At 61.2% G+C, this 57,671-nt stretch carries 51 protein-coding genes (1 of these 51 running past the window's edge); 27 read left to right on the top strand and 24 right to left on the bottom strand.

Annotation, left to right across the window (positions count from 1 at the left end; genetic code table 11):
- The 3 genes in view from D8U71_RS20830 to D8U71_RS20820 are tightly spaced (at most 3 nt apart) and all read left to right on the top strand, a layout consistent with a single transcriptional unit that may run on beyond the window.
- Window positions 1-2,201: the 3' portion of an alpha-2-macroglobulin gene (locus D8U71_RS20830; RefSeq protein WP_130888568.1), read on the top strand. It extends 2,374 nt beyond the left edge of the window; only the last 2,201 of its 4,575 coding nucleotides appear in the window; its start codon lies beyond the left edge, outside the window; the stop codon is at window positions 2,199-2,201.
- Between the two features lies 1 nt (window position 2,202).
- Window positions 2,203-3,822 (top strand): DUF2300 domain-containing protein, encoded by a 1,620-nt coding sequence (locus tag D8U71_RS20825; protein WP_130888567.1) that lies wholly within the window; start codon window positions 2,203-2,205, stop codon window positions 3,820-3,822.
- Window positions 3,823-3,825: 3 nt separating this feature from the next.
- The gene (locus D8U71_RS20820; protein ID WP_130888566.1) at window positions 3,826-4,638 is read left to right on the top strand and encodes a DUF2135 domain-containing protein; all 813 of its coding nucleotides are present in this window, start codon (window positions 3,826-3,828) and stop codon (window positions 4,636-4,638) included.
- A gap of 6 nt (window positions 4,639-4,644) precedes the next feature.
- Here the strand turns inward: D8U71_RS20820 and D8U71_RS20815 are convergent, their stop codons facing one another.
- From D8U71_RS20815 to D8U71_RS20765, 10 genes are all read right to left on the bottom strand, one after another.
- Window positions 4,645-5,079: a hypothetical protein gene (locus D8U71_RS20815; protein WP_225914394.1), complete on the bottom strand. Its 435-nt coding sequence runs from the start codon at window positions 5,077-5,079 to the stop codon at window positions 4,645-4,647.
- Window positions 5,080-5,486: 407 nt separating this feature from the next.
- A complete protein-coding gene (locus D8U71_RS20810) occupies window positions 5,487-6,233 on the bottom strand; it encodes a S24 family peptidase (RefSeq protein ID WP_073475694.1) in 747 nt (248 codons plus the stop codon).
- 320 nt (window positions 6,234-6,553) lie between these two features.
- Window positions 6,554-7,081, bottom strand: a complete 528-nt coding sequence (gene ppa, locus D8U71_RS20805; protein ID WP_003205933.1) for an inorganic diphosphatase — start codon at window positions 7,079-7,081, stop codon at window positions 6,554-6,556.
- Between the two features lie 112 nt (window positions 7,082-7,193).
- Complete coding sequence (locus tag D8U71_RS20800) at window positions 7,194-8,006, bottom strand: zinc-dependent peptidase (protein WP_016773000.1); 813 nt, start codon at window positions 8,004-8,006, stop codon at window positions 7,194-7,196.
- A 4-nt stretch (window positions 8,007-8,010) separates the two neighbouring features.
- Complete coding sequence (locus D8U71_RS20795) at window positions 8,011-8,661, bottom strand: DedA family protein (RefSeq protein WP_016773001.1); 651 nt, start codon at window positions 8,659-8,661, stop codon at window positions 8,011-8,013.
- A 228-nt stretch (window positions 8,662-8,889) separates the two neighbouring features.
- On the bottom strand, window positions 8,890-9,351 hold the full coding sequence (locus tag D8U71_RS20790; protein WP_016773002.1) for a GNAT family N-acetyltransferase: 462 nt from the start codon (window positions 9,349-9,351) through the stop codon (window positions 8,890-8,892).
- A 115-nt stretch (window positions 9,352-9,466) separates the two neighbouring features.
- Window positions 9,467-10,291: an ethanolamine ammonia-lyase subunit EutC gene (gene eutC, locus D8U71_RS20785; RefSeq protein WP_016773003.1), complete on the bottom strand. Its 825-nt coding sequence runs from the start codon at window positions 10,289-10,291 to the stop codon at window positions 9,467-9,469.
- A 5-nt stretch (window positions 10,292-10,296) separates the two neighbouring features.
- On the bottom strand, window positions 10,297-11,691 hold the full coding sequence (locus D8U71_RS20780) for an ethanolamine ammonia-lyase subunit EutB (protein WP_130888565.1): 1,395 nt from the start codon (window positions 11,689-11,691) through the stop codon (window positions 10,297-10,299).
- 52 nt (window positions 11,692-11,743) lie between these two features.
- A complete protein-coding gene (gene eat, locus D8U71_RS20775) occupies window positions 11,744-13,195 on the bottom strand; it encodes an ethanolamine permease (protein WP_039761854.1) in 1,452 nt (483 codons plus the stop codon).
- A 172-nt stretch (window positions 13,196-13,367) separates the two neighbouring features.
- The gene (locus D8U71_RS20765; RefSeq protein ID WP_024014465.1) at window positions 13,368-14,888 is read right to left on the bottom strand and encodes an aldehyde dehydrogenase family protein; all 1,521 of its coding nucleotides are present in this window, start codon (window positions 14,886-14,888) and stop codon (window positions 13,368-13,370) included.
- A 302-nt stretch (window positions 14,889-15,190) separates the two neighbouring features.
- On the opposite strand from D8U71_RS20765, the gene D8U71_RS20760 reads away from it, so the two are divergent.
- From D8U71_RS20760 to D8U71_RS20745, 4 genes are all read left to right on the top strand, one after another.
- Window positions 15,191-17,089 carry a sigma-54-dependent Fis family transcriptional regulator gene (locus D8U71_RS20760; protein WP_130888563.1) on the top strand — a complete coding sequence of 633 codons (1,899 nt, stop codon included), beginning with the start codon at window positions 15,191-15,193 and terminating at the stop codon, window positions 17,087-17,089.
- 198 nt (window positions 17,090-17,287) lie between these two features.
- Window positions 17,288-18,637, top strand: coding sequence for a UDP-N-acetylmuramate:L-alanyl-gamma-D-glutamyl-meso-diaminopimelate ligase (mpl, locus tag D8U71_RS20755; RefSeq protein ID WP_016773007.1), 1,350 nt, complete (start codon window positions 17,288-17,290; stop codon window positions 18,635-18,637).
- Window positions 18,634-19,281: a flavin prenyltransferase UbiX gene (gene ubiX, locus D8U71_RS20750; protein ID WP_024014462.1), complete on the top strand. Its 648-nt coding sequence runs from the start codon at window positions 18,634-18,636 to the stop codon at window positions 19,279-19,281. The genes mpl and ubiX overlap by 4 nt, the downstream gene beginning before the upstream one ends.
- Entirely contained in the window at window positions 19,274-19,558 is a 285-nt protein-coding gene (locus D8U71_RS20745; RefSeq protein WP_024014461.1) for a YceK/YidQ family lipoprotein, read from the top strand. Before ubiX ends, D8U71_RS20745 begins: the two co-directional genes overlap by 8 nt.
- A 158-nt stretch (window positions 19,559-19,716) precedes the next feature.
- Here D8U71_RS20745 and D8U71_RS20740 read toward each other — a convergent pair whose 3' ends face one another.
- The 3 genes from D8U71_RS20740 to D8U71_RS20730 all read right to left on the bottom strand — a co-directional run bounded on the left by D8U71_RS20740 (window position 19,717) and on the right by D8U71_RS20730 (window position 22,671).
- Window positions 19,717-20,358, bottom strand: coding sequence for an oxidoreductase (locus tag D8U71_RS20740; RefSeq protein ID WP_016773010.1), 642 nt, complete (start codon window positions 20,356-20,358; stop codon window positions 19,717-19,719).
- 27 nt (window positions 20,359-20,385) lie between these two features.
- On the bottom strand, window positions 20,386-22,113 hold the full coding sequence (locus D8U71_RS20735) for a C13 family peptidase (RefSeq protein ID WP_130888562.1): 1,728 nt from the start codon (window positions 22,111-22,113) through the stop codon (window positions 20,386-20,388).
- Between the two features lie 102 nt (window positions 22,114-22,215).
- Entirely contained in the window at window positions 22,216-22,671 is a 456-nt protein-coding gene (locus D8U71_RS20730; protein ID WP_016773011.1) for a MaoC family dehydratase, read from the bottom strand.
- Window positions 22,672-22,865: 194 nt separating this feature from the next.
- Here D8U71_RS20730 and D8U71_RS20725 point away from each other — a divergent pair, with 194 nt between their 5' ends.
- The 5 genes from D8U71_RS20725 (at window position 22,866) to D8U71_RS20705 (ending at window position 25,506) form a co-directional block, all read left to right on the top strand.
- Complete coding sequence (locus tag D8U71_RS20725) at window positions 22,866-23,228, top strand: CidA/LrgA family protein (RefSeq protein WP_130888561.1); 363 nt, start codon at window positions 22,866-22,868, stop codon at window positions 23,226-23,228.
- Window positions 23,228-23,944, top strand: a complete 717-nt coding sequence (locus tag D8U71_RS20720) for an LrgB family protein (protein ID WP_016773013.1) — start codon at window positions 23,228-23,230, stop codon at window positions 23,942-23,944. The genes D8U71_RS20725 and D8U71_RS20720 overlap by 1 nt, the downstream gene beginning before the upstream one ends.
- A gap of 10 nt (window positions 23,945-23,954) precedes the next feature.
- Window positions 23,955-24,545 (top strand): LON peptidase substrate-binding domain-containing protein, encoded by a 591-nt coding sequence (locus D8U71_RS20715; RefSeq protein WP_125925931.1) that lies wholly within the window; start codon window positions 23,955-23,957, stop codon window positions 24,543-24,545.
- Between the two features lie 112 nt (window positions 24,546-24,657).
- On the top strand, window positions 24,658-24,873 hold the full coding sequence (locus D8U71_RS20710) for a hypothetical protein (protein WP_024014458.1): 216 nt from the start codon (window positions 24,658-24,660) through the stop codon (window positions 24,871-24,873).
- A 72-nt stretch (window positions 24,874-24,945) separates the two neighbouring features.
- Complete coding sequence (locus D8U71_RS20705; protein ID WP_125925932.1) at window positions 24,946-25,506, top strand: hypothetical protein; 561 nt, start codon at window positions 24,946-24,948, stop codon at window positions 25,504-25,506.
- A 55-nt stretch (window positions 25,507-25,561) separates the two neighbouring features.
- Here the strand turns inward: D8U71_RS20705 and D8U71_RS20700 are convergent, their stop codons facing one another.
- From D8U71_RS20700 to D8U71_RS20680, 5 genes are all read right to left on the bottom strand, one after another.
- Window positions 25,562-27,517: a hypothetical protein gene (locus tag D8U71_RS20700; RefSeq protein WP_130888560.1), complete on the bottom strand. Its 1,956-nt coding sequence runs from the start codon at window positions 27,515-27,517 to the stop codon at window positions 25,562-25,564.
- A 108-nt stretch (window positions 27,518-27,625) separates the two neighbouring features.
- Complete coding sequence (locus D8U71_RS20695; RefSeq protein WP_130888559.1) at window positions 27,626-31,108, bottom strand: calcium-binding protein; 3,483 nt, start codon at window positions 31,106-31,108, stop codon at window positions 27,626-27,628.
- Window positions 31,109-31,157: 49 nt separating this feature from the next.
- Window positions 31,158-33,050, bottom strand: coding sequence for a hypothetical protein (locus D8U71_RS20690; RefSeq protein WP_241664250.1), 1,893 nt, complete (start codon window positions 33,048-33,050; stop codon window positions 31,158-31,160).
- A 402-nt stretch (window positions 33,051-33,452) separates the two neighbouring features.
- Window positions 33,453-34,769: a bifunctional DedA family/phosphatase PAP2 family protein gene (locus tag D8U71_RS20685; RefSeq protein WP_130888557.1), complete on the bottom strand. Its 1,317-nt coding sequence runs from the start codon at window positions 34,767-34,769 to the stop codon at window positions 33,453-33,455.
- Between the two features lie 155 nt (window positions 34,770-34,924).
- A complete protein-coding gene (locus D8U71_RS20680; protein ID WP_130888570.1) occupies window positions 34,925-35,650 on the bottom strand; it encodes a DNA-3-methyladenine glycosylase in 726 nt (241 codons plus the stop codon).
- Window positions 35,651-35,827: 177 nt separating this feature from the next.
- Here D8U71_RS20680 and D8U71_RS20675 point away from each other — a divergent pair, with 177 nt between their 5' ends.
- The 13 genes from D8U71_RS20675 to D8U71_RS20615 all read left to right on the top strand — a co-directional run bounded on the left by D8U71_RS20675 (window position 35,828) and on the right by D8U71_RS20615 (window position 48,374).
- Window positions 35,828-37,099, top strand: a complete 1,272-nt coding sequence (locus D8U71_RS20675; protein ID WP_125925937.1) for a glutamate-5-semialdehyde dehydrogenase — start codon at window positions 35,828-35,830, stop codon at window positions 37,097-37,099.
- Window position 37,100: 1 nt separating this feature from the next.
- Window positions 37,101-37,790 (top strand): nicotinate-nucleotide adenylyltransferase, encoded by a 690-nt coding sequence (gene nadD / locus D8U71_RS20670; protein ID WP_016773023.1) that lies wholly within the window; start codon window positions 37,101-37,103, stop codon window positions 37,788-37,790.
- 72 nt (window positions 37,791-37,862) lie between these two features.
- On the top strand, window positions 37,863-38,357 hold the full coding sequence (gene rsfS / locus D8U71_RS20665) for a ribosome silencing factor (protein WP_016773024.1): 495 nt from the start codon (window positions 37,863-37,865) through the stop codon (window positions 38,355-38,357).
- A 9-nt stretch (window positions 38,358-38,366) separates the two neighbouring features.
- Window positions 38,367-38,834: a 23S rRNA (pseudouridine(1915)-N(3))-methyltransferase RlmH gene (gene rlmH, locus D8U71_RS20660; RefSeq protein ID WP_011063671.1), complete on the top strand. Its 468-nt coding sequence runs from the start codon at window positions 38,367-38,369 to the stop codon at window positions 38,832-38,834.
- Window positions 38,835-38,844: 10 nt separating this feature from the next.
- Window positions 38,845-40,740 (top strand): penicillin-binding protein 2, encoded by a 1,896-nt coding sequence (gene mrdA / locus D8U71_RS20655; RefSeq protein ID WP_071173699.1) that lies wholly within the window; start codon window positions 38,845-38,847, stop codon window positions 40,738-40,740.
- Window positions 40,741-40,771: 31 nt separating this feature from the next.
- A complete protein-coding gene (rodA, locus tag D8U71_RS20650) occupies window positions 40,772-41,875 on the top strand; it encodes a rod shape-determining protein RodA (RefSeq protein WP_050977864.1) in 1,104 nt (367 codons plus the stop codon).
- Window positions 41,876-41,892: 17 nt separating this feature from the next.
- Window positions 41,893-42,903, top strand: coding sequence for a lytic murein transglycosylase B (mltB, locus tag D8U71_RS20645; RefSeq protein WP_130888556.1), 1,011 nt, complete (start codon window positions 41,893-41,895; stop codon window positions 42,901-42,903).
- Window positions 42,903-43,913, top strand: a complete 1,011-nt coding sequence (locus D8U71_RS20640) for a septal ring lytic transglycosylase RlpA family protein (protein WP_016773027.1) — start codon at window positions 42,903-42,905, stop codon at window positions 43,911-43,913. The genes mltB and D8U71_RS20640 overlap by 1 nt, the downstream gene beginning before the upstream one ends.
- A 187-nt stretch (window positions 43,914-44,100) precedes the next feature.
- A complete protein-coding gene (locus D8U71_RS20635; protein WP_016773028.1) occupies window positions 44,101-45,258 on the top strand; it encodes a D-alanyl-D-alanine carboxypeptidase family protein in 1,158 nt (385 codons plus the stop codon).
- 86 nt (window positions 45,259-45,344) lie between these two features.
- On the top strand, window positions 45,345-45,620 hold the full coding sequence (locus D8U71_RS20630) for a DUF493 domain-containing protein (RefSeq protein WP_024014446.1): 276 nt from the start codon (window positions 45,345-45,347) through the stop codon (window positions 45,618-45,620).
- Window positions 45,620-46,267, top strand: a complete 648-nt coding sequence (gene lipB / locus D8U71_RS20625) for a lipoyl(octanoyl) transferase LipB (protein WP_024014445.1) — start codon at window positions 45,620-45,622, stop codon at window positions 46,265-46,267. The genes D8U71_RS20630 and lipB overlap by 1 nt, the downstream gene beginning before the upstream one ends.
- A gap of 25 nt (window positions 46,268-46,292) precedes the next feature.
- Window positions 46,293-47,291, top strand: a complete 999-nt coding sequence (lipA, locus tag D8U71_RS20620) for a lipoyl synthase (RefSeq protein WP_160768663.1) — start codon at window positions 46,293-46,295, stop codon at window positions 47,289-47,291.
- A 132-nt stretch (window positions 47,292-47,423) separates the two neighbouring features.
- Window positions 47,424-48,374: an LD-carboxypeptidase gene (locus D8U71_RS20615; RefSeq protein ID WP_130888555.1), complete on the top strand. Its 951-nt coding sequence runs from the start codon at window positions 47,424-47,426 to the stop codon at window positions 48,372-48,374.
- A 117-nt stretch (window positions 48,375-48,491) separates the two neighbouring features.
- On the opposite strand, the gene D8U71_RS20610 is transcribed toward D8U71_RS20615, so the two are convergent.
- The 5 genes from D8U71_RS20610 to leuS form a co-directional block, all read right to left on the bottom strand.
- A complete protein-coding gene (locus D8U71_RS20610) occupies window positions 48,492-49,814 on the bottom strand; it encodes a lytic murein transglycosylase (RefSeq protein ID WP_016773034.1) in 1,323 nt (440 codons plus the stop codon).
- Between the two features lie 60 nt (window positions 49,815-49,874).
- A complete protein-coding gene (arfA, locus tag D8U71_RS20605; protein WP_016773035.1) occupies window positions 49,875-50,039 on the bottom strand; it encodes an alternative ribosome rescue factor ArfA in 165 nt (54 codons plus the stop codon).
- 182 nt (window positions 50,040-50,221) lie between these two features.
- Window positions 50,222-51,259 (bottom strand): DNA polymerase III subunit delta, encoded by a 1,038-nt coding sequence (gene holA, locus D8U71_RS20600; RefSeq protein WP_016773036.1) that lies wholly within the window; start codon window positions 51,257-51,259, stop codon window positions 50,222-50,224.
- A 39-nt stretch (window positions 51,260-51,298) separates the two neighbouring features.
- The gene (lptE, locus tag D8U71_RS20595) at window positions 51,299-51,904 is read right to left on the bottom strand and encodes an LPS assembly lipoprotein LptE (protein ID WP_016773037.1); all 606 of its coding nucleotides are present in this window, start codon (window positions 51,902-51,904) and stop codon (window positions 51,299-51,301) included.
- Between the two features lie 88 nt (window positions 51,905-51,992).
- Window positions 51,993-54,599, bottom strand: a complete 2,607-nt coding sequence (gene leuS / locus D8U71_RS20590; RefSeq protein ID WP_125925940.1) for a leucine--tRNA ligase — start codon at window positions 54,597-54,599, stop codon at window positions 51,993-51,995.
- Between the two features lie 255 nt (window positions 54,600-54,854).
- Here leuS and D8U71_RS20585 point away from each other — a divergent pair, with 255 nt between their 5' ends.
- Together D8U71_RS20585 and D8U71_RS20580 are read left to right on the top strand one after the other, a co-directional pair.
- Window positions 54,855-55,178: a hypothetical protein gene (locus tag D8U71_RS20585; protein ID WP_024014441.1), complete on the top strand. Its 324-nt coding sequence runs from the start codon at window positions 54,855-54,857 to the stop codon at window positions 55,176-55,178.
- A gap of 104 nt (window positions 55,179-55,282) precedes the next feature.
- Window positions 55,283-56,044: a YdcF family protein gene (locus tag D8U71_RS20580; protein WP_016773039.1), complete on the top strand. Its 762-nt coding sequence runs from the start codon at window positions 55,283-55,285 to the stop codon at window positions 56,042-56,044.
- A 116-nt stretch (window positions 56,045-56,160) separates the two neighbouring features.
- Here D8U71_RS20580 and lnt read toward each other — a convergent pair.
- The coding region (lnt, locus tag D8U71_RS20575) for an apolipoprotein N-acyltransferase (protein ID WP_130888554.1) at window positions 56,161-57,671 on the bottom strand (1,511 nt) is incomplete at its 5' end.

Below are 57,671 nucleotides of genomic sequence, written 5' to 3'. Positions count from 1 at the left end.
TGGTCGACGAAATGGTCTACGCGCTGCAACCGGAAGTCGCGCCGACCATCGACCAGTTCTTCTATCACCCACGGCGCAACAACGTGCGCACCAGTGCCAGCCTGTCGTTCATCAGCTACGACGTGGCCTTGCCGGGCAGCCCCGGCGCACCGGGCAAGGCCAATCGCAGCGAGCGCGGCGTGAAAGTGCTTGAGCGTCCGCGCCGTGAAGACGTCGACACCGCTGCATGGCAGCCGGAGTTGTTGACTGGCGCCGACGGCAAAACCCGCTTCACCTTCAAGATGCCGGACTCGCTGACCCGCTGGCGCATCACCGCGCGGGCGATTGCCGATGACGGTCAGGTCGGGCAGAAGAAGCAGTTTGTACGTTCGGAAAAACCGCTGTACCTGAAATGGAGCGGGCCGAGCAGATTCCGCAAGGGCGATCAGCCGCAACTGGGTGTGTTTGCTTTCAGTCAGGCGGAGAAACCGGTCAAGGCTGAACTGGTGGCTCACTATGCCCGTAACGAACAACGTCTGCCGGTGACCCTGAACAGCGGCATCAATTACCTGCCACTGCCGGCGTTCGCTTTGGCCTCTGGCGAGTGGACGGCGGAGCTGGTGCAGGACGGCAAAGTCGCCGATGCGCTGGCTGTGCGCTTGAGTGCCACCGGTGAAGGCTGGCAGGTCACCCAGACCCAAAGCCTCGACGTGGTCAGCGGCGATACGCCGTTGAGTTTGCCGGCGGATGCCACGGATATTCGCCTGCGTCTGGATGACAGTCCGCAAGCGCTGTTCCGTTCCGCCCTCGATGATCTGCTCGGCTACCCGTACGGCGGCGTCGAGCAGACGGCCAGTCGCTTGCTGCCGTTGAGCATCGCCTATCCATCGCTGGCTTCGAACCCGCAGATTCGCGATCGCTTGCGCCTGATCATGCAGAACAGCCGCCTGCGCCTGGTGCAAGTGGCCGGGCCGTCGGCGAGCTTCACCTGGTGGGGCTACGACGGCGAGCCGGATGCATTTCTCACCGCCTATGCCTATTACGCCGACTGGAACGCCAGCCGCGTACTCGAGCTGACCCTGCCGCCGGAGCACTGGCAGCGAGTGCTGGAGGTCTATGCCAAGCAAGCGCCGAATACACCATTGCTGCAACGGGCGCTGATTCTGTCGTTCGCCAAACAGATGCAGCTGCCAGTGAACACGCTGCTCAGCGGTTTGATCGACGATCTGGCCAAGGCCGGTGAAGGCGCTGCCGAAACCTTGCTCGACGACGGCCAGGACAGTCTGGTAATGAACGACCCGGATTCGGCACTTGGTCTGGCGACGGCACGGGTACTCACTGCATCGTTGGCCTCGCAGGTGAAAGTTGCTTTGCCGGAGGCATTCAATCGTCAACTGGGCGCAGCGCAACAACGTCTGGCGGTCAGCTCGCAGCCCTTCGTCGAAGCACTGAACCTGTCGCTGCAACCGTTTGATCAGGCCCGTGCGACGGCGTTGTTGCAACGCCTGTTGCCGCAGCAATCGACGCTGGAACGTGCACTGGCGCTGACCTGGCTGCAACGCAGCATCGCTCAGGCTTCGCCGACCATCGCGCTGATGCCGGGTGAGGGCTGGAAGAAAAACTACGGCGCCAGCGGCGAGATGTACTGGACATGGCAGGGCGCGGCGCCGCTGCCGAGCGTGCTGAGCGTGTCCGGCACGCAAGAGCGACCGCTGCGTGCAGCGCTGAGCTTCCAGACTCAACAGCCGCAGGTCGATCCAATGGCCGTGACCATCACCCGGCGCCTGTCGCGTCTGGTGCCGGGCGACGAAGCGTTCACCTTCAAACTCGAGCCGGTCGGCACTAAACCGTTGTCCAGCGACAGCCTGTACCTGGACGAGGTGATCCTCACCAGCAAGGCACCGAAACCGCTGCGCTACGGCATGCTTGAAGTGCCGCTGCCACCGGGCGCGGATGTCGAGCGCACGACGTGGGGCATCAAGTTGCAGGGCAAGGATGGCACCGAACCGACCGCGCTGGAGAAGGCGCGTTTCGAACCGGGACAACTGGCATACGCGGTGCCGGTCGACGCGCTTAGTGGCGAGTTGCGCCTGCGTCATCTGGTGCGATTCTCGCAGAAGGGCCAGTTCAACCTGCCGCCGGTACGCTTCAAGCAAGTGTATGCACCGCAACATCAGGCCCAGGAGGCGAAAGCCGCCCTCGGTCAGGTCACGGTCAACTGACATGCGCCGGCCGCTGTTGTGGCTGCTGATGAGTGTGATGCCTGCGCTGGCGACAGCGCAGGATGAGCCGTTGCGCGTGGCCTATCAGGGTGAGTTGTTGTCGTTGAGTCAGACGCAACTGATCAAGCGGGAACCGTTGCCAGCGTCGCTGGATGCGCCGCTGGGCAGTCTGTGGAAGTTGTTCGTCTACGCGTGGCTGGTGGATACCGGTGCACAGGAACCGGCGTATGAATGTCGCGGGCAGTCCAAAGAAGAAGTTTATTGCTGCTCGGCGGGCGGCAGGATAGAGCGGGATCAGGCGCTGGTGAAATCCTGCGGTCTGTATTTCGAACCGGCGCGGTTGGGCATTGCAGCGACGGATTGGCGAGCGTATTGGCAGGCGCGGCAAGCGCCGACGTGGTTGCTGGATTTGCCAGCCGTGCAACCGGCAACAAGGGTTTCGGTTGCCGAGTTATTGAGCGTTCTGGCGTTGCTGCCAGCGCAGGAACAGATGCGCCGCGTGCTGCTCGATGTCGTGCTGAACGCGGCGGACGGCAATGTTGTCGGCGAGTTGGGCGGACGCCTGCGGGTGAAGACCTGGAGCTGGCTCGGCGACCAGGATGCACAATCGCGGCAAGGTGGATTCGCCGGCTGGAGCGCCGACGGCGCACCGATCTGGGCGGGTGGGCGCGGTACCAGTCAAATGGTTCTGCGTCACTACGGTCAGGCGCTGGCCAGCGTGTTGCCGACGGCGTGGCCAGCGGACACGGGGCGTTGCGTGGAAGTCAGGCTGTTTTCGAAATATCCGGTTTCCAAGGTTTTGTCAGGTGACCGTGTCGCCCCGTCCGGGCCATTGCGCGGCGACTACCGCGTCGAATTCGCCAACGGCAATGCGCTGGACATCCACAGCGACGGCGAATTGTTTCTGCTTAACGACAAACTCGTCGCAAGGCTTGATCGCGAAGAATATGTCGCCCGTGTCCTTGAGCGCGAAGCCAAACCTGAACCTGCCGAAGCCGCCAAGGCGCTGGCCGTAGCGATCCGCACTTATCTGCTGCAAAACGCCACGCGCAACGGCGACTGCCTGAGCATCGACGACAGCAGCAATCGCCAGCGCGTCGCCCCGCGTCCAGCCTCGGCCGAGTCACGCAACATCGCGGCGTGGACGGCGGACCTGGTACTGGCCGGCAGCACCGTCACCTATCACTCCGACCAGCCCGGCCCGGACAAACTCGCCTGGCAGCAAGCCGTCGAGCAAGCGAACGCCGGCCAACGTTACGACGCGATTCTGCTGCACGCCTATCCACGCGCCAGCCTCAGCCGTTGGGACAACCCGGTCGCCTCCTGCGAAGCATTGCCCGCCGCGCAAGACTGGCTGCAAAAGCAGCGACGCGGCTGGCGTCCGAGGCTTGAAAGCGAAACCGGCTACAACGAAGTCAGCACTTTCGCCGTATGCAAACTCGCCTTCGGCCGACCCTTCGTCGACCGCGAACGCCAGCGCATTTACGTGCGCGGCGTACTGACCCTGCAGGATCGCCTCGACCTGACTCATGAATATCTGCACCTGGCCTTCGAAGCACACCCCAACGGCCAGGATGAAACCTACATCGAAGGGCTCGCCCGTCACCTTTTGCTGGAATAGACCATGACACTCCGTTATCCACAGGTCTTGCTGCTGCTCTGTGCCCTCAACGTACTGCCGCAAGCGTTCGCCGCCGATGGCGTCAAAATCGACACCCCGGTGGGCGGCTGGCGCAGCGGCGCTCCGCAAGGCGAGGGCGAGAGCTTTCGCCAGACCGTCAACTACCCGGCCTCGTCGGTCAACACACCGCTTGGCCAGGCCAATACCGCCAGAATCAGCGGCCAGATCAAAGCCGTGCCGAAGAACAACGAACCCGGCCGCCTGATCGTCAACGGCGTCAGCATGCCGCTGAAAATCGACCCCGCCGGCGGCTTCGATCGCCCGTTCTCCTTCCCCAACGGCAGCAACAGCGTCGAAGTGCGCAGCGCCGACGGCCAGCAACGCCACCGCACGCAATTCCTCAACGCCCGCGGCGGCGCCACCCCGGCCAAATTGCGCGTGCTGCTGGCCTGGGACAGCGACGGCACCGACCTCGACCTGCACCTGATCACCCCCGACGGCGCCCACATCTGGTACGGCAACCGCAGCGCCGCCAACGGCGCCGCCCTCGACGTCGACGTCACCACCGGCTACGGCCCGGAAATCGCCGCCATGCCCGCGCCGATCAAAGGGCAATATCTGGTCTATGTGAATTATTACGGCGGCGGGTATCGCGGAGATGACGAAGGTGGGGATGAAGCGGTGCAGGCGCTGACCACGGCGCAGGTGACGGTGATTACTGAAGAAGGCACGCCGAGCGAGAAGATGGAAACGTTTGTAGTGCCGATGCGGACGGCGGGGGAGCTGACGTTGGTGAAGTCGTTCAGTTATCCGTGAATCCGGCTAATCAGGAAAAACGCCGCAAAGCGCGTTGCCCTGATAACCATGCACAATCGGGCCCAGCATCATGAACGGCCCGCAGGCGTAGAACGGCGACGGCACCGTTTGTTTTGAATAGAGCAAAACAATTTCATTGCCGGACTCGTCACTGCCAAAGGACTGCTCGGAATACGACGTACACACGGGCAATTTCAGCGGAACAGGAATGATCAACGCCCAAACCGTGATGCCACACCATTCACGGGTAGGCGCTGATTGCGCGGTTCGGGTAATCGCTGGCGTGAGCGAACGAGCACTTAGAGCTTTGTACTCGTCAGTTCTGAGTGTGGTTTTCTCAGGCAAAGCCACGATGGCACCGACGCAGCCTGAGAGATAAAAACTCATCGCAGCGATCAGGATGACCGGTCCAAGCAGTGTGAAACGAGGGGCGAATCGCACGTTTTAACTTCCTTGTGAAGCGTTTCGGAACAGTGGTGCCCAGCTTGTTCGATTCCTTCCAAGCGAGAGGCGTAGCCTTTTTGCAGGCATTAAAAAGCCGGCTTGTGGCCGGCTTCTCGGGGACTGGCTTGGTTTATTTTTGGTAAACCGCGCCAGCCTTCAAAACGTACATCCGGATCTGCGTCCGGCTGTGGGACTTGGTCAGACGTTGGTCTGCCGCGTCGGGCGTCATCCGAGCCGCTGGGCGGGTCGATGCGCGAATGTGGGGCGCAGGATACTGAGTTTTGCTCTGGATTCCCAGCCTCGAGTGCGGTTTAGAGCGACTGAAGCGCTACAAACTCGGGATTTGTACCGGTTGTCAGGGCCTATTCGCGGGCAAGCCCGCTACCACAGGTTCGAATGAACTGTCATAGAAACGGCACCACCGGCCGGCGCTTGCCCAGTGTCGACCACCAGAACACCCAGCCAAGAATGTGAATCCGCTGCTCTTCGATCTGCGCCGGCCGGAAGACCTCGTCGGGGTATTCGGCGCTGTTGTGGCTGCGCATGCGCAAGCCGTTGCCGGGCATGCGGTGCAGGTATTTGATGCGCAGCATGCCGTCGTGCTCTACGGCGTAGATTTCGCCGTCGACGACCTGGGTCAGACCGCGGTCGATGGCGACGATGGAGCCGTCTTCGATGCGATCGGCCATGCTGTTGCCGATCATGTGCGCGCAGATGGCGTTGGCGTGCTGGATGTCGAGTTGATCGAGGTGGGCGCGGGGCAGGCGCAGGGATTGGTCGGGGTCGAGGATGACGTGGGTTTTGCCGTCGCCGTTGGCGATCGGGGTTTCCTTGAAAAATGCCAAGTCAATGTCGCTGGGGTTGATGACGGTGTAGACGCCGCAGATGGACTGGGCATCGAACGTGTCGCCGTTGCTGGCGGGTGGGTGCAGGCGCGCGACCTCCTTGACGCCTTCCCCGGTTTTCAGCCATTCACTATTGACCGACAACAGGCGTGAGACTTCTTCCATGCGATACGCCGGGACGCCCCGGGTGTACCAGTTATGAACGTTTTGGGCTTCCGTGCCCCAGAACCTTGCGAAATCCGTGGTGCTGATGTTCGCTGCTTCCAGGAGTGCCTTGAATCGTGGACCGCTAGTGTTCTTTCTCATAAACACGGAGTCTACGGCCGGACTATAGCGGTTTGAATAAACCGGGCGTTCAAAAAAAGCCTGTATTTTGCGACGGGATGTAAGACGTACTTGTGGGAAATTAAACAGATTAAAACTGCATGTAGGAATTTAAACGATTTGTTTAGTCGGGCTTTTTCAAGAGCCCCTCACCCCAACCCTCTCCCGGAGGGAGAGGGGGCCGACCAAGGTGTATTTCGAGTTACATCGACCTGAACAACCGAGTCGATTATGCAGACGCCAATAACAAAAAACCCCGGAAATCCGGGGTTTTTTTCAAGCGTCACGCAAAGCGCAATTGCTTAGCCCTTGTAGGCGGCAACCGACTTGGTGATCGCTTCGCGGGCGGCGTCTGCGCCGGCCCAGCCTTCGATCTTGACCCACTTGCCCTTCTCGAGATCCTTGTAGTTCGCGAAGAAGTGCTCGATCTGCTGGATCAGCAGAGGTGGCAGGTCGGTGTATTCCTTCACATCGACGTACAGCTGCGACAGTTTGTCGTGTGGCACGGCGATGACTTTGGCATCGCCGCCGCCGTCGTCGGTCATGTTCAGGATGCCGACCGGACGGGCGCGGATTACCGAGCCTGGCGCTACCGGGTAAGGGGTCACGACCAGCACGTCGAGGGGATCACCGTCGTCAGCCAGGGTGTTCGGGATGTAACCGTAGTTGGCCGGGTAGAACATTGGGGTGGCCATGAAACGGTCAACGAACAGGCAATCGCTGTCTTTGTCGATTTCGTATTTGATCGGCGCGTGGTTGGCCGGGATCTCGATCGCGACGTAGATGTCGTTCGGCAGGTCTTTGCCAGCCGGAATCTTGCTGTAGCTCATTGGGCGTTGCCCCCGTAGTTGACCAAAAACACTTGGCCGGATTGACCAAAAAGTGGCGGCGATTATAGGCACATTCCTACGTCGACGCCACGTACCAGAAGTCGTGCAGAGCTTAGTCGTGCGCCTGATAGACCGGGTCTGTGGCCTGAAGTTGCCGCAGTCTGCCCAACGGATCCTGCCGGTAGAAAAGCTGCAGTTGCAAGTAGACCTGTGGATAAGCCTCGTGGAGCAGATCCGGGGCGCTGAAGAAGTATTCGCTGGTGACGGCGAAGAACTCGGCCGGGTTCTCGGCGGCGTAGGGATCGATGGCGGTTTCGGCGTCGGGATCGTGGTCGAGCTGGCGGTTGAGGTCGTCGTAGGCGGCCTGCATCACTTCAGCCCAGTCGCTGACGCGCATGTCGGTGTGCAGTGGCGGCAGGCCGTTGGCGTCGCCGTTGAGCATATCGAGCTTGTGCGCCAGTTCGTGGATCACCAGGTTGTAGCCTTCCCAGCCACCGCTGGCCTGTACGCCGGGCCAGGCGAGAATCACCGGCCCCTGTTGCCAGGCTTCGCCGCTGTGTTCGCCGTCCCACTCATGCTCGACGCCGCTGGCATCGCGATGACGTTGCGGGCTGAGAAAGTCATCCGGGTACAGCACGATCTCGTGGAAACCCTGGTACCAGTTCAGATCACCGAGATGCAGCAGCGGCAACTGTGCTTGCGCGGCGAGCAGCAGGCGTTGTTCCTGATGCAGTTCGACACCGGGCAGGGCGGTCAGGTGTTTGTCGTCGAGAAACAGCACGCAGGCCTCGCGCAACCACTGGTCTTCAGCAGCGCTGATGCCATCGAGGAAGGAGAGTTGATGGCGCACCCGTTGCCACAGGTCGTCGGCAATCGGGTGCCTGGCCAGGAGGCGCCGGCGTCGCCAAGCGCTCAGTGACCACATCGGTTCAGTGCGATTGCACTTTGGTGCCGCCGAACCGGCTGCGCACCACGCCGATGATCATCGGCACCAGCGACAGCAGGATGATTGCCACCACCAGTAACGAGAGGTTTTTCTTGATGAACGGCACGTTGCCGAAGAAGTAACCCAGAGTGACCAGACCGCCGACCCAGAGGATGGTGCCGAGCACGCTGAAGCCGAAGAAACGCGGGTACGGCATCCGCGCCACGCCCGCGACGAACGGCGCGAAGGTGCGGATGATCGGCAGGAAACGCGCCATGGTCACGGTCTTGCCGCCGTGCTTGTCGTAGAAGTCGTGGGTTTTTTGCAGGTAGTCGCGACGGAAGATTTTCGAGTTCGGGTTGCTGAACAGCTTCTCCCCGGCCGTGCGTCCGATCACGTAGTTGGTACTGTCGCCCATGATCGCCGCCAGCATCAGCAGGCCGCCGAGCAGCACCGGATCCATGCCACCGCCGGCTGCCACTGCGCCAGCGATGAACAGCAGCGAGTCGCCCGGCAGGAACGGCATCACCACCAGCCCGGTTTCACAGAAGATCACCAGAAACAGGATGGCGTAGATCCATGGCCCATAGTTGTTCACCAGCAAATCGAGATACACATCGAGATGCAGGATAAGGTCGAGCGGGTTGAAATCCATGGGGGCACCTGTATGACGGCCCGACTCGGCAGGCCTGTGCGGATGACTTCGTGTAAGCCTACAGCGGGGTGTAGTTTTTCTTACAAGCCGGAAAGATCGGGATTATACGGTCTGACCGCTGAAAAGCGCGCCGGTTTTGTAGCGGGGAGTGTCGCGAAGTGAGCAATTGTCAGGGAAGGGGCGGCCGTGACGAGGGAGCGAACTCCCTCGTCACCGAAGCCGTTGGAGTCAGAGCTCGTCGCTGATCGGCAGTACGTAGTTCTTGAACTCCGTGTCTTCCTTGAAGCCGATCGATTCGTAGGTTTTCTGCGCCACTTCGTTGTTCGCGCTGGTCGAGACGCGCATGCGCACGGCCTGGGTTTCCTTGGCCATTTTCTTCGCAGTGCGGATCAGGTTGTCGGCGACCAGTTGCCGGCGCGCATCTTCGGCAACGTAGATATCGTTGAGAATCCACACGCGTTTGAGCGACAGCGACGAAAAGCTCGGATAGAGCTGGCAGAAGCCCATGAGTTTCTTGTCGTCATCGTCGGCCAGGGCCAGATAGATCACCGACTCTTTGCGGCGCAGGCGTTTTTCGAGGAACGCGCGGGAGGAATCCGGGTAAGGCAGGGAGCCGTAGAACTCGCGATATTTGACGAACAAAGGAGTCAGCAAATCCAGATGTTCGAGGGTCGCTTGAATAATCCGCATGATAGGTCTCGTCTTCAAGTGGCTGTCTTCAACTGCTCTGACGGCGATGGGAAACCCGGGCGGCCGTGCGTCGATCCTGCCTGAAAGCAGCGCAGAAAGGCAATGCGGAAACGGTTCAGGCTGGCGGTGGATCGAGCAGGAAGTTGCCTTTCATGTCGACAGCGTCGTCCGCCTCCAATGTGTGCAGCTGAGCTTCATCCTTCAGGTTGACCCCCGACAGCTGCCGCCGACAGGCCTCGCGCATCAGATACAGCAAGCGATGCGCCGCCATGCCGTAGCTCAAACCTTCAAGCCGAACATTGGAAATGCAATTGCGATAGGCGTCGGTGAGGCCGACCTTCGGCGCGTAGGTGAAATACAGCCCGAGGCTGTCCGGCGAACTCAGGCCCGGACGCTCGCCGATCAGCATCACCACCATTTTCGCCCCGAGCAGTTGGCCGATTTCGTCTCCGATGGCCACTCGGCCCTGCTCGACCAGCACCACCGGTGCCACGGACCAGCCGTCGCCGCTCATCTGCTCTTCCAGGCGCGTCAGGAACGGCAGGGTGTGGCGATGCACCGCCAGTGCCGACAGGCCATCAGCGACGACCATCACCAGATCGACGCCGCCCGGATGTTGGCTGGCGTAGTCGCGCAAGGTCTGCGCCGATTCATCGCTGAGCTTGCGCCCCAGGTCCGGGCGTTGCAGATAGGTGTGTCGGTCCGGCGCGGCACTTTGCAGCGCCAGGGTTTCCCGCCCGCGCTCGCTCAGTTGTGCGCTGATTTCGCTGTGATCGAAGGCCAGGTGCACGGCATCGCGGGCCTGGGCGTGGGCAAACTGAAAATCCAGCTGCGCCCGCGTCGGCAGACTGGTGCCGGTGCGGCCCAGGGCGATGCGCGCCGGGGTCAGGCGGCGCAGTTCCAGCCACGGGTTTTGCGGATCGACCGGTGGTTTTTCCATAAGACTCATCCCAAGTGCGCCAAAGCCTGGCGGAACGCCGGCGGCAGGTTGTTGCCGAAGCGAACCTTGCCGTCCGCCTGGGTGAAGATGCCCATGTTGGCCAGCCACTGCTCGAACTCCGGCGCCGGTTTCAGGCCCAGGGTCTGGCGGGCGTACAAAGCGTCGTGAAACGAAGTGGTCTGGTAATTGAGCATGATGTCGTCGGAGCCGGGGATGCCCATGATGAAGTTGATCCCGGCGACGCCGAGCAACGTCAGCAGGGTGTCCATGTCGTCCTGATCGGCTTCGGCGTGGTTGGTGTAGCAGATGTCGCAGCCCATCGGCACACCGAGCAGCTTGCCGCAGAAGTGATCTTCAAGGCCGGCGCGGATGATCTGCTTGCCGTTGTAGAGGTACTCCGGGCCGATAAATCCTACGACGGTGTTCACCAGGAACGGCTTGAAATGTCGCGCCACGGCGTAGGCCCTTGTCTCGCAGGTCTGTTGATCGAGGCCGTGGTGGGCGTTGGCCGACAGCGCGCTGCCCTGACCGGTTTCGAAATACATCAGGTTCTGCCCGAGGGTACCGCGCTTGAGACTGAGCCCGGCGTCATAACCTTCCTGCAACACGTTGAGGTTGATGCCGAAACTGGCATTGGCTGCCTCAGTGCCGGCAATCGACTGGAACACCAGATCCAGCGGCACGCCACGGTTGATCGCCTCGATCGAAGTTGTGACGTGGGTCAGCACGCAGGCCTGGGTCGGGATGTCGTAGCGCTGGATGATCGCGTCGAGCATCTCCAGCATCGCGCAGATCGAAGCGATGCTGTCAGTGGCCGGGTTGACCCCGATCATCGCATCGCCGTTGCCGTAGAGCAGGCCGTCGAGAATGCTCGCGGCAATGCCGGACGGCTCGTCGGTCGGGTGGTTGGGTTGCAGGCGGGTCGACAGGCGCCCGCGCAAACCGAGGGTGCCGCGAAATTGGGTGACCACGCGGATTTTCTGCGCGACCAGCACCAGATCCTGCACGCGCATGATCTTCGACACGGCGGCGACCATTTCCGGGGTCAGGCCGGGGGCGAGGGCGCGCAGGCTGGTTTCGTCCGCCGCATCACTGAGCAGCCAGTCGCGAAAGCCGCCAACGGTGAGGTGGCTGACCACGGCGAAGGCTTGCTTGTCGTGGGTGTCGATGATCAGCCGGGTGACTTCATCGGCTTCGTAGGGAATCAGCGCTTCCTGCAGGAAGTGGGTGAGCGGGATGTCCGCCAGGGCCATTTGCGCGGCCACCCGTTCGCCGTCGTTGAGCGCGGCGATCTCGGCGAGAAAATCCCCCGAGCGGGCGGGGCTGGCCTTGGCCATGACGTCTTTGAGGCTGTCGAAGCGGTAAGTCTGCGCGCCGACCGTGTGAGCAAAACTGGCCATTCAGCGTTCTCCGTGACGGCGCAGAATGCGTCTGCGCCGTGGTTTTCGACAATCAGTGCAGGGCTTGTTCAGCTTTTTGAATCGCCGCGAATTCTTCTTCCGGCGTGCCCGCTACCAAGTGATGCCGACTGTAGAAAGCAAAGTAAGCAATTAACACTCCATAGATGATCGCCGCGCCGATCACCACCCGTGGATCGACGAGGAAGCCCGCCACCACGGCGATGCATGCCAATACCAGCGCCACACCCGAGGTGAAAATGCCACCCGGCGTGCGGTACGGCCGGTCCATTTTGGGGCGACGGATGCGCAGGGTGATGTGCGCGGCCATCATCAGCACATAGGAAATGGTAGCGCCGAACACCGCGACCAGAATCAGCAGGTCGCCCTGGCCGGTCAGCGACAGACCAAAGCCGATGATGCCGGGAATCACCAGGGCCAGCACCGGCGCCTTGCTTTTGTTGGTCTGCGACAGTTTGCGCGGCAGGTAACCGGCCCGCGACAGCGCGAAGATCTGCCGCGAGTAGGCGTAGATGATCGAGAAGAAACTGGCAATCAGCCCCGCCAGACCGACAAGGTTGACGAAGCTGCCCATCCAGGTCGAGCCACCGTAGGCCTTGCTCAGCGCTTCGACCAGTGGATTACCTGACGTCAGCAGCGAATTCGCACCAGCGCCGCCGGGGCCGACGATCAGAATCAGCAGGGCGAACATCAGCAGCACCAGCATTGCCCCGATCAGGCCACGCGGCAGATCGCGCTTGGGGTTTTTGGTTTCTTCTGCGGCCAATGGCACGCCTTCAACGGCAAGGAAAAACCAGATCGCATAGGGAATCGCCGCCCACACGCCGACGTAGCCGAACGGCAGAAACGGACTGGCGCCGACCGCAGTGGTCACCGGGATGTCGAGCAGATTGGCGACGTCGAAGTGCGGCACCATCGCCACCAGAAACACCCCCAGCGCCAGCGCGGCGACGGCGGTAATGATGAACATCAGCTTGAGCGCTTCGCCAACCCCGAAAATGTGGATGGCGATGAAGATGATGTAGAACGCCAGGTAGATCATCCAGCCGCCAATACCGAACAGCGACTCGCAGTAGGCACCGATGAACACCGCGATGGCAGCGGGGGCGATGGCGTACTCGATGAGGATCGCGGTGCCGGTGAGAAACCCGCCCCACGGTCCGAAAGCACTGCGGGCGAAACCGTAGCCGCCGCCAGCGGTGGGAATCATCGAGGACAATTCGGCCAGGGAAAAGCACATGCACAGGTACATGGTCGCCATCAGCAGCGTGGCGAGAAACATGCCGCCCCAGCCACCCTGGGCGAGGCCGAAATTCCAGCCGGCGTAGTCGCCGGAAATCACATAAGCGACGCCGAGGCCCACCAGCAGCACCCAGCCGGCGGCGCCTTTTTTCAGTTCGCGTTGTTGGAAATAATCGGAGCCGACTTTTTCGAAGTCGACGGAGGAGCCGGTCGCCGGAGCGCCAGCCGGGGATTCGCTTGGCATAGGGTTCACCATTTTTATTGTTTTATTGGCCCGGCTACAGCCAGGAACTTGATCGTTCCCACGCTCTGCGTGGGAATGCAGCCCGGGACGCTCCGCGTCCCTTCGAAACCGAACGCGGAGCGTCCGTTGAGGCATTCCCACGCGGAGCGTGGGAACGATCGGCATCGCAGGATCAGAAGAATCCCAACGGATTGATGTCGTAGCTCACCAGCAGGTTCTTGGTCTGCTGGTAATGGTCGAGCATCATTTTGTGGGTTTCGCGCCCGACGCCGGACTTCTTGTAACCGCCGAATGCGGCATGCGCCGGATACAGGTGGTAGCAGTTGGTCCACACGCGACCGGCCTTGATCGCCCGGCCCATGCGGTAGGCGCGGTTGATGTCGCGGGTCCACAGGCCGGCGCCGAGGCCGAACTCGGTGTCGTTGGCAATCGCCAGGGCTTCGGCTTCGTCCTTGAAGGTGGTGATGCTCACCACCGGGCCGAAGATTTCTTCCTGGAACACGCGCATCTTGTTGGTGCCCTTGAGCAGGGTCGGCTGGATGTAATAACCGGTGGCCAGGCTGCCCTCGAGTTTTTCCACCTTGCCGCCGGTCAACAGTTCCGCGCCTTCGCCCTTGGCGATTTCCAGGTACGAGAGGATCTTGTCGAATTGCTGCTCCGACGCCTGAGCGCCGACCATGGTGTCGGTGTCCAGCGGGTCGCCGCGTTTGATCTGGCTGACTTTCTTCATCACGGCCTGCATGAATTCGTCGTAGATCGACTCCTGTACCAGTGCGCGCGATGGGCAGGTGCACACTTCGCCCTGGTTGAAGAACGCCAGTACCAGACCTTCAGCGGCTTTCTCGATGAAGCTCGGCTCAGCCTGCATGATGTCTTCGAAGAAGATGTTCGGCGACTTGCCGCCCAGTTCCACGGTGGATGGGATGATGTTTTCCGCCGCGCATTTCATGATGTGCGAGCCGACCGGGGTCGAGCCGGTGAAGGCGATCTTGGCGATGCGCTTGCTGGTCGCCAAGGCTTCGCCGGCTTCTTTGCCGAAGCCCTGCACGACGTTGAGCACCCCCGGTGGCAGCAGGTCGCCGATCAGTTCCATCAGCACGCAGATGCCCAGCGGGGTTTGCTCGGCAGGCTTGAGCACCACGCAGTTACCGGCGGCCAGCGCTGGCGCGAGTTTCCACGCGGCCATCAGCAGCGGGAAGTTCCACGGAATGATCTGGCCGACCACGCCCAGCGGTTCATGAATGTGGTAGGCCACGGTGTTGCCGTCGATTTCCGCAGCGCTGCCTTCCTGAGCGCGCAGGCAACCGGCGAAATAACGGAAATGGTCAGCGGCGAGCGGGATGTCGGCGTTGAGGGTTTCACGGATGGCTTTGCCGTTGTCCCAGGTTTCGGTGATCGCCAGCAGTTCGAGGTTTTCTTCGATGCGGTCGGCGATTTTCAGCAGGATCAGTGAGCGCGCCTGCACCGAAGTGGCGCCCCACGCATCGGCGGCGGCGTGGGCAGCATCCAGCGCCTTGTCGATGTCTTCGGCGGTGGAGCGGGGGAATTCGGCAATTGGCTGGCCATTGACTGGCGAGGTATTGGTGAAGTACTGACCTTTGACCGGCGCGACGAACTCGCCGCCGATGTAGTTGCCGTACTTGCTCTTGAACGAGACTTTGGCGCCGTCAGTACCGGGGTGGGCGTAACGCATGATGATGTTCTCCTTGGCTTTGTACTTATTAGAGAAACGCGCAAGTGCGCTTGCTATAAGCGTAGAGCAAGGCTCGGGCCACTGCCGTGCAGGTCAGGCAAATCAAGGGCTTGGCCGGTTTGTCTCGGACGAATGGAGTGGCGCCGTGACGGTTTCGGTACAGCACGGGTGACAGTTTGTACCGCTTGCGGCACAGTCCGTGACCGGGCGGTCTTGCCAGCATTGCATTGCCGGAGCCGCTGGAGGATGCTGGGCGTCACCTCATGCTTTGGGCCATCGCGCCCCGGGGAGAACAATAAGAAATGCACGACAACCATTTGAGTCGCCATGCCCGTCAGGTTCTCACCGTCACCCAGGGCAAACCGCACCTGCACGGCCCCGGCGCCGATCCGTCGATCGCCCGTTCGTGGCTGCGTTGCCTTGAGGACTATAACCTCGATCCTTCTGTGACCATGGCGCCGACCGTGCTCGAGCATGGCCGGGTGCTGGAAAGTCGCGAACGTCTGCAGCAAGTGCTGCAAATTGCCGGCACCGAGATGAGCAGCCTGCATCAGCAACTCTCCGGCGCCGGCCATGCGGTGCTGCTGACTGACGCGCGCGGTGTGATCCTCAATTGCGTGACCGCGCCGGCCGAACGGAAGATTTTCGAGCGCGCCGGTCTCTGGCTCGGCGCCGACTGGAGCGAAGCCTGCGAAGGCACCAACGGCATCGGTACCTGCCTGGTCGAGCGTCAGCCGCTGACCATTCACCAGGACGAACACTTTCGCGGCCGCCACACCGGGCTGACCTGTTCGGCGAGCCCGGTGTTCGATCCGCACGGTGAATTGCTGGCGGTACTTGATGTGTCTTCGGCGCGGCCGGACGTCTCGCGGCAGAGCCAGTTCCACACCATGGCGCTGGTCAATCTGTCGGCGAAGATGATCGAGAGCTGCTACTTCCTGCGCTGTTTCGACAATCAGTGGTTGCTGCGTTTCCATCTGCAGGCCGAGTCCGTCGGCCTGTTCAGTGAAGGGCTGCTGGCGTTTGACGGCGAAGGGCGGATCAGCGCAGTCAACCAGAGCGCCCTGAACCTGCTCGGGCATATTCGCGGTGGTTTGCTCGGTAAACCGGTGGAAGCGTTTTTCGATTGTTCGCTGGATGACCTGCTTGGTCGCGCGAGTGCCAACGCCAGCGCCAGTTGGCCGCTGCGCACCCGTGATGGCCGGCATCTGTTTGCCGTGTTGCGCGGCGAATCGCGCAAGCCTACTGCCATTGTTCCAGCGCCAATCGCTGCTCCAGCGCCACGCCTGTCCGGCATTTGCCTCGGCGATGAAGCGTTGCAGGCGGAATTTCGCAAAGCCCTGCGCGTGTTCGAGCGCGACGTGCCGCTGTTGATCAACGGCGAAACCGGCTCGGGCAAGGAAGCGTTCGCCAAGGCTGTGCACCAGGCCAGCCAGCGCTGCGGCAATGCTTTCGTCGCACTCAATTGCGCGGCCATTCCGGAAAGCCTGATCGAGAGCGAACTGTTCGGCTATCGCGGCGGCAGCTTCACCGGCGCGCGCAAGGACGGCATGCGCGGCAAGCTGCAACAGGCCGATGGCGGCACCTTGTTCCTCGACGAAATCGGCGACATGCCACTGGCGTTGCAAACGCGCTTGCTGCGTGTGCTGGAAGATCGGCAAGTGGTGCCGATTGGCGGCGAGCCGCAAGCGGTAGACGTGCGCATCATCAGTGCGACGCACCGCAATTTGCTCGAGCGGGTCGAGGACGGCAGTTTCCGTGAAGACCTGTATTACCGCTTGAACGGGCTGGAAGTGGCGTTGCCGGCGTTGCGCGAGCGCAGTGATAAATCGCAGTTATTGGATTTTCTCCTGGCCGAGGAGGCCGGCGGCGAAACGATTCTGATCGACGAACCGGCGCGGCAGGCGTTGTTGGCATTCAACTGGCCGGGCAATGTGCGGCAGTTGCGCAATGTCCTGCGTACGCTGGCGGCGTTGTGTGATGGCGGCCGGGTCGGCGTTGAGGATTTGCCGGTGATGATTCGGCAGGCGCGGCCGGTGGTTGTGGCGGCGCAGCCATTGGAAGATGCCGAACGACTGGCCTTGCTCAGTGCGCTGGAGCAGACGCGCTGGCATATGACCCATACCGCTGAACAGCTGGGCGTCAGCCGCAATACGCTGTACAGAAAGCTTCGCAAGCACGGCATCGCCCGCTCTGCCTGACCGACCTGATCGTTCCCACGCTCCGCGTGGTAACGCCTCCCCGGACGCTCCGCGTCCGCTTTGGGACGCAGAGCGTCCCGTGCTGCATTCCCACGCAGAGCGTGGGAACGATCAGGTCGAACAGGCCCGCCCCTCAGCTAAAGAGTGCCATTTCCCCCTCCCTACGCTAACCTGCGGCCATGTTTTACGAGGTCGACTATGCACATTCATATTCTGGGTATCTGCGGGACTTTCATGGGCTCGATGGCGGTGTTGGCCAAAGAGCTGGGCCATCACGTCACCGGCTCCGACGCCAACGTCTATCCACCGATGAGCACGCAGCTCGAGGCCCAGGGCATTCAGCTGACGCAGGGTTATGACCCGGCACAGCTCGATCCGGCGCCGGATCTGGTGGTGATCGGTAATGCCATGTCCCGTGGCAACCCGGCGGTGGAATATGTGCTGAACAAAGGCCTGCCGTACGTCTCGGGGCCGCAGTGGCTGGCCGATCACGTGCTGCAAGGGCGCTGGGTGCTGGCCGTGGCCGGTACCCACGGCAAGACCACCACCAGCAGCATGCTCGCCTGGGTGCTGGAGCATGCCGGCATGAGCCCGGGTTTCCTCATCGGCGGCGTGCCGCAGAATTTCTCGGTGTCGGCGCGCCTGGGCGGCACGCCGTTCTTTGTGATCGAGGCTGACGAATACGACAGCGCCTTCTTCGACAAGCGCTCGAAATTCGTCCACTACCGTCCACGCACAGCCATCCTTAACAACCTTGAATTCGATCACGCCGACATCTTCCCTGATCTGCCGGCCATCGAACGTCAGTTCCACCACTTGGTGCGCACCATTCCGAGCGAAGGTCTGGTCATCCACCCGACCACCGAGCCAGCGTTGCAGCGCGTGATCGAGATGGGTTGCTGGACCCCGGTGCAAACCACCGGCGCCGGCGGTCAGTGGCAGGTCAAACTACTGAGCGAGGACGGCTCGGCGTTCGAAGTAATGTTCGAAGGCGTGTCCCAGGGCACAGTCGAGTGGGAGTTGACCGGTCAACACAACGTTGCCAACGCCTTGGCTGCTCTGGCCGCAGCGCGTCACGTTGGCGTGGTGCCGTCCATGGGCATCGCCGGGTTGAGCGCGTTCAAGAACGTCAAACGGCGTATGGAGAAAGTCGCCGAGGTGCGCGGCATCACCATTTACGACGACTTCGCTCATCACCCGACCGCCATCGCTACCACCCTCGACGGCCTGCGCAAACGCATCGGCGACGCGCCGCTGATTGCGATCATCGAGCCGCGCTCCAATTCGATGAAGCTCGGCGCCCACCGTGACGGTTTGCCGGACAGCGTGGTCGATGCCGATCAGGTGATCTGGTACGCCCCGGCCAACCTTGGTTGGGACCTCGGCGCCACCGCAGCGTTATGCACCGTGCCGTCAATCGTCAGCGATTCGCTGGAAGGCATCATCGAACGCGTGAAGAGCCAGGCGCAGCCCGGTACTCACGTGGTGATCATGAGCAACGGCGGCTTCGGCGGCCTGCACGGCAAGCTCGCCGAGGCACTGCAATGAACACTTTTTCCCAGGCCGGCGGTCCGGAACGCATCACCTTGGCGATGACCGGCGCCTCCGGCGCGCAGTACGGTTTGCGCCTGCTCGATTGCCTGGTGCGCGAAGATCGCGAAGTGCACTTCCTGATCTCCAAGGCTGCGCAACTGGTAATGGCCACCGAGACCGACGTGTCCCTGCCGAACAAGCCGCAGATGATGCAGGCCTTTCTGACCGAATACACCGGCGCCGCTGCCGGGCAGATTCGCGTGTATGGCAAGGAAGACTGGATGTCGCCGGTAGCCTCCGGCTCCGGCGCGCCGGCAGCCATGGTGGTGGTGCCGTGTTCGACCGGCACGCTGTCGGCGATTGCCACCGGCGCCTGCAACAACCTGATCGAACGCGCGGCGGACGTTACGCTGAAAGAGCGCCGTCAGTTGATTCTGGTGCCGCGTGAGGCGCCGTACTCGAGCATTCATCTGGAGCACATGCTCAAGCTGTCGAATCTGGGCGTGACGATTCTGCCGGCCTCGCCGGGCTTCTATCACCAGCCGCAGACCATCGATGATCTGATCGACTTCGTTGTGGCGCGGATTCTCAACCTGCTCGGCATCCCGCAGGACATGCTGCCGCGTTGGGGCGAGCATCACCTGAGCAGCGATGAATAAGCTGCTGGTGCTCGTGCTGGCGCTGCAATTGGCTGGATGCGCTACCGTGCGCACGCTGGATGCGGCCAAACCCGGCGCACCGGTGGTGTACGCCGGGACGCGCCTGGATTTGTATGCGTTGAACGGCGGCTGCTGCGCCATGGACCGGTTCGGTGCCGAGGCGCCGAGCTATCCGGGAGTGGACCTGCCTGCCAGCGCGTTGCTCGACACGCTGTTGTTGCCGTTGTCGTTGCTCACCGTGATTGGCGTAGGTTTTCAAGCGACTGGTGGATTGTAGGGGGGCGCACAACCTCTGTGGATTGTAGCGACTGATCGTTCCCACGCTCTGCGTGGTAACGCATCCTGTGACGCTCCGCGTCACGCTTTTTAGGACGCAGAGCGTCCATGGCTGCATTCCCACGCAGAGCGTGGGAACGATCATCATGGGCGGATGGATTATTTGCCGAGCTTGCGCAGCTCATCGGATTCAATCACCCGCACCCCATCCTGTTCTTCCAGCGCCAGGCGCCACATCGCTCGGGCCAACTGGCACGCTTCGATGCCGTGGTATTTGCCCGGAATCAGCTTTGACAACGGCCCGGCGAGTTGCTCGACCAGACGCGGTTCGGTGCGTTCGCCGAGTAACAGCGAAGGTCGGCAAATGGTCAGCTGCGGCCAGTTCTGCGCGCGCAGGGCCTGTTCCATTTCACCCTTGACCCGGTTGTAGAACACCGAGGAGTTCGGATCGGCGCCGATTGCGCTGATCACGATCAGGTGCCGCGCGCCCATCTCCCGCGCGCGCTTGGCGAACGCCACAACCATGTCCAGATCCACTGCGCGAAAGGCTTCTTCGGAGCCGGCCTGTTTGATCGTGGTGCCGAGGCAGCAGTAGGCGATATCGACCCGGCCACTGAGCTGCGGCAGAAACGCCTGCGGGTCGCCGACCGGATTTTCCAGGTGCGGATGCTCGGCCAGCGGCCGGCGTGAAGGGGCGAGGACACGGGTAATGGTTGGCTCGTTGAGCAAACGGTCGAGCAGATGTTCACCGGTCAGTCCGGTGGCTCCGGCAAGCAATACGTGCTGAGGCGTCAAGTACATAGTGTCTCTCCCTTGATACTGTTCAGCTTAGTTGCCTTTTTTCGCCGCGTCGTTCAATGCGCTGCTGTGCAAAGCTTTGCGCGCTTGCTGTTTACGCAGCAGCTGCCAGTGCGACAGCACGGTTTTCGGCGCCCAGATCTGCGGCTCCGAGGCTTCGAAGCCGTCGGCCAGTTCGCGTTCGGCAACAGTGGCCTTGGCCAGTTTGAATGCCTGTTCCAGATCATCAGTCTGGTTCAGCGCCTGGGCGAACAGCGCGTCGCCGAAATAGGTGAAGTTGGCTTCTTCCGAGCAACCGAACGACACCCGATCGGCGCGCGAGGCGGTCATGATCAGCGTGCGTTCGCCTTTCAGCGCCGGGATGAAACCGCCGGAATAGCACGAAGAAATCACGATGACCTTGTCGCGATGCTTCAGCGGCGCGAGCACCGCGGCGAGTTCATCTGCGGGCAGATCGGCCAGTTCCATGCGCGGCTGATCGAGCACCAGTTCGTGCTCGGCGGTGCCGTGGCTGGTCAGATAAATGAACAGCAGATCTTCCGGCCCGCTGCGTTCGGCAAGGGCTTGCGCGGCGCGGCGCAGGTTTTCCCGGGTGGCCATCGGCCGGTCGCCGAGATGATCGCGATGATTGACCAGACGAATCTGGCCGAAGGCGCCGAAGCGCGTATTGAGCATGTTGGCGACATAGTCTGATTCACGCAGGAACACGCTTTGCTTGCCGTCGCCGCCGAGGGTCAGGGTGTACAACTCGACTGCCGGAGTCGAAGCGGGAATCGCCGCCAGTGCGTCGTCCAGCAACCGACCCTGGGCGAGCAAACCGAGCTCGAGGGTGTCGGGGAGCAATTTGCCGTCGGCGTCGCGCACGCGTTGGCCGTTGATCCAGGTGCCACTGAGCACGCTGCCATCGGTCAGCACCAGAGTGCCGCGTCCTGAATAGCTGTCGTTGTCGAAGCCGCCGATGTAGAAGCTGCCATCGGCCAGGTTCAAGCGGCCCTGACCGGTGAAGCGCCAGTCATTGAACACACCGATGTAATGGCTGCCATCCGCGCCGATCAATTCGCCCTTGCCGGTCAGCGCGCCTTCCTTGAACTGGCCGAGCCAGACGTCTCCGTCGGCGTTCTCGTAGCGGCCCTTGCCGTGCAGTTGATTGTTCTTGAAGCCGCCGACGTAGATATCGCCGTCGGCGCTGTTGTAGGTGCCGTTGCCTTCCAGTTGACCGTTGACGAAATGCCCGCTGAACGAATTGCCGCTGGCATCGCCGCGCTGGCCTTCGCCGTTGGGTTTGCCGTGGGCGAACTGGCCTTGATAGGAGCTGCCGTCGTCCATTTCCAGACGGCCGAGGCCGGAATACTGGTCAGCCTTGAACTCGCCGCGATAGGTCATGCCGTTTTCTTTCAGCGTGCCTTCGCCATCGCGCCGGCCCTGCTTGAAGCCACCGGTGTAACTGCTGGCATTGGTGCTCAGGCTGCCCTGACCATCGAACAGCCCTTGCTGGAACTGGCCGCGATAGACCTCGCCGTTGCTGCCATGCCATTCGCCCTGCCCGTGCCACTGACCCTTGTCGAACTCCCCGGCGTACCAGCTGCCGTTGGGGTAGTCGACGCGGCCCTGACCTTGCAGCAAGCCGTCGACCAGTTCACCGCGATAGCGACCGCCATCGGGCAAGCGCGCATCCGGCGGCAACAGCGATTCGCCGTCGCCGCAAGCGGTGAGCATCAGGATCAGGGCAAGGGGTGCAAGTCGAGCGATTGAGCGCATAGCGGGATCCGGGCAATTAGGCGACCGAGTATGCCGCAGCTATGCGTCGCATATATACAGACGTGACGCGAAACAGCGTGCGCTGCTTCGCATCCGGGATGATCAGACGAAGCAGAGTGACAGCGGCTCGGCGATGTAGGCCGGTTTGTCCGAGCCTTCTATCTCCAGTGTCGCGGTAGCCTTGAGCAACCACTGGCCGGGTTTTTTCTCGGTGACTTCGACCATGTCGACCTTCAGTCGGACTTTCGAGTTGACCTTGACCGGCTGGATGAAACGCACGCTGTCCAGGCCATAGTTGACGACCATCTTCACGCCTTCGGGCAGCACGAGGATGTCTTCCATCAGTTTCGGCATCAGCGACAGCGACAGGAAACCATGGGCAATCGTGCTGCCAAACGGCGTTTGCGCAGCCTTGACCGGATCGACGTGAATGAACTGAAAATCACCGGTGGCTTCGGCGAACAGGTTGATGCGCTCCTGATCGATGGTGAGCCATTCGGAACGTCCAAGTTCCTTGCCGACATAATCTTTGAGCTCTGCAACGGGAACATAGGGCATTGAGACTCTCCTTGGGTTCATCGGTTTTATAGTTTTTCAGGGGGCGGATTTGACCGGCCTGCGAACCACTGTAGATCATCATGGCGATTTGCTCAGGTCAACCGACCATGCTTTTGGCGAATGCCGGTCCATAGCGCCGGCATGCTTATAATGCCGAGCCCCTGCTGGCTGAAAATGTAAGACGGAGATGTCGGATGTTGTTACGTGGCCTGACCCTGCTGGTGCTGTTCCAATTGCTTGGCACCGCGCTCAATCATTTGCTGTTGCCGATATTGCCGGGGCCGATCATCGGGCTGCTGCTGTTGCTGGTGTTCCTGATCATTCGCGGTGAAGTCGGCGAGCCGCTGAATCAGGCAGCGGGCAGTCTGCTGCGTTATCTGCCGTTGCTGCTGGTGCCGCCGGCGGTGGGCGTGATGGTGTATGCCACGGCGATTGCTGCGGATTTCTGGGCGATTGTCGGCGCGCTGGTGATCTCGCTGATCCTGTCGATGGCCTTTGCCGGCGTGCTCATGCAGCGGCTGGTCAAACGTCACGCGCCGCCGGCGGAGGAGTCCTGATGCTGTTTGACTGGCAAGGCGCGTGGGCGTCGGTGATTCATCATCCGCTGTTCGGCATCGGCATCACCCTCGGCGCCTATCAACTGGTGCTGGCGGCGTTCGAGAAAACCCGCTGGATCTTTCTGCAACCGGTGCTGGTCTCCATGTTGTTGGTGATCGGTGTGCTGGTCGGCTGCGGCCTGACTTACGCGGAGTACCGCAAGAGCACCGAGATCCTCAGCATTCTGCTCGGGCCGGCCACGGTGGCGCTGGCGGTGCCGCTGTATTTGAATCTGCGGCGCATCCGCCAATTGTTCTGGCCGATTTTTACTACGCTGGTGATAGGCGGGGTGGTCGCAACGGGCATGGGTGTGGCGCTGGGCTGGTGGTTCGGTGCCGATCACATGATCCTGATGACCATGGCGCCGAAATCGGTGACCTCGCCGATCGCCATGCTGGTCGCCGAGCAGATCGGCGGCGTGGCGGCGCTGGCCGCGGTGTTCGTGCTGATCACCGGGGTGATTGGCGCGATCTTCGGCCCGGCGCTGCTGACCCGCCTCGGCGTGCACAGCCCCGAAGCGCGCGGCATGGCGCTGGGCATGACCGCGCATGCGGTCGGCACGGCGGTGGCGATGCAGGAAAACGACGAGTGCGGCGCGTTCGCCGCGCTGGCAATGAGTCTGATGGGCGTGGCCACGGCGGTGTTCCTGCCGTTGGCGGTGTCGATGGTGGTGTAAGGATATGTCTATGAGTCTGCCGCTTTTCCCGCTGAACACGGTGCTGTTCCCCGGCTGCAACCTCGATCTGCAGATCTTCGAGGCGCGCTACCTCGACATGATCGGCCGCTGCATGAAGCAGGGCGTCGGTTTCGGTGTGGTGTGCATCCTTGAGGGCAGCGAAGTCGGTGTGGCACCAGAAGGTTTCGCAATGGTCGGTTGCGAGGCGCGGATCACCGATTTCGAGCAACAGGACAACGGCTTGCTCGGCATTCGCGTGCAAGGCGGACGGCGCTTCACGGTGTTGCGCACCGAAGTGCAGCGCGATCAGTTGATTGTCGCTGACGTCGAATGGCTGGACGATGAGCCCGAGCAACCGTTGCAGGACGAGGACGCCGACCTGGTCGCGCTGCTCAAGGCGCTGGCCGAACACCCGATGGTCGAGGCGTTGAACATGGGCACCGAAGCCGCCGGGCAACAGTCGTTGGCCAATCAGCTTGCCTATCTGTTGCCTTTTGCCGAAGAGGACAAGATCGATCTGCTGCAACTCGACGACCCACAGCAACGGCTGGATGCGATCCAGGCATTACTCGACGAACTGCAGGGCGAACTGTTCGCCTAGTTTCACTTTGAATCAACTCGCGCTGCCTGCCAGTATTGTTTCGCTTTTGTCTTTGTCTTAATTTCAAGTTGCTCGCAGGATGCGAGCAACTTGAAAATAACAAGGATAAATCATGACTTTATATGAAGATGAACGGGCATTCTGGGACGATATTGCTGGCAAGTATATCTTGAAGCATGCCGGTACTGATCATAACGCTGGCCACGTCATTGAGGCGGCAGCGATTTATGCGGATCGCATGGTAATGGCCCGGCGGAAACGAAAAACCGAAAACATTCCGGATGGCGATGTTCTGCGAATGTCGGCAACAGCCACAGTCGCTATCTGATCCTTTTCCTTTTTCAACTTTTCTGTCGCTGTCTTGAACATGGCAGCAGAGTGTTTACCAATGGGTAGTTCTATGTCTTTGGCAAAAGTAAACAATGAAAGCTTCAGCGCCAATCTTTATCTGGACGGTCTTCCGGTAGTTCTTAATCAGCAACGCCTGCAACAGACCCTGCGCCACAAGCGCATAACTCAAGGCGAAAAACTCGATGCTGAAGTGGGGTTGGCCGACTCGCGGACATCCGCCCTTATCACCCTGGCTGACAATGAGGACGATGCTCCGTTGCTGTTGAGGTTTGTTCCTGAAGGTAACTGTTACGCAATTCAAGTGATACATCCGGGCGTGTTTGACGGTGCGCGATTATTCATCGAAGACAAGACACATAATTTGCTGGTCAGCACCAGCGCTCCGGCACAACTCTATTCAATCAGTACCTACGGCGTGGCCAAGGCTTCTTTGAGCAATATCGCATCCGGCCCGGCTTATATCGAATTGAACAGCGAGCCGAAAGATAAGCCGCTGTATCGTCAGGTAAGCGATGGCATGAGCAAATTCCTCGACGCGAACCCCAACGGGACAGGGCATAACGCCTTCAATCCAAAACCCGCAAGGTTTGTGATCAGCGTGCTCAAATAGCGCAACGCCGCAATTGAAGGACAGACGCCATTCGTTATCGAATGGCGTCTGGATTTCACGGCCGATAATGTTCAGCAACGGGCCAGACTATATCGTTGGAACATGTTTTCCTGCCCTTGGGCAACCTCACTATGGGGCCCTTGGAGGCAGCTACGCGATCGATCAACTGATCGTATGAATTGCTATGATCGCCCCCAGCCCAAGTGTCCTCCTCGATATCCGCGGCATCGCCTCCGGCCTTCCGGAAAATATCCTCGACTCTTGCCGCCCGACTCAGGTCCGAGCGCACCAGCCATATCCGCTCGGCACTGATGCCTCGCGTGGGCATGGAAATACGTCCTTCGTGGCTGTCGCCATCAAAATCCCTGTTGTTCAGGTAAAGGTTTTCGACCCGTGGGACCACTTCGATGCCGCGGGTGTCGATGACATACAGGAAACCATGTGTCTGTTTGCGTCGCAGCAACGGGTAATCGCGCGAGTTATCCATTTCAAATGAGGTATCAGACTCTTCACCCGAACTGTGTCGATATCCGCTGGATGAGTCACTGTCGGAAAAGTGCCCTGGATAGCGATTGGCCTGGCTGTTGTAGTGCCGAGGGTTGGAATAGTAATCAAAACCCAGGTATTGAATGCCGTTGGCCAAGGAGAACGTCGTGCTGAAGGCTCGCCGGGTTGTCGAGTCGGAAGGGTTGCCCCGCAACTTCACCAGCCGCCCGTCACGCGCCAGCTCGAAGGGGGTACGTAGATCGGCGCGGAACATTGCCGGGATATCCGTACGGTAAAGATAATCATGCTTGTTGCGCATGTAGCCGGCATGTTCCAGATAGCTTTGCAGAAAATCCGCTTCGTAACGCTGATCGACAGGCGGCAATTCGCCCTCGATGATCTCACCTTCTTGCCGCAGTCTCAGACTGAAGGGGCCAAGCTCTTCGCCAATCTGTTCGAAGCGTTTGGCATCCTGCACATTTCGGGTCAGGCTTTTGTGCTGTTCGGCCCATGCGGGAAAGCCGTTTTCCATGTCCGGACGCAAGCGTTTTTGTTGCGCGGTGCTGAGATTGTAGGTGCGTAAAAGCTCGACGCACTCACTGCGAGTCTTTTGCGGGTGGGACCATTTCATGGAATCCAGAAGGAATTTGTAGTGACTTTTGATATCTCTGCGTCTTGCCCAGCCCGGCGGGCCCCCGATGGCCTCGGCCTCGGTACGAAAGGCAAGAATTTCTGCGCCGCGCAGGCTGTACACATCCCATAGTTCGCCATCGGTCCAGTTCGCCAGCTTCAACGGCAAGGCGGCATCCGCGCGTGCTTCGTTCGGGTCTGCCTTGATCAGGCGGCCGTATTTGCCCTTGAAGGCGAAGCCGACATTCAGTCGTGTATTTACTTCCTCTTTATGGGGATTTTTCTCCCATTCGTGTACCGCGTAATAGCCTTGTTCGTTCGGCACCGGCGCGTAACGCGGCTTGGCCAACTCATACAGGGTGTAGCGGTCGGGCGGGTACTCTTCGATGGGCTTGTTCAAACTCCACAAATCAGTGTCCGCGACTCGATAAAGAGGCGGTCCCGATGGCGTCCGTTCACTGGGCAATCTGGCGCGCCAGGCTTTGATCGAATCGTGGTACGCCACCATCACCGTCTGCCCTGCGGCCGATCCGTCGTCGTTGGCGATGTCTGCGAACTTGCGCCCCTTGTATTCTTTCAGACCGTCTGCATCGGGGCGTAAAGTCCCGTCAATGTCTTGCAGGTAAGGCTCCAGCGGCGACATGGCAGACCGCTGAGTAGGCCTCTGCGCATCAAGGATCCGGCTCACCGTTATCACGGGTTCCGGGCTGGCGTGACTGCCGTGAGGACTGCGGGCGAGAATGTCCGGCGATGTGAGCGAGCCGTCCGGCCTGACGCGGCCAGGCAAGCGTGCATCAAGATCGATGGGACGATCAGGGCTGATCGGGCGGGAGGTCGAGGTGCCCGGCGTTTCCGGTGTCGGTAATGGGCGAAGTGTCCCGGGTTTCTGGCGCATAAAGGTCATTCCATGTAGTGAACCCGGCCAGTCATTGGCCGAGGTGATCAAGTGCCGGGATGGAGCTCGGGTCCATCCCGGCACGTTGTTGAAACCGGCAGCGCGCGGTCAGTTGATGTTGACGGGGATGAACAGGTCTTCGCGTTTGACGCGTGTCTGCCGGTCAGTCAGCAGGCTCCAGTGGCGGTTTACCGAGTTGTAAACCAGCGTGCCCACTGTGTCGGGCTGGTAGCCAATGTGAGTCACGTAGACCCGCGCTGCCAACTCGTTGCGCTGCCGGTGTTGCTCGATATCGGCCAACAGCGCATCGACGCCGGCGTAGCCTTGGGCATTGATCACGTACAGCTGCAACATCTCGAACAGCAGCGAGACTTGATAGAGATTGCCGGCGGCGGTCGCCACGCTGACCGATTCCACCGGTGTGTCATCGCCGATATCCGGCAATTGGACAGTCACGCTGGCGATGCGCAAGCGGTTGTCCTGCAATTGGATTTCGTCGCGAGTGACGGTTTCGTCCATTGTCCTGGTGTACAGATTCCAGCTTGAGGCGTTGGCCGTTTTTGCCGCAGCCCCAGGTGTGGCCAGGCGCACGATGCAGTTGCTGGCCAGGTAGATGTCGTACGTCGCGCTATGACCCTCAAGCAGATAAATGCCGGTATGCGCCCGGGATTCGATGACGATTTTGCTGGGTCGATCGGTCAGCAGCGGCTTCTCACTGATGGTGGGCCGGGTGAACGGGTAGTTGCCGTTGCGCCGTTTCAGCCAGCTTCGAGTGCTGACCAGTCGTGCGCCGGGGTTGTTGGCGTCCGCTTCGTAGTCCAGGTGCGGCAGTTGCAGGCGATAGGACACTCCGTCCCGCATGACCACAACGATGTCTTGCGCCAGTTGCGGCGTGGTGACTTTGAGGCTGTTGCGCCCGCTGTACCCGGTGGCGGCAGCGATCGGTTGAATCACGCCCTTGAATGCCAGCACTTTTGCCGGCAACCGCAGCGACAGGCAGAAGTCTTTGTAGGTCAGGTGAGTATTGCCCGAAACGCCTTTGCGCACCTGGACGGCATAGCTGAGCTCGACGTCGATGATTTCGTCGTCGCCGTAGTCCAGAAAAACGCTGCGCGGCCTGGTGGCGCTGCGTGCGATGACGAACTCGACCTCGCGCTGAGTACGGGTGACAAAATGCCGGCCCAGGCTCTGATTGTCGATCGTCACCGTACCGCCATTGACGATCGCCGGGGCAGGGGCGGGCTGACCAATGACGGTCACGGCGACATCGATGTCCTGACTCAGCGCTGGACCTGGTTCCTGAGGGAGCTGAGCCAGCAGTTCGTAGCCATCCTGGGTGCGGAACAGCCATCGATCGTTATGCAACCGACGCTGGCCGTCGACCATTCGATAGACGTTTTCCAGGGTCAGCACGTGGTCTGGGTCGTCGCCGTCCTTGCCGCGCAAGGAATTGATCACCAGCGAGGTGCCGATGATCTGCCAGCGCTGAATCACCGCGTGCGGCCAGCCCATTTCGATCACGCTCGAATGCGCGCTGTCCTCGGTGATTGTCGTGCGTGCGTTGGTGTGAGCGATGTAATAGCGATCGACGCCGCTACCGCCGTCCACGTGACATTCGAGGCCGTAGATGGCAATCGTGTCGTTGCCGGCACCGGCGCTGACGCGATCATGGCCATGGGCGGAGATCTGGTTGGCCTCGGAACTGCCGATGACGTGGCTGCTGCCTTTGCGCAGCGTCGAAACGTTCTCGAACGATGTCAGGTGCGCGACTTCAATGCCTGGGCCTTCCGGGTCCAGACCTCGCAGCGTGACCTTGCCGCTCGGCAGGTCAATCCGATGGCCGATGTGTCGTGTATCAGTGGCTGGCCGCTGGCCTTCAAACGCAAACGTATCGCTACCGTCGCCGCCATCCAGCACATTGATGTGCGGCGGTTTGGTCAGCCGGTCCAGTTCCTCGTCAGCGACCTGCTGATAGAACGCATCGTTTTTGTCGCCACCGCTGAGCGCCTTGTGTCCCTGGCGGTAGGCAAACAGGTTGGGCTGCGCCTTGACGCCAGTGACACGGTCATTGCCGTCGCCCAGGCGCCAGAACACGCCTTTGCCTTCGCCTGCACTGCCGTTGACAACGCCCTTGAGGTTGTCGGGTAATCCATGGCTTGCGTCGATGACATCGTCGCCGCCGACGATCACCGCCTGGCTGTCGAGTCTGAACGGCAGCTGCCCGACGCTTTCGTCCCACTGGTAACGCCATAGTTCGACAGGGCGCAATTCGGCGCGAAACGCGCCATTGACCACTTGGGCGATGGAGTCGCTGTAAGCGCCGGCAAGCATGTCTTTGGCCGACAGTTCGAGCTGTTTTTCGTAGTCACTGGAAAGCCTGGACAGCTTGAAGCGATCCATCACTTCGGCGTCCAGTTCCTTGCCGGTAAAAGCGAACCATCCCGAGCGCAGACGCTCGAGTGTTGTCAGTTCGATGTAATCATCGATCTGGTCGACGACCCTGGCGGCTTGATAGATCAGTGAACCGGAGATGAGCAGTGCGGCAGCCGCGAGGCCGAGCGGGCCGGCAACACTGCCGAAACCGGCCAGTGCGGCGACGCCCAGCACCAGGCTGATGCCAGCGCCCGCTACACTCAGGGCAGCGCTGAAATAATGGTCCTGAGCTTCTTTGCCCGATGACGCGGCGGCGGCGTTGAACGATTTGATCGCGTCGACAATGTCGAACGGCAAGGTAATCGCGCTGGCGAACAGTCCCGCGCCACGGCTCATGTATTTGCCGATCGAGGTCAGCGCAAAACCCCTCAGGACATTGCTGCCCTGAGTCAGCATCGCCTGGCCGGTTCTGGCCAGACCCCGCTCGATGATCAGCGAGCCGAGTTCTGCGGCGATGGATCCGCCGTAGTAGAGCATTTCCAGCGCCTCGCCTTTTTTGATCGCATCGGTCAGGGCCATGTAGCCGCTGTAGATGCCGAAGGCTTGCATGCCGACTCCTGCGCCGCTCATCAAATAGCTTTTGGTCTTGTTGATCCAGCCGGGCGCGTGTTCAAACGCGTCCGCCCGGTGGATTTCCAGCTTTTGCGCAGCCTTGCCCAATTTGTTGAGACGATCCATGGCGCTGCCCGAAACCAGCGGCGTATCACTGACGAACAATGGGCCGGCATCGACCGAGCGCTTGCAGGCAATCTCATAGAACAGCAGTGCCGCCATGTCATTGTCGGGAAAGTCCACGGCTTGCAAGCGGGACTGCACCTTTGCGGACTCGAAATGGAGTCCGTCCAGAAAAGCCTGATCCACGCGCTTCATGTTGGCATTCGCCGGACTGACAGGTTGACCGTCGACGGTCGCCCCCAGCGCTTGCAACTCGACCCGACTGATCACGACCTCGCCGATACGCAGTGGGCCCAGGTGTTTGTCGATTGCCTTCAGAGTCTGGCGAAGGGATGGGGGGCTGTCAGGCACCTCGCCTGGCACGTCCGCTCGATCGGGCATGGGTGTGGACGGCGTATGGGCATTGGCCGAGGCGTCTATGGGGGTAACTTGAAGCGCGCGCACGTGGGCGACATGAGCCGCGGGAACGATGAGTTTCGACACGTATTAATCCTTTAATGGTGTGCATGAGGAGCCGGTTTCCCTGGCGGCTTTACTTGAGCATTTGAAGTTCGGGCCAGGCGATGTCATGGGCAAACTCGTCCTTGTTGCCTGAGAGCCTGAGTATCGGCAGGCCCGCCGTCTCCACCTGGTCGATCAACTGGTCGTATTCGAACCGGTTGGAGTGCCCGGCATGGGTGGCCGCTTCGATGCGATCAGCGTTTGCCCCAGCCTGCTCTTTGATGTCTTCGACCCTGGCGCCCTTGGTCAGGTCTGTGTTCAGTAACCAGACACGCTCGGCTGAAACGCCGCTGCGCGTGACCGAGATCAGCCCTTCGAAATCGTCGGAGGGGAACCAGGTCGGCGGGGTGTCACGCGCAGCGGAATTGAACATCATGTTTTCTTCGTGGGGGACGACCTCCAGATCGCGCGTGTCGAGCGCGTAGAGAAACATTTCCGTCTGCCGCGTGCGCGTGGACCGGTAGCCGCGCTCGTGATCCCATGCCACAGGGCTGTCAGGATCCGACCAGTCTGACGAGGAGTCACTCGGTGTATCACTGGCGTCGCTTGCGCCGCTTTCCGAACCGCTGTCGCCCGTGTCGCGTCCCGGGTATTTATGGGTCTGGCTGTTGAAACGCAGGTATTCGGGATCGGGGGCGCGGGCATATCCCTGTCCTGCCTGGAGACTGAACGTCGCGCTGATCGGCTTGTGTGTGGTCGCGCCGGGTTCGTGGTGATAGCGCGGCAGCATGGTGCGGTCGTTCGCCAGCTCGAACGGCGTGCGCTCGTCACCGCGAAACAGCGCCGGAATGTCCGTGCGGTACAGGCAGTTGTTCTTGTTGCGCAGATAACCGAGCTGTTTCAACAGCGCTTCGCGCACCTCGGGGGTCAGGCTGTTTTCTGCGTCGTACCAGTCGTGGCGGGCATTGCGCTTGAGGTTGAGCTGCTCGAGCGCATCGGCGGCAAACTGGTCGAAGCGTTGCGGGTTGCTGACGTCCTCCAGCAAGCGCTTGTGCGCCAATGCCCACGCCGGAAGCGTCAGATGGCTGGCCATTTCCTGCTGCAAACGCGACAGTTGCCTGGGCAGCAGATTGAACGATTGCAGAAAGGCTTCGCGCTCGGCAAAGCCCATCTGCGGGTGCAGCCAGCGCAACGAGTCGCGCAGCAGATCGGTTCGCGGATTTTCCGTGGTTGTGGGGTGTGCCCACTGTGGCGGCGTGCCGGTGGCCTGGGCTTCGACACGAAAGCGCGCGATGTCCTCGCCCTGTAGCCCATATAGCTGCCATATCTCATGATCGGTCCACTGTTTGAGGTGGAGCGGCGACGCTGCGAATCCACCCGCTGGAGGATCAACCGCTATGTAATTGCCATATGAATCCCGGAAGGCGAACAGCATGTTGTCTGTGCGTGAGCCAAATAGCGGATTCATTTCGTAATAGCCCTGAGCATCCGGCGAACGCCAGGATGGGCTGTAACGACTTTGATTGATGGGTGTTGTCACGGGGGCGAGGCGCGGTCGCTTTGGCGCGGGTTGTTCGGTCAGGCGCCAGGTGGGGCTGTCTGCGTTTTTGTACAGGCGCGGTCCGGAGGGAACGCGCTCGGTGAGTAACTTGCTGCGCAATGCGCCGGTTTCATCCTCACCCACATGCGTGGTTTGCAGAGCTCCCTGATATTCGACGTCTGCGAACTTTCTGCCAACGATCCAGCGAAATCCATCATTGTCGGCAGGCTGCATTCCACGCACAAAGGTCTCTGATAACCAGTAATCGTTTATTGAAGTGGAATGTTCCGAGCGATAGGCGCTGTGTGCCGGTAACTGAAAGATTTCAACCGCTGGCAACCGCGGATTCGCATCGGCAAGGGCGCTGTCGAAGTTGGTACTGTGCAGCGCAAGATCGGGGATGTCGGCTCTTGGCGATATTTCAATGCTGCTGACATCAAACATGGGCCGATGTGGCGTTGGCACGTTTGCATCAGTTTGATGCGTGGTTGTGACTGACGTCTTGCGGGGTATTTTTGGACTCATGAAAGACTCGATAAGAAATGGATTGTTGTAGGACTCGGCAGAACTTCAATGCGTGGTTTGAATAAATATGGATAGCCAGCAAATGTCCGAGTCGGGCCCATCAATCTAACGGTTTTTCAAAAGCGCGAAACACTGAGCAGGCATGTTTCAACTTGAATATGTAACGCTAGTTTTGCGTCGATCGAGAATGCGGAAATGTCGGTTTTATAACCAGGAAAGTTAACCGGGAGGGAGGAAGTTTGCGTAGGTTGCAAGCGCCGCTCTTGTCGGAATGTTCCGAAAGAGCGGCGTATAAGAAATGTCGCTTGTAAATTGCCTGTTTTAGTAGGCGTAACGCAACAATGTATGTGGCAAGTGGCGCATAACGAAGAATCCGAACAGCGCGACCATGGACGGCAGGATCAGCCACCAGATCTTGAAAGGCATGGCGTTGAGCGGCGCCTGCCGCTGGTTTGACCACAGCATCGCGGCGCAGACGCAGCTGGCCAGCATTGCACCGGCCAATATGTCGGTTGGCCAGTGCGCGCCGAGATAGACCCGCGACAAAGCAATGGAGAATGCCGGGATGCAGGCAATCAGCAGCCAGGTCAGGCGCATGCGTGGCGGCTGCCCGCGTCCGGCCAGGACACCCAGCGTCAGGAACAGGGCGAATGCGCCAGAAGCATGGCCGCTGGGCATGCTGTAGGTGGTCAATGGATCGCTGAGCACTTCCGGGCGTACCCGGGCGAAAAAATACTTGGTGCCGGTGTTGGCCATGGCGGTGATCAGCATGGTGGCTCCCGCGAACACTGCCTGGCGCCACTGCTTGCACAGCAACAGCAAAATGACGAGCAGGGCGCTGAACAGCAGCATGTTGCGGAATTCGCCGATCAGGGTCAGCGTCACGGCGATTTCGTCCAGCGCTGGCTGGCGATGTTCCTGCACCAGAGTCATCACACCGTTGTCGAGCGCGGTGAGGTATGGATAGCCGATAAACAGCCCGATCAGGATCAACAGGCTCATGCCGCCGATCCAGATCGTCGCGCGACGATGGCGGCGCACGCTGCTGTTGACGCTCAGGCCGACCATCACCGCAATGCTGGCCGCAACAATCCCGGCTTCGAGCCAGAAACCTTCAGGCAATGGCAGGCGGAACGCTGCGCCCGTGGCCCAGCCAGGCAACAGATAAGCCAAGCTCCAGCCCGCAGCGGCCAGCAGGCTGACGGCGAAGAAACGCGGGAACGGCATGTCGCACATCCCGGCAACCATCGGCAGCATCGGCCGCAGCGGGCCGATGAAACGCCCGACCAGCAGGCTGGCGATGCCATAGCGCTGGAAGTACGACTCGGCCCCGGCCATCCATTCCGGATGATGGCGTAGCCCGGGGAGGCGGCGGATGTTCTGGTGGAAATGGCGGCCGAGGAAGTAGGAAATCAGGTCGCCAAGAATGCCGCCAAGAAAGCCCAGCAGCAGCGTTTCGCTCAATGACAGCGCGCCGCTGCCGGCCAGCACCGCCACGGCAAACAGCAGCACCGTGCCCGGCACGATCAGCCCGGCGATCGCCATACATTCCACGCACGCCACGATGAACACCGCTGCGGCCAGCCACTGCGGATTGGCGCCGAGCCATCCGGTGATGCTATCGAGCCATGGGCCCATACAGAAAAACTCCATTCATTCTTTAAGTAATTGTTACGCGGTGGACTGCTGACCTGTGGGAGCGAGCCTGCTCGCGAATGACGCTGTGTCAGACGAAAGAAGCGTTGGCTGGCACGACCCCTTCGCGAGCAGGCTCGCTTCCACAGGGGAGGTCATCATTCATTGACGGATGCGGCGTCGGTTACGGGAAGCAAAATATAATCCCGGCCTTCGACCTGACCCCGTCGCAGCGGGTTCCGCGTGCACCATTGCGCATACGCAGCGTCAACGAAGCGATACATCAGGTGTTCGTCACGGCCCAGCGGGATGCCCAGCCGGGTGGTTTGAATAATCTGCGAGGGTGCCGGCCCCGCGTCCTCGACCAGCAACAACTCATGATCGAAACGCTTGGCGTCCCACATCGGTACTTTCAAACCCAATGCCTTGCACAACAACGTCTGCCCGGCGCACAACTTCTGCGTCGGCCGCGGTCGCCCCTGGGCATCGGGATTGTTCAGCAGCATCTGCGCCAGACTCGCCGGGCCGCTGACCTCGTCGACCCACGGATAGGCGGATTTGATCAGCACGGCATTGCCCGGACCTTGCGCACTGAAGTTCAGCGAATCACCGCCGCGGGCGTAGTACATATAGATGTGGCCGCCATCCAGAAACAAAGCCTTACGCTTTTCTGTGTAACCGAGCGAGGCATGACTGCCTTTTTCCGCGAAGTAATAGGCTTCAGTCTCGATGATTCGCGCACTCAGCCACAGATCACCGACGCGATGGCGGATGACTTTGCCGAGCAGCGCCTGCGCCAGAACCTGGGCGTCGCGGTCGAAAAAACTGTCCGGCAGGCCCACGGGCAGGCGCGCGGACTCGGGGCAAAGGGGCACGTTGGTCATGATGGGCAAGGTTTATCCAGGCTCAAGAGGTCGTGATGATAACAACGCTGAGCTTAATTACGTCTGAACGACGGGCAAACGCAGCTCATTTCGACCATCCGCCCGTCACCGCTGTTAGTCCCGGGACGCGACAGCTATAATCTGCCGCTTTCCTCTTTGCCAAGACCCCAGCAGACCATGACTGAGTCCGTTCTTGACTACATGACCCGATTGGGTCGCGCCGCCCGCGCTGCCTCCCGGGTCATCGGTCGCGCCAGCACCGCGCAGAAAAACCGCGCCTTGCAGGCTGCCGCCAATGCTCTGGATGCTGCACGCGCCGAGCTGGCCGCAGCCAATGAGCTGGATCTGGCTGCCGGTCGCGCCAGCGGTCTGGAGCCGGCGCTGCTGGAACGTCTGGAACTGACCCCGGCACGCATCGACGGCATGATCGTCGGCTTGCGTCAGGTCGCTGCACTGGCGGATCCGGTCGGCGCGATCCGCGACATGAGCTTCCGTCCGTCGGGCATTCAGGTCGGCAAGATGCGCGTGCCGCTGGGCGTGATCGGGATCATCTACGAATCCCGTCCGAACGTGACCATCGATGCCGCCAGCCTGTGCCTGAAGTCCGGCAACGCGACCATCCTGCGCGGTGGCTCCGAGGCAATTCATTCCAATCGCGCGATTGCCGCGTGCATCCAGCGCGGTCTGGCCGAAGCCGAACTGCCCGCCGCTGTGGTGCAAGTGGTCGAAACCACTGACCGCGCCGCCGTCGGCGCGCTGATCAGCATGCCTGAGTACGTCGACGTCATCGTGCCCCGCGGCGGTCGTGGCCTGATTGAACGCATCAGCCGCGATGCCCGCGTGCCGGTGATCAAGCATCTGGACGGCATCTGCCACGTTTACGTCAGCGAACATGCCGATCTGGCCAAAGCCCAGCGCATCGCTTTCAACGCCAAGACTTACCGTTATGGTATCTGCGGCGCGATGGAAACCCTGCTGGTCGATCAGGCTGTTGCCAGGGATTTCCTGCCGTCGATGGCTGCGCAGTTCCGCGACAAAGGCGTCGAACTGCGCGGTTGCGAGCGCACCCGGGCGATCATCGAAGCGGTCGCGGCCAGCGAAGACGACTGGCACACCGAGTACCTGGCGCCGATTCTGTCGATCCGCGTGGTCGACGGTCTGGAGCAGGCGATCGAACACATCAACCATTACGGCTCCCATCACACCGACTCGATCGTCAGCGAAAACCTCGCCGACACCCGGCGGTTCGTGGCGGAAGTCGACTCGGCCTCGGTGATGATCAACACGCCGACCTGCTTTGCCGATGGATTTGAATACGGATTGGGTGCCGAGATCGGCATTTCTACTGATAAGCTGCACGCCCGCGGCCCGGTCGGGCTCGAGGGGCTGACCTGCGAGAAGTACATCGTGGTCGGTGATGGCCAGTTGCGCGGCCAGGCGACGGTCTGACTTGACCGACCTCGACCTGACAGCGCCGCACACCGGCAGCGAGTCGCGCCCGCAACGCATTGGCGTGCTGGGCGGTACGTTCGACCCGGTGCACATCGGCCATTTGCGTGGCGCGCTGGAAGTTGTCGAAGCGCTGGCGCTGGATGAGTTGCGCCTGATGCCGAACGCGCGCCCGCCACATCGCGGGACGCCGCAGGTGTCGGCGCAGGATCGGCTGGCGATGGTCGAGTGCGCGGTGGCCGGATTGCCGCCGCTGGTGGTGGACGCCCGCGAATTGCAGCGGGACAAACCGTCCTGGACCATCGATACCCTGGAGTCGCTGCGCGCAGAGATGCCCGCCGAGACCCAGGTTTTTCTGCTTTTGGGCTGGGACGCATTTTGCGGCCTGCCCACTTGGCACCGCTGGGAAGAGTTGCTCCAGCATTGCCACATCCTGGTGCTACAGCGCCCGGACGCCGACAGCGAACCGCCGGATGCCTTGCGCAACCTGCTGGCAGCGCGTTCGGTGAGCGACCCGCTGGCCCTGAAAGGGCCGAGCGGACAGATTGCATTCGTCTGGCAGACACCGCTCGCGGTTTCCGCCACCCAGATCCGTCAACTGCTGGCCAGCGGTAAGTCGGTACGTTTCCTGGTGCCCGACGCGGTCCTGGCCTACATCGATGCGCACGGTCTGTATCGTGCGTCGAACTGAACAAGGCGTGCTTCACTGATACGAATCACCGTATCCCCAAGCCGCCGAATACATGAGCAAAACGAGTTACATATGACTGATAAAGATCTACCGAAAGTAAAGCGCAAAGGCACGTTCAAGAGCGCACCACTGCCGGAAGCCGTCAACACCAACGAGCCGCTCAAGGGCGACGAACTGGTCAAGATTGCCGTCGCTGCGCTGGAAGACGTCAAGGCCCAGGACATCCAGATCATTGATGTGCGCGACAAGCAGAGCATCACTGACTACATGATCATCGCCACCGGTACCTCCAATCGCCAGATCAACGCGATGCTGGACAAGGTCCGCGAGGAAGTGAAGAAGCAGGGCGCCAAGCCGCTGGGCGAAGAAGGCAAGGGCGACAGCGACTGGGTTCTGCTCGACCTCGATCTGGTGATCGTGCACATGATGACTGCCTCGGCGCGTCAGTTCTACGACCTGGAGCGCCTGTGGGCCGGTGCCGAGCAAAGCCGTGCGGCCGATGCCAAGCACCACAGCCCGGAAAACACCCACGAGCATTTCACCAAGCTCAACAAAGACCAGTTCTAAGGGATCGCTGTGCGACTGCGCCTGATCGCCGTCGGTTCACGCATGCCCAAGTGGGTGGAAGAAGGCTGGCATGAATATGCCAAGCGTCTTCCGTCCGAGCTGGCGCTGGAACTGGTGGAAATTCCGCTCAACACCCGTGGCAAGAATGCCGACGTGGCCCGTTTCATCCGCCAGGAAGGCGAAGCCATGCTGGCCAAGGTCGGGCACAACGAGCGGATCGTCACGCTGGAGGTTCACGGCAAGCCGTGGAGCACCGAGCAACTGGCGGTCGAACTCGATCGCTGGCGCCTGGATTCGCGCACGGTCAACTTCATGGTCGGCGGCCCGGAAGGGCTGGCACCGGAAGTCTGTGCCCGCGCTGACCAGCGCTGGTCATTGTCGCCGCTGACCTTGCCGCACCCGCTGGTGCGGATCCTGATCGGCGAACAGTTGTACCGTGCCTGGACCGTGTTGTCCGGCCACCCTTACCACAAGTAAGCCTGCCCTCATGTCTCAGCCGATCCGCATCAAGGACCACGAAAAGGACGCCCGTCTGGTGCGCAGCCGTGTCGTGTTCGGTGCGATCGTGATTGTGGCGCTGATCTGTGTGTTGATCGCGCGTCTGTATTACCTGCAGGTGATCCAGTACGAGTACCACTCGACCCTGTCGGAAAACAACCGCGTCCATGTGCAGCCGATTCCGCCGACGCGCGGGCTGATTTTCGACCGCAACGGCGTAGTCGTGGCCGACAACCGGCCGAGCTTCAGTCTGAGCATGACCCGCGAGCGCTCCGGCGATTGGCAACAGGTGCTCGACGTCATCGTCGAGGTGCTGGAGCTGACGCCCGAGGACCGGGTGATCTTCGAGAAACGCATGCGTCAGGGGCGCCGGCCGTTCGAGCCGGTGCCAATACTGTTCGAGCTGACCGAAGAGCAGATCGCCCGGATCGCGGTGAACCAGTTCCGCCTGCCCGGGGTGGAAGTGGTCGCGCAACTGGTCCGGCATTACCCGCAGGGCGCGCATTTTGCGCACTCGGTGGGCTACATGGGGCGGATCAACGAGAAAGAGCTGAAATCGCTGGATCCGGTCAACTACAGCGGCACCCACCACATCGGCAAGACCGGCATCGAGCGGTTCTACGAGCCGGAATTGCACGGTCAGGTCGGTTACGAGGAAGTCGAGACCAACGCCCGTGGCCGCGTGTTGCGGGTGCTCAAACGCACCGATCCGATTCCCGGCAAGGACATCGTCCTGAGCCTCGACATCAAGTTGCAGGAAGCCGCCGAGGCCGCGCTGGGCGGGCGACGTGGCGCGGTGGTGGCGCTCGATCCGAAAACCGGCGAAGTGCTGGCGATGGTCAGTCAGCCGAGTTTCGACCCCAACCTGTTCGTCACCGGCATCAGCTTCAAGGCCTACGCCGAGTTGCGTGATTCCATCGACCGGCCGCTGTTCAACCGCGTGCTGCGTGGTCTGTACCCGCCGGGCTCGACGATCAAACCGGCGGTAGCGATTGCCGGTCTTGACGCTGGCGTGGTCACGGCTTCGAGCCGGGTGTTCGACCCGGGCTATTACATGCTGCCCAACTACGACCACAAGTATCGCAACTGGAACCGTACCGGTGACGGCTTCGTCGACCTCGACACGGCGATCATGCGGTCCAACGACACCTACTTCTATGACCTGGCGCACAAGCTCGGCATCGATCGGCTGTCGACCTATATGAACAAGTTCGGCATCGGCCAGAAGGTCTCGCTGGACATGTTCGAAGAGTCCCCGGGCCTGATGCCGTCGCGCGAATGGAAACGCGCAACGCGCAAACAGGCGTGGTTCCCCGGCGAAACCCTGATTCTCGGGATCGGCCAGGGCTATATGCAGTCGACGCCGCTGCAACTGGCCCAGGCCACGGCGCTGGTGGCCAACAAAGGCATCTGGAACCGTCCGCACCTGGCCAAGTCCCTCGACGGGGTCAAACCGGTGGATGAAAACCCGATGCCGAACATCGTCCTGCGCGACCCGTCCGACTGGAACAAGGTCAACCACGGCATGCAGCAAGTGATGCACGGTGCCCGGGGTACCGCGCGCAAAGCGGCGATCGGCGCGCAATACCGCATCGCCGGCAAGTCCGGTACCGCGCAGGTGGTGGCGATCAAGCAGGGCGAGAAATACGACCGCTCCAAGGTCCAGGAACGCCACCGCGACCACGCCCTGTTCGTCGGCTTCGCCCCGGCCGATGATCCGAAAATCGTCGTGTCGGTGATGGTCGAGAACGGTGAGTCCGGTTCCGGCGTTGCCGCGCCAGTGGTGCGCCAGGTCATGGACGCCTGGTTGCTCGACCAGGATGGCCACCTGAAAGCCGAGTACGCCAGCCCTATCACTGCGGAGGCCCCGGCCCGTGATGAATAATTTCGATCGCATGCTCTCCAGCGAGGATGTGATGCGTCGCCGCGCGACGTTGCTGCAAAGACTGCATATCGATGGCCCGCTGTTGATCCTGTTGCTGATCCTCGCCGCCGGCAGCCTGTTCGTGCTGTATTCGGCCAGCGGCAAGAGCTGGGATCTGCTCGGCAAGCAGGCCACATCCTTCGGCATCGGCCTGGTGGCGATGATTGTCATCGCCCAGTTCGAGCCGCGTTTCATGGCCCGCTGGGTGCCGCTCGGTTACGTGATTGGTGTGATATTGCTGATCGTCGTCGACATCATGGGCCACAACGCCATGGGCGCCACGCGCTGGATCAACATCCCCGGGGTGATCCGCTTCCAGCCCTCGGAATTCATGAAGATCCTGATGCCGGCAACCATCGCCTGGTACCTGTCCAAACGCACGCTGCCGCCGCAGCTCAAGCACGTCGGCATCAGCCTGATGCTGATTGGCGTGCCGTTCATTCTGATCGTGCGCCAGCCCGATCTCGGTACCTCGCTGCTGATTCTCGCCGGTGGCGCCTTCGTCCTGTTCATGGGCGGCCTGCGCTGGCGCTGGATTCTCAGCGTGCTGGCGGCGGCGGTGCCGGTGTCGGTGGCGATGTGGTTCTTCGTCATGCACGACTATCAGAAGCAGCGGGTCCTGACTTTCCTCGACCCGGAAAGCGATCCGCTCGGTACCGGCTGGAACATCATCCAGTCCAAAGCCGCGATCGGTTCCGGTGGCGTATTCGGCAAAGGCTGGCTGCTCGGCACCCAGTCACACCTGGACTTTCTCCCGGAAAGCCACACCGACTTCATCATCGCCGTGCTTGGCGAAGAGTTCGGTCTGGTGGGGATTTGCGCGCTGCTGCTGATCTATCTGTTGTTGATCGGTCGCGGGCTGGTGATCACCGCCCAGGCGCAAACGCTGTTCGGCAAATTGCTCGCCGGCGCGTTGACCATGACTTTTTTTGTTTACGTTTTCGTCAACATCGGTATGGTCAGTGGCCTGTTGCCGGTCGTGGGGGTGCCGTTGCCGTTCATTAGCTACGGAGGAACTTCGCTGGTGACGCTGCTGTCAGCGTTTGGGGTTTTGATGTCGATCCATACCCATCGCAAGTGGATCGCACAGGTTTGAATAAGGTGAAGAGTGCAATGCAAGTAATGCGTGGCTGGGCGACTCGATGCGCGCCGCTGGTTGGCCTGGTGGGCCTGCTGGGTAGCGTGCAGGAAGCGCTGGCCGGCGACTATGAAGGCTCGCCGCAGGTGGCCGAATTCGTCGGCGAAATGACCCGCGACTACGGTTTCGCCGGTGAACAACTGATGGGTGTGTTCCGCGAGGCGCAACGCAAGCAGTCGATTCTCGACGCCATCTCCAAACCCGCCGAACGGGTCAAGCAGTGGAATGAATATCGCCCGATGTTCATCACTGACGCGCGCATCGCCCGGGGTGTCGACTTCTGGCGTCAGCACGAGGCGACCCTGGCCCGTGCCGAGCAGGAATACGGCGTGCCGGCACAAGTGATCGTGTCGATCATCGGCGTCGAGACCTTTTTCGGACGTAATACCGGTAATTTCCGCGTGATCGATGCTTTATCGACCCTCGGCTTCGACTATCCTCCCCGTGCCGAATTTTTCCGCAAGGAACTGCGTGAGTTCCTCCTGCTGGCCCGTGAGGAGCAGGTCGACCCGCTGACCCTGAAAGGCTCGTACGCCGGGGCCATGGGCCTGCCGCAGTTCATGCCGAGCAGCTTTCGCGCCTACGCGGTGGACTTCGACGGTGATGGCCACATCAATATCTGGAACAACCCGGACGATGCCATTGGCAGCGTCGCCAGTTACTTCAAGCGTCATGGCTGGGTTGCCGGTGAGCCGGTGGTCAGCCGCGCCGATGTGCGGGGCGAGCAGGCCGATGAAGGGCTGACCACCGGTATCGAGCCGGTGAAGACGGTCGCAGAGTTGCGGGCGCTGGGCTGGTCAAGTCATGATGCGCTGCGCGATGATATGCCGGTTACCGCATTTCGCCTCGAAGGCGACAACGGCCCTGAATACTGGATGGGCCTGCAGAATTTCTACGCGATCACGCGTTATAACCGCAGCGTGATGTACGCCATGGCCGTACATCAACTGTCTGAACAGCTGGTACAAGCACGGGGCGTCAAGTAATGCAGGCATTGCCTAACAATAAACCCCTGAAGCTGGTGGCTTTCGCTGCGTTGGCAGTCCTGGTCGCCAGTTGCACGACCAGCCGTACGCCGACGCAGAAAACCCCGTCCACCGCTGTCCGCGCCCAACCGGGCCTGGACATCAACCGCGCGCACAAAGACGGCGCGCCGTGGTGGGATGTCGATGTTTCGCGCATCCCGGATGCGACACCGACCCTGCACACCGGCCCGTACAAGGCCAATCCGTACACCGTGCTGGGCAAGACCTATTTTCCGTTGCAGGAATCCAAGACCTACGTGGCTTCGGGCACGGCGTCCTGGTACGGCACCAAGTTTCATGGTCAGAACACCGCCAACGGCGAAGTGTATGACCTGTACGGCATGAGTGCCGCGCACAAGACCTTGCCGCTGCCAAGTTACGTTCGGGTGACCAACCTGGACAACAACAAGACCGTGATCCTGCGCGTCAACGACCGTGGGCCGTTCTACTCCGATCGCATCATCGACTTGTCCTACGCAGCGGCGAAGAAACTCGGCTATGCCGAGACCGGCACCGCGCGGGTCAAGGTCGAAGGCATCGATCCGCAGCAGTGGTGGGCGGCCAAGGGCCGTCCGGCGCCGCTGATGCTCAACGAGCCGCAAGTGGCGCAGAATAGCGCGCCAGTGATTACGGCTTCGGCCGGCACCGTCGAGCAATGGACACCGCCGCCGCAGCAACACGCCGCGGCCGTGGTGCCCGTGCAGATCGATGCAAAAAAAAACGCTTCTGCACCAGCGTCTGGCCAGTATCTGCAGGTGGGCGCGTTCGCCAACCCGGACGCTGCCGAACTGCTGAGGTCGAAGCTCAGCGGGATGGTGAGCGCGCCGGTGTTCATCAGCTCGATCGTGCGCAATCAGCAGACCCTGCACCGGGTACGCCTGGGGCCGATCGGCTCGCCGGGTGAGATCGCCCAGGTGCAGAACAGTGTGCGGCTGGCCAATCTGGGTTCGCCCAGCGTGGTCACCGAGTAACACGTAGACCTTGATTGACGGTTCACTTGCGGTATTCGGGGGGTGAACCAGGTTGTTGGCTCGTCGAAGAACAAAAGCCCGGCAAGGGTGACTGGAGTGAGCAACTGAACACGCGATGGCCCGTTAGAAGGCTGTCTGAATAAGTTTTGCCTTCGGGCAAGTTTCCATTAGCGATTTCGAGAGACGGATGAACATCACCACCTTTGCCAAACGCCTGTGTCTGCTAGTCCCGCTGCTCCTCTCGCCAGCCGCCTTCGCGGCCGAGATGATGCCGTCGCCACCACAACTGGCCGCCAAGGCCTATGTTCTGATGGACGCCAGCAGCGGCAACGTGCTGGTCGAAAACAACGGCGACCAGCGTCTGCCACCGGCCAGCCTGACCAAGCTGATGACCGCGTACATCGCGACCCTGGAAATCCGTCGCGGTCAGATCGGTGAAAACGATCCGGTGACCGTCAGCGAAAACGCCTGGCGCACCGGCGGTTCGCGGATGTTCATCAAGGTCGGTTCGCAGGTGACTGTCAGCGACCTGCTGCACGGCATCATCATCCAGTCGGGTAACGACGCCAGCGTCGCCTTGGCCGAGCACATCGCCGGCAGCGAAGACGCGTTCGCCGATCTGATGAACAAGACCGTCACCGAACTGGGCATGACCAATACCCACTTCATGAACCCGACCGGTCTGCCAAACCCTGAGCACTACTCGTCGGCGCACGACATGGCGATTCTGGCCCGTGCGATCATCCACGAAGACCCGGCTCACTATGCGATCTACTCGCAGAAAGAGTTCTTCTGGAACGGCATCAAGCAGCCTAACCGCAACCTGCTGCTGTGGCGCGACAAGACCGTTGACGGTCTGAAAACCGGCCACACTGATGAAGCCGGCTACTGCATGGTGTCCTCGGCGGTACGTGACGGCCAGCGTCTGATCGCCGTGGTGTTCGGCACCAACAGCGAAGTGGCCCGCGCGGCTGAAACCCAGAAGCTGCTGACCTACGGTTTCCGCTTCTTCGAAACCCAGACCTTCTATCAGAAGGGCACCGAACTGGCGCAGGCGCCGGTATGGAAAGGCACCACCAGCCAAGTCAAGGCCGGCCTGGCGCAAGACCTGACCATGACTCTGCCAAAAGGCCAGCTGAAGAAGCTCGCTGCCAGCATGACCATGAACCCGCAACTGGTTGCGCCAATCGCCAAGGGCGACGTGATCGGTAAAGTCGAAGTCAAACTGGAAGACAAGGTAGTGCACAGCGCTGACCTGATCGCTCTGGATGGCGTCGAGGAGGGTGGTATCTTCCGCCGCATGTGGGATAGCATCCGTCTATTCTTCTACGGCTTGTTCAACTGATTTTGTGTTGACCTGCATGGCCCCGCCCCGATCCGGTGCGGGGCCATGTGCGTTACCACGGCTTGCACTCTAGAGGCCGTTACGCCATGACCGATACCGAAGTAAAGGCGCCAAAGATCGAATTTCCCCAGACCGATTATCCGATCAAGGTGATCAGTGATACGGGTGTTGGCAACAAGGACAAGATCATCGCGATCGTCCTGAAACACGCGACCATCAATGATGAGCGCATCGACGAGCGTCAAAGCAGCAACGGCAAATACACCACCATCCAGTTGCACATCGTCGCCACCGACCAGGATCAGCTGTACAACATCAACAGCGAACTGCGGGCTTCCGGCATCGTGCACATGGTGTTGTGATGCACGGCACGCTGGGCTTTCGCGAGCTGGGCCAGATGGCTTACGAGCCGGTCTGGCATGCCATGCAGCGCTTTACCAACGAACGCGGCAATGCTGCCGCCGACGAAATCTGGCTCGTCGAACACCCGCCGGTGTTCACCCAGGGCCAGGCCGGCAAGGCTGAACACCTGTTGCTGCCGGGAGATATTCCGGTGGTGCAGGTCGATCGTGGCGGCCAAGTGACTTATCATGGCCCCGGGCAACTGGTGGCTTATCTGTTACTGGATGTACGCAAGCTGGGTTTCGGCGTGCGTGATCTGGTCAGCCGCATGGAAGCCTGCCTGATCGAACTGCTGGCCAGCTACGGCGTCACCGCCGCCGCCAAGCCAGATGCTCCCGGCGTATACGTCGATGGAGCGAAAATCGCTTCTCTGGGTTTGCGCATTCGCCACGGTTGTTCCTTTCATGGCCTGGCCCTGAACGTGGATATGAACCTGGAACCGTTTCGACGGATTAATCCCTGCGGCTACGCCGGGCTGGCCATGACCCAGCTGAGCGATCACGCAGGATCGATTGAATTTGCCGAGGTAAGTGCCCGGCTGCGCGCGCAGCTCGTCAAACACCTCGACTATGCTGAGCAGACGACCCTCACGGGCGGAATCGACTGATATGACTACTGATGCAGTGCAAACCATGATCCCGACGCTCGACGTGACCGAGCGCCCGGCCCCGCGTCCCAAGGTTGAAGCCGGCGTCAAGCTGCGCGGCGCCGAGAAGGTTGCACGCATCCCGGTCAAGATCATTCCGACCACCGAACTGCCGAAGAAACCCGACTGGATCCGCGTGCGCATCCCGGTTTCGCCGGAAGTCGATCGCATCAAGAGCCTGCTGCGCAAGCACAAGCTGCACAGTGTCTGCGAAGAAGCGTCCTGCCCGAACCTCGGCGAATGCTTCTCCGGCGGCACCGCAACCTTCATGATCATGGGCGACATCTGCACTCGTCGCTGCCCGTTCTGCGACGTTGGCCACGGTCGTCCGAAGCCACTGGACGTCAACGAGCCGGAAAGCCTGGCCATCGCCATCGCCGACCTCAAGCTCAAATACGTGGTGATCACGTCGGTGGACCGCGACGACCTGCGTGACGGCGGTGCCCAGCACTTTGCCGACTGCATCCGCGAAATCCGCAAACTGTCGCCAAACGTGCAGCTCGAGACCCTGGTCCCGGACTACCGTGGGCGCATGGACATCGCCCTGGAAATCACCGCTGCCGAGCCGCCGGATGTGTTCAACCACAATCTGGAAACCGTGCCGCGCCTGTACAAGGCTGCGCGTCCGGGCTCGGATTACCAGTGGTCGCTGACCCTGCTGCAACGCTTCAAGCAGATGATGCCGCACATTCCGACCAAGTCCGGCCTGATGCTGGGTCTGGGCGAGACCGACGAGGAAGTCATCGAAGTCATGAAGCGCATGCGCGAACACGACATCGACATGCTGACCCTCGGGCAGTACCTGCAACCGTCGCGCAGTCACTTGCCGGTGCAGCGTTTCGTGCACCCGGACACTTTCGCCTGGTTCGCCGAAGAAGGTTACAAGATGGGCTTCAAGAACGTCGCTTCGGGCCCGCTGGTACGTTCCTCGTACCACGCCGACGAGCAGGCGAAGCTGGTCAAGGCCGAGCTGCTGGGTTCCTGATTCACTGCTGATGTAAAAATGCCCGCCGAGGACGGTTCCTCGGCGGGCATTTTTTTGCCTGAGACAAGGGGCTTTTGTTTGTCTCTTCAGCTGACTACTGTGTGTGCATGACTTTACCGCTGGAGCCCAAGGATGACCGTTCGACCGAGCCACACCCTGATTGCCCACCGACCCGTACCGGCGCTGCCCTCCGAAGGGACGATTGGCGTCATCGCGCCTGCCGGCCCCGGCGCCCTCGATACTGAAAAAGCGCTGCAATGGATGCGCGCGCGCGGCTATGGGCTGAAGGTGTTTCCGGGTGTCTATGAGAAGGACGGCTATCTGGCCGGCAGTGACGACGTACGCCTGCGCGATCTGCACGCGGCATTCGCTGATCCTGAAGTCGACGCGATCATTTGCCTGCGCGGCGGCTACGGCACGCCGCGTCTGCTGGACCGAATCGATTACGACCTGCTCAGCCGGCATGCCAAGCCGTTTGTCGGCTATAGCGACATCACCGCGCTGCACCTGGCCATCAGTCGCTACGCCGGGTTTGTGACCTTTCACGGCCCGCTGCTCAATGCCGACCTGCTCGGCGACAAGGAGCCGCCGACCGTTACATCATTCTTCGCTATGCTGCGCGGGCAAATGAAGTCAGGGAGTGTACTGAGCCATCCGGCGGCTTATCCGTTATCCACCGTCGAACCGGGCATCGCTCACGGGCGTTTGCTCGGCGGCAACCTGGCAATGATTGCTGCAACCCTCGGCACGCCCTACGAGATTGATGTCGAAGGCGCAGTTCTGTTCATCGAGGACATCAACGAGCCGCTGTATCGCATTGATCGCCTGCTGACCCAGATGCGTCTGGCCGGCAAGCTGGCCCGACTGCGCGGTGTGCTGGTCGGTGATATCGCCGGGGTGGAGGTCGACGCGCTGAATCGGCTGCTCAAGCAAACCTTTGAGCCGTTGCGGATTCCGGTGCTGTCGGGTTGGCGCAGTGGCCATTGCGACCCGAACCTGACACTGCCGTTGGGCGCGCTGGTGCGCCTGGATGCGGGGAAGCAGGCGTTGCTGCTGGAGCAGGATGTGGTGATCAAAGTCTAGAAATTGGTCGCCTGACATTCAGTCATCGCGGGCAAGCCCGCTCCCACAGGTTATGAGTCGGATACACAATCGTGTTTCAACCAGAACCCTGTGGGAGCGGGCTTGCCCGCGATGCTTTTATTGGGCGCGCAGGCTCTCAAGCAACTTGTGCGTAGGATACCCATCCGCCGGCCAGCCCAGCGCCTGCTGGGCACTGCGAATGGCCTTGCGCGTATTGGCGCCGATAATCCCGTCCGCTGTGCCGGCGTCGTAATTACGCGCGCTTAATAGCGTCTGCAGTTCGATGCGCTCGGTGCGGCTCAGCGGCAGATCATCTTTCGGCCAGTCGCCATTGATCAGGCCCGCGCCTTCAAAGCGCTCGGACAACAGGCTCACCGCCAGCGCATACGACGACGAATTGTTGTACTTGAGAATCGCCCGGAAGTTGTCGAGGATCAGGAACGCCGGGCCGCGATAACCGGCCGGCAGCAGCAGGGCGGCCGACAGTTGTTCGGAACCGGCTGGCACCTGCGCGCCATTGGGCAGGTTCACGCCCAGTTGCCGCCATTCGGCGACGCTTTTGCGAATCGCGCCATCGGCCAGGGTGTAGTTGAAGCCGCTCGGCAATTGCACTTCGAAACCCCACGGCTGGCCACGCTGCCAGCCCGAGCTTTGCAGGTAATGCGCGGTCGAGGCCAGCGCATCGGCCGGGCTGCCCCAGATGTCGCGGCGACCGTCACCGTCAAAGTCCACGGCGTGGGTGTTGTAAGTGGTCGGAATGAACTGGGTCTGGCCCATCGCTCCGGCCCAGGAGCCGAGCATTTTCTCCGGGGTGATATCGCCCTGTTGCAGAATCTGCAGGGCGGCAATCAATTGCGCGTGAGCAAAGCCAGGACGACGGCCTTCGTAGGCAAGGGTGGCCAGCGAGTTGATCACCGACTTGCTGCCCTGAAACTGACCGAAATTGCTTTCCATGCCCCACACCGACACCAGTGCCTGGCGATCAACGCCATAACGCTGCTCGATGCTTTGCAGAATGTCGGCGTACTGATTGATCAACGCCTGGCCCTTGCGGACGCGCAATGGCGACAGCGCACCGTCGAGGTATTCCCACACCGGGCGGGAAAACTCCGGCTGACTGCGATCGGCACGGATCACGCTGGCGTCGAAGCTGATGTTGGCAAATGCCTGATCGAACAGCTCGGGGCGAATCCCGGCGGCGAGGGCGTCCTTGCGGAAGCCCGCCTGCCATTCGGCAAAGGTCTGGGTCGGTTGAATATCGAGCGGGTCGGCGGACGGCACAACCGGCGGAATAATCGCTGGGGCCGTGGTAACCGGGGCGGCTTGAAGCGGTTGTGCATCGGCGGCGGTGGGTTTTTCCGCGCAGGCGACAAGCAGGATGAAGCTGGAGGCAGCGATCAATTGGCGCACGGGCCAACGACGGGAAAGACTTGGGGGCATGCACAGTTCCAGGGAAACGAATCAGGTGCAGACCTTAACATGAGCGAGGGGTAGTGCGCTTCAGGCAGCCAGAAAGTAAAAAGCCTCCCGGTTGTCAGACCGGAAGGCTTCGCGGCGGTAGCTGCCTTTGCCCTTGGCGGGTCGTTCCTGGCGGCTGCGAAACAAGGGCTGGGCGACGATGGATTTGGCCTTGTTGGGGCCATGCTTTGCTGGCTTTTTGCTCATGAGTGTTCTCTGGATTGAGTGGGTTTGGCGCGGCAAATAATCTGCCGATGTTGGGCGTCTGTCCAGTGCCTGTTGTGTAGGAATGTTCTGGCGCTTTCGCGAGCAAGCTCGCTCCCACATTTGGAATGCATTTCAATGTGGGAGCGAGCTTGCTCGCGAATGGCCGTTATGCGGGAAACAGGTTATTCGGCAGGAAGTGTCAGGCGCTGGCCTGCCATCAACAACGCCAGACGACTCAAGCTCATCCACGGCGAACCCGCCGCCTGGCCCTTGATCTGCGCGTCGATACGCTGCGCTTCAAGCAGCAATTGCGCCCAGCGTTGCGCCGAGTAGCGTTGCAAAGCCTTGCTCATCAGCGGCTTGCGCTTGTCCCAGACCGGCGGTTTCGACTGGCTGAAACACTTGTCCAGTGGCGTGCCCTGGCTGTATTGCAGGGAAATGTTGGCCAACAGGCGCAACTCCCGCGCCAGTGCCCAGAGGATCACCGGCGGTTCGACGCCTTCGCCGCGCAAACCCTCAAGCATGCGCAAGGCGTGGGCCGGTTCGCCGTTGAGTACCGCGTCGGTCAGGCCGAACACGTCAAACCGGGCACTGTCGGCCACGGCGGCCTGCACGGTTTCAACGGTGATCTGCCCACCTTCGGCCATCAGTTTGAGCTTTTCGATTTCCTGGGCGGCGGCGAGCAGGTTGCCTTCGACACGCGCGGCAATCAATTCGACGGCGTCCTGACTGGCCGACAAGCCTGCCTGGGACAGGCGCTGACGAATCCAGCTCGGCAGCTGATTGGCATCCACCGGCCAGATCTGCACGAACTGGGTCTGTTGGCCTTCGACCAGTGCCTTGCCCCACTTGGTTTTCTGCGCGCTGCCATCGAGCTTCGGCAAGCTGATCAGCAGGACAGTGTCTTCAGCGGGGCGTGAGCAGTATTCGATCAGCGCAGCGGCGCCTTTGTCGCCAGGTTTACCGGACGGCAGGCGCAGTTCCAGCAGGCGTTTTTCGGCGAACAGCGACATGCTTGCGCCGGCCTGCAACAACGTACCCCAATCGAAATTGGCGTCGGCGGCGAACACTTGGCGTTCGTCGAAACCTTGCTGACGGGCAGCGGTGCGGATGGCGTCGGCGGCTTCCTGACACAGCAACGGATCATCGCCGCTGATGATGTAGACCGGCGCGAGTGCGCCTTGCAGGTGTTTGCCGAGTTGCGCGGGTGCGAGCTTCATAAAGAAGGGCGAGCGGGGCGCCTGAGCGCCCCGACCGTCTTACTGCTGCGGGATTTCGAGCGGCGACTGACGCGGAGTTTCCGCCTCAGCCTTCTGCGCCGCTTCCAGCGCATCGGCTTCAGCCTTGGCGCGGTCGTTGGCGGTTTGCTGCAGTTGCTGCAACTGGCCCGGGGTCAGCTGCGACAGGCGCAGCATCATGCGTTGCACCAGCTCGCGACGGATTTCATGACGGGCGTCGTTGGCTTCCTGATCGGAGCCGACGAGGTTGTTGCCGTCGTGAATGAACACCTTCTGCACTTCGAGCTTGTCGCTGAGCAGGGACAGGTCTTTGTCGCCGCGGATGTCATAGCTCAGCACAGTGTTGACCTGATACTCGCCTGTGCGCCCGGCACCGGCATAGCTGAGAATGCGCTGGCTTTCCTGTTCGTCAGCCAGATACAGCTTGTACGGCGCGCCTGTGTAGACCTTGACGCCGCTGGACTCCAGCGTCTGACGCAGCTGTCTTACGGTTTCGCCATAAGCGTTACGCGCGCTCAGGTCGATTTCCTTGATCGACAGTTCGTTGGTGCCGGTACCACGCAACTGGAAACCGCAGGCGCTCAGCAGAACGGCGAGGCCCATCACCAGCAGATTGCGTTTGATCATTGTGTTGCTCCCCTTGAAACCAGGTGAGCCGACTCTGCGGCCCGAAAGGTTTTACTGGCTGCCAGGCGAGCCTGGCAGCCGATCCAATTTAGCTGGCGACGATGTTGACCAGTTTGCCCGGCACCACGATCACTTTGCGAATGGTCAGGCCGTCGACGAAACGCAGCACGTTTTCGTTGATGCGTGCAGCGGCTTCGATCTCTTCGCGGGTGGCGCCGGCCGGCATTTCGATCTGCCCGCGCAGCTTGCCGTTGACCTGAATGACCAGGGTCAGGTTGTCCTGCACCAAGGCACTTTCGTCCACGGCCGGCCAGCCTGCATCGATCACCGCATCGGCGTGACCCAACTGCTTCCACAGTTCGTGGCTGATGTGCGGGGTGATCGGTGCCAGCAGCAGGGTCACCGCTTCCAGACCTTCGTGCAGCAGCGCACGGTCCTGTTCGGTGCCTTGGGCGGCTTTTTCCAGCACGTTCATCAGCGTCATCACCTGAGCGATGGCCGTGTTGAATTTGTGGTTCTGGCCGACGTCATGGCTGGCCTGCTTGATCGCCAGGTGAATCGCACGACGCACGGTTTTCTGCTCGTCGTTCAGAGCGGCGATATCCAGTTTGCCCGGCAGGCCCTGGGTCACGTGGGCTTGCGCCAGACGCCAGACGCGCTTGAGGAAACGGTGCGAACCTTCAACGCCGGAATCGGACCATTCCGCGCTCATGTCAGGCGGCGAGGCGAACATCATGAACAGGCGGCAGGTGTCGGCACCGAACTGGTCGATCATCGACTGCGGGTCGACGCCGTTGTTCTTCGACTTGGCCATCTTCTCGGTACCGCCGATTTCCACCGGCAGGCCGTCGGACTTCAGCTTGGCGCTGATCACCTTGGCTTTGCTGTCACGCTCAAGTTCTACGTCTGCCGGGTTGAACCAGGTGTAAGCACCGTTGGCTTCGCGACGATAGTAGGTCTCGGCGATCACCATGCCCTGGGTCAGCAGGTTCTTGAACGGCTCGTTGGAGCTGACCAGACCTTCGTCGCGCATCAACTTGTGGAAGAAGCGCGCGTAGAGCAGGTGCAGAATGGCGTGTTCGATACCACCGATGTACTGATCCACCGGCAGCCAGTGATCGGCCGCGGATTTTTCCACCAGGCCACCTTCAAAGTGCGGCGAGGCGTAACGGGCGTAGTACCACGACGACTCGACGAAGGTGTCCATGGTGTCGGTTTCACGCTTGGCCGGCGCGCCGCATTTCGGGCAGCTGCATTCGTAGAACTCGGGCATGCGCGCCAGCGGCGAACCGGCGCCGTCCGGCACCACGTCTTCCGGCAATACGACCGGCAGTTGATCTTCCGGCACCGGCACGTCGCCGCACGTGGCGCAGTGGATGATCGGGATCGGGCAGCCCCAGTAGCGCTGGCGGCTGATGCCCCAGTCGCGCAGGCGGAACTGGGTGCGCGAGGCGCCGAGTTGTTTCTTGATCAGGGCGACTTCCATGGCGTCGAACGCGCCGGCGAAGTCGAGGCCGTCGAATTCACCGGAGTTGATCAGCGTGCCGTGCTCGCCATAGGCGTCTTGCCATGGCGCCGGGTTGGTATCACCGGAGCTGGTGCGCACCACCGATTTCACCGGCAGATTGTACTTGTGCGCGAATTCGAAATCGCGCTCGTCGTGCGCCGGAACCGCCATGACCGCGCCGTCGCCGTAGTGCATCAGCACGTAGTTGGCGACCCACACCGGCAGCTTCTCGCCGGTCAGCGGGTGCTCGACGAACAGGCCGGTCGGCAGGCCTTTCTTTTCCTGGGTGGCGACATCGGCTTCAGCGACGCTGCCGCCCTTGCATTCAGCGATGAACGCTTGCAGCTCGGCATTGTTCTGCGCGGCCAGGGTGGCCAGCGGGTGCTCGGCAGCCACGGCGACGTAGGTCGCGCCCATCAGGGTGTCCGGACGGGTGGTGAAGACTTTCAGGGTGCCGGCTTCGCCGATCGAATCGACGTTGTACGGGAACTGCACTTCCATGCCACGGGACTTGCCGATCCAGTTGCGCTGCATGGTCTTGACCTGTTCCGGCCAGCCAGTCAGTTCATCGAGGCTTTCCAGCAGCTCGTCGGCGTAAGCGGTGATCTTGAAGTAGTACATCGGGATTTCGCGCTTTTCGATCAGCGCGCCGGAGCGCCAGCCACGGCCGTCGATGACTTGCTCGTTGGCCAGAACGGTCTGGTCGACCGGGTCCCAGTTCACGGTGCCGTTTTTACGGTAGATCACGCCTTTTTCGAACAGGCGGGTGAACAGCCATTGTTCCCAGCGGTAGTAGTCCGGCTTGCAGGTGGTCACTTCACGGGACCAGTCCACCGCGAGGCCGAGGCTGCGCAGCTGCGACTTCATGTAGGCGATGTTCTCGTAGGTCCACTTGGCGGGCGCTACGTTGTTTTTCATTGCGGCGTTTTCCGCCGGCATGCCGAACGCATCCCAACCCATGGGCTGCAGAACATTCTTGCCCTGCATGCGCTGGTAGCGCGAGATCACGTCGCCAATGGTGTAGTTGCGCACGTGGCCCATGTGCAGCTTGCCGCTGGGGTAAGGGAACATCGACAGGCAGTAGTAGGTTTCCTTGCCTGGCTGTTCACTAACTTCAAAGGACTTTTGCTCATCCCAGAACGACTGGGCGGCGGCTTCGATCTCACGTGGCTGATATTGTTCGTGCATGGCTACTTTTGTACTGGATAGGGGTGGCCTAATCCTCTTCGACGGCGGCATACGGGATGGCCCGGGTGCGCTGGAAGTGGAATGACAGGAAGCGCCGTAGCATACATGACCGCGCTTGGCCGAGGGAAACCCTGATTACAGCTGTTTGCCCGAGCTTTTGGGCGACGAGGGCCGTTGGTCGCGGCGTGTAGCCGGTTCGTGCAGCGAAGCTAAGCTCTAATTGGGGAGTGAGTCTTATCTTCAATGAGGTGAGGGATGGTGGAGCAACGGAAAAAGAACGTAACGAAACCCGAGTTGTATGAAAGGTTGATCGATCGTCTGGGCATGGCGCTGGACGCCGTGAAAACCGCCGACCGGCTGCGCGACGAGCGCCCCCTGGAACTGGAATTGCGTGGCTTGAGTCCCGCCGAGTTCAAACTGGTCAAGGCCTATCTGGATCGCAGTGAACGTGAAACGCAGGGATGCCTGTCTCAAGCAGTGAAGCAGCTCGATGCAGCACATTCGGCCAAGGTCATCTGGCTCAAGGACAAGGCGCCGCGCAGAGACACCGGCAAGGTGCGTTCTGTGCAGGCCAAGTAAGCGCATGGCAGGTCATGAAACGGATCTTTTGCAACCGGATCCGGCCTACTGGTTGTAACGCGTAATCAACACTCTTAGGCTTCGGGCATCTTTGGAGATGCCCGATGCCCTTTCGCTATTTCATCAAACAACTTTTACTGCCGCCCGGCATTCTTTTGCTGCTGTTGCTGGCGGCCTGGTGGCTGCGCCGCTCGCGGCCGCGTCTGGCGGGTGTGTGTTTTGCCTTCGGCTTTGGCGGCCTGTGGCTGATGAGCCTGCCGGTGGTCGTGCAGTGGAGCGCCAAGGCGCTGGAACGAGAGCCGCCGCTGGCGCGGCAGGAATGGGCGACGCTGGCGCAACGCGCCGATGCGATTGTGGTGCTGGGCTCGGGGCGTGAGCGCGGTGATCTGGCTTGGGGCGAAGACCAGCCGACCGGCGTCGGCCTTGAGCGCCAGCGTTACGCCGCACGCCTGGCCAAGGCCTCGGGCCTGCCGATTCTGACCAGCGGCGGCCTGCATTACGGCACGCCCCCGACCGAGGCGAAGTTGATGGCGGATTCGTTGCGTGATGACTTCGACGTGAGCGTGCGCTGGCAGGAAGGCGAGAGCCGCACCACATGGGAGAACGCGAAGATGACGGCAGATATTCTCTTGCCCCAGGGGCTCAAGCGGGTTGTCGTGGTGACGCAGGCGTGGCACATGCCGCGTGCGGTGTGGAGCTTTGAGCAGGCGGGTTTTGAGGTGGTGCCGGCACCGGTGGGTTTCCTCGGTACCGATAACGCACGGCCATTTGGCGGCTGGCTGCCGGAGTTCAAGTCGATCTGGCAGAGCGGGCAGTTGCTCAATGAAGCGGTGGGGCAGGTGGGGTATTCGTTGTTTTACCGCTGAAGATCATTGTGGCGAGGGGATTTATCCCCGATGGGGCGCGTAGCGGCCCCTCTCTTGCCTTCAGAAGAGGGGACTGCTGCGCACTCCAGCGGGGATAAATCCCCTCGCCACATTTCTCAGAGGGTCTTCGACATGCGGCTGGCCATCAACGCCCAGCCAAACAGCAGCAGGCACAACACGATCAGCGGCCACGAACGCCATTGCAGGTACGGCGTCAGGTCGTGCATCGGTACCACTTCGCCATACAACACGCCTTGTTCGAACTGCGGAATCTGCTCGGTGATCTGCCCGAACGGATTGATCAGGCCGGTAACGCCGTTGTTGGTCGCGCGGATCATCCAGCGTCCGGCTTCCAGCGCGCGCATCTGCGCCATCTGCAAATGCTGCAGCGGGCCGATGGACGTGCCGAACCAGGTGTCGTTGCTGATCGTCAGCAGCAGATCACTGCGTGCCGACAGGCCGGCGGCGAATTCCGGATAGACCACTTCGTAGCAGATAAACGGTGCGATCTGGTAACCCTTGGCTTGCAAGAGCGCTTGATCCGACGGGCCGCGCGCGAAGTCCGACATCGGCAGGTCGAAGAACGCGATCAAGCCGCGCAACACGTCCTGCAACGGCACGTACTCGCCGAACGGCACCAGTTTCTGCTTCAGGTAAGTGCCATCGCCTTCGCCGACCACGGTGATGCCGTTGAAGAAGCGCCGCTCGTGATGCACGGTCTGGCGAATCGGCACACCGGTGATCAACGCTGATTTACGCTCGGCGGCGAAGTTGCCCATCATCGTCAGATAGCCCTCGGCGGACTCCTTCAATACCGGCACGGCGGTTTCCGGCCAGATCAGCAGATCGACCGGTTTGGAACGGAAACTCAGATCACGGTACAGCGCCAGTTGCGCGTTGAGCTCGGCCGGGTCCCATTTCATGCTTTGCGCGACGTTGCCCTGAATTGCAGCCACGGTCAGCGGTGCGCCCGACGGGCTGGTCCACGCGTGGCTCTTGAGCGCGATACCCGCCACCCAAGGCCCCGCCAGCAGTACCACGCCGGCCGCGATAAAACCTTTGCGGCGCGCCTGCAACAAACGCGGAGCGTTGTAGATCAGCGCTGCGGTCAGTGCCAGAACAAACGAAACCAGCCACATCCCGCCCACCGGCGCGAGCCCGGCCAGCGGGCCGTCGAGCTGGCTGTAACCGGAATAAAGCCATGGGAAACCGGTAAGGAACCAGCCGCGAAATGCTTCCTGGCCGACCCATAACGCAGCAAAGGCCAAGGCATCTGCCAGCGGTGCTTCGTTACGCCGCAACCAACGCGCCCACAGCCACGCGGGCAGGGCGAAGAACCAGGCAATCGCCGCGGTGAACAGCAGCATCAGGAACCCGGCGAGCAACACCGAAGCACCACCGAAATGATGAATGCTGTAATAGATCCAACTGGTGCCGGCACCGAACAGACCGAAGCCGAAGCACCAGCCACGGCCGAGCGCCTGGCGCGGGCTCAGCTCACGCAAGCCGGCGTAGAACAAACCGACCGCCAGCAATGCCAGCGGCCAGATGTCGAACGGTGCGAGAGCGAATGTGGTGATTGCACCGGCCGCCACGGCCAGCAGGTTACCGGGCCAGCCGGGGCGGG

Source organism: Pseudomonas sp. Sample_21 (assembly GCF_004307525.1).
Lineage (GTDB): Bacteria > Pseudomonadota > Gammaproteobacteria > Pseudomonadales > Pseudomonadaceae > Aquipseudomonas > Aquipseudomonas atacamensis.
This window is presented reverse-complemented; position numbering and strand designations above follow the sequence as displayed.

Bases quoted from the DNA above. Each gene is read 5' to 3' on its own strand.
- D8U71_RS20825 (WP_130888567.1), top strand. From the start codon at position 2,203: ATGCGCCGGCCGCTGTTGTGGCTGCTGATGAGTGTGATGCCTGCGCTG.
- D8U71_RS20820 (WP_130888566.1), top strand. From the start codon at position 3,826: ATGACACTCCGTTATCCACAGGTCTTGCTGCTGCTCTGTGCCCTCAAC.
- D8U71_RS20810 (WP_073475694.1), bottom strand. From the start codon at position 6,233: ATGAGAAAGAACACTAGCGGTCCACGATTCAAGGCACTCCTGGAAGCA.
- ppa (WP_003205933.1), bottom strand. From the start codon at position 7,081: ATGAGCTACAGCAAGATTCCGGCTGGCAAAGACCTGCCGAACGACATC.
- D8U71_RS20800 (WP_016773000.1), bottom strand. From the start codon at position 8,006: ATGTGGTCACTGAGCGCTTGGCGACGCCGGCGCCTCCTGGCCAGGCAC.
- D8U71_RS20795 (WP_016773001.1), bottom strand. From the start codon at position 8,661: ATGGATTTCAACCCGCTCGACCTTATCCTGCATCTCGATGTGTATCTC.
- D8U71_RS20790 (WP_016773002.1), bottom strand. From the start codon at position 9,351: ATGCGGATTATTCAAGCGACCCTCGAACATCTGGATTTGCTGACTCCT.
- eutC (WP_016773003.1), bottom strand. From the start codon at position 10,291: ATGGAAAAACCACCGGTCGATCCGCAAAACCCGTGGCTGGAACTGCGC.
- D8U71_RS20780 (WP_130888565.1), bottom strand. From the start codon at position 11,691: ATGGCCAGTTTTGCTCACACGGTCGGCGCGCAGACTTACCGCTTCGAC.
- eat (WP_039761854.1), bottom strand. From the start codon at position 13,195: ATGCCAAGCGAATCCCCGGCTGGCGCTCCGGCGACCGGCTCCTCCGTC.
- D8U71_RS20765 (WP_024014465.1), bottom strand. From the start codon at position 14,888: ATGCGTTACGCCCACCCCGGTACTGACGGCGCCAAAGTCTCGTTCAAG.
- D8U71_RS20760 (WP_130888563.1), top strand. From the start codon at position 15,191: ATGCACGACAACCATTTGAGTCGCCATGCCCGTCAGGTTCTCACCGTC.
- mpl (WP_016773007.1), top strand. From the start codon at position 17,288: ATGCACATTCATATTCTGGGTATCTGCGGGACTTTCATGGGCTCGATG.
- ubiX (WP_024014462.1), top strand. From the start codon at position 18,634: ATGAACACTTTTTCCCAGGCCGGCGGTCCGGAACGCATCACCTTGGCG.
- D8U71_RS20745 (WP_024014461.1), top strand. From the start codon at position 19,274: ATGAATAAGCTGCTGGTGCTCGTGCTGGCGCTGCAATTGGCTGGATGC.
- D8U71_RS20740 (WP_016773010.1), bottom strand. From the start codon at position 20,358: ATGTACTTGACGCCTCAGCACGTATTGCTTGCCGGAGCCACCGGACTG.
- D8U71_RS20735 (WP_130888562.1), bottom strand. From the start codon at position 22,113: ATGCGCTCAATCGCTCGACTTGCACCCCTTGCCCTGATCCTGATGCTC.
- D8U71_RS20730 (WP_016773011.1), bottom strand. From the start codon at position 22,671: ATGCCCTATGTTCCCGTTGCAGAGCTCAAAGATTATGTCGGCAAGGAA.
- D8U71_RS20725 (WP_130888561.1), top strand. From the start codon at position 22,866: ATGTTGTTACGTGGCCTGACCCTGCTGGTGCTGTTCCAATTGCTTGGC.
- D8U71_RS20720 (WP_016773013.1), top strand. From the start codon at position 23,228: ATGCTGTTTGACTGGCAAGGCGCGTGGGCGTCGGTGATTCATCATCCG.
- D8U71_RS20715 (WP_125925931.1), top strand. From the start codon at position 23,955: ATGAGTCTGCCGCTTTTCCCGCTGAACACGGTGCTGTTCCCCGGCTGC.
- D8U71_RS20710 (WP_024014458.1), top strand. From the start codon at position 24,658: ATGACTTTATATGAAGATGAACGGGCATTCTGGGACGATATTGCTGGC.
- D8U71_RS20705 (WP_125925932.1), top strand. From the start codon at position 24,946: ATGTCTTTGGCAAAAGTAAACAATGAAAGCTTCAGCGCCAATCTTTAT.
- D8U71_RS20700 (WP_130888560.1), bottom strand. From the start codon at position 27,517: ATGCGCCAGAAACCCGGGACACTTCGCCCATTACCGACACCGGAAACG.
- D8U71_RS20690 (WP_241664250.1), bottom strand. From the start codon at position 33,050: ATGTTTGATGTCAGCAGCATTGAAATATCGCCAAGAGCCGACATCCCC.
- D8U71_RS20685 (WP_130888557.1), bottom strand. From the start codon at position 34,769: ATGGGCCCATGGCTCGATAGCATCACCGGATGGCTCGGCGCCAATCCG.
- D8U71_RS20680 (WP_130888570.1), bottom strand. From the start codon at position 35,650: ATGACCAACGTGCCCCTTTGCCCCGAGTCCGCGCGCCTGCCCGTGGGC.
- D8U71_RS20675 (WP_125925937.1), top strand. From the start codon at position 35,828: ATGACTGAGTCCGTTCTTGACTACATGACCCGATTGGGTCGCGCCGCC.
- rsfS (WP_016773024.1), top strand. From the start codon at position 37,863: ATGACTGATAAAGATCTACCGAAAGTAAAGCGCAAAGGCACGTTCAAG.
- mrdA (WP_071173699.1), top strand. From the start codon at position 38,845: ATGTCTCAGCCGATCCGCATCAAGGACCACGAAAAGGACGCCCGTCTG.
- rodA (WP_050977864.1), top strand. From the start codon at position 40,772: ATGCGTCGCCGCGCGACGTTGCTGCAAAGACTGCATATCGATGGCCCG.
- mltB (WP_130888556.1), top strand. From the start codon at position 41,893: ATGCAAGTAATGCGTGGCTGGGCGACTCGATGCGCGCCGCTGGTTGGC.
- D8U71_RS20640 (WP_016773027.1), top strand. From the start codon at position 42,903: ATGCAGGCATTGCCTAACAATAAACCCCTGAAGCTGGTGGCTTTCGCT.
- D8U71_RS20635 (WP_016773028.1), top strand. From the start codon at position 44,101: ATGAACATCACCACCTTTGCCAAACGCCTGTGTCTGCTAGTCCCGCTG.
- D8U71_RS20630 (WP_024014446.1), top strand. From the start codon at position 45,345: ATGACCGATACCGAAGTAAAGGCGCCAAAGATCGAATTTCCCCAGACC.
- lipB (WP_024014445.1), top strand. From the start codon at position 45,620: ATGCACGGCACGCTGGGCTTTCGCGAGCTGGGCCAGATGGCTTACGAG.
- lipA (WP_160768663.1), top strand. From the start codon at position 46,293: ATGATCCCGACGCTCGACGTGACCGAGCGCCCGGCCCCGCGTCCCAAG.
- D8U71_RS20615 (WP_130888555.1), top strand. From the start codon at position 47,424: ATGACCGTTCGACCGAGCCACACCCTGATTGCCCACCGACCCGTACCG.
- D8U71_RS20610 (WP_016773034.1), bottom strand. From the start codon at position 49,814: ATGCCCCCAAGTCTTTCCCGTCGTTGGCCCGTGCGCCAATTGATCGCT.
- arfA (WP_016773035.1), bottom strand. From the start codon at position 50,039: ATGAGCAAAAAGCCAGCAAAGCATGGCCCCAACAAGGCCAAATCCATC.
- holA (WP_016773036.1), bottom strand. From the start codon at position 51,259: ATGAAGCTCGCACCCGCGCAACTCGGCAAACACCTGCAAGGCGCACTC.
- lptE (WP_016773037.1), bottom strand. From the start codon at position 51,904: ATGATCAAACGCAATCTGCTGGTGATGGGCCTCGCCGTTCTGCTGAGC.
- leuS (WP_125925940.1), bottom strand. From the start codon at position 54,599: ATGCACGAACAATATCAGCCACGTGAGATCGAAGCCGCCGCCCAGTCG.
- D8U71_RS20585 (WP_024014441.1), top strand. From the start codon at position 54,855: ATGGTGGAGCAACGGAAAAAGAACGTAACGAAACCCGAGTTGTATGAA.
- D8U71_RS20580 (WP_016773039.1), top strand. From the start codon at position 55,283: ATGCCCTTTCGCTATTTCATCAAACAACTTTTACTGCCGCCCGGCATT.